Source organism: Croceicoccus esteveae (genome assembly GCF_031846435.1).
GTDB lineage: Bacteria > Pseudomonadota > Alphaproteobacteria > Sphingomonadales > Sphingomonadaceae > Croceicoccus > Croceicoccus esteveae.
Genome location: NZ_JAVRHS010000004.1, coordinates 1 through 57151, shown reverse-complemented (window position 1 = coordinate 57151; position 57151 = coordinate 1). Strand labels below are relative to the sequence as shown.

The window sequence follows — 57151 nt, the reverse complement described above, 5'->3', positions numbered from 1 at the left end:
ATCTGCTGATTACGAAACACCACCACCCGATGCCTGCAGATCAACTCCCGCACCGCCTTGATGCTGTGCGTATCAAGGCGGTTCAGCGCAAGATCACGCACTTCAAGGCCAAAGGGTCGCAGATGCTGCGCCCGCATAGCGTTCAGGCGATCCGGTCAAGCAATTGCGGATCAAGCCCGGAACCATTGTCAAGGCTTTGCAGCACCAGATCGGCCTGTGAAACGTCCTGATCGGCGGTAAACGCGCCTCTGGTGGCAACGACCTCAACACCCGCACGGCGGGCAGCAGCGACGCTGTTTTCGGTATCTTCAATCGCGATGGCTTCTTCAGGTTTTACGCCGAGCGCACGCAGCGCCTTTTCATAGGCATCGGGCGCGGGTTTGCCACTCTCGACATCGTCGCGCACCACGATGACGTCAAAATCATCGGCACTGATCGCGCCGTTTGCCGAAGCAAGCACAGCATCGACATTGGGCCGGTAAGTCGTCGTGACAAACCCCAGCTTCATGCCCTCTTCCTTGGCTTTGCGCACCAGTGCGGCAACGCCGGGACGAATGACATCGCTACTGGAACGCACCTCCTCACATGCGATTTCGGTCTTGCGCTTGTGAATGGCGTCGATCTTGTCCTCGGACAGATTTGCACCGGTTGCCTTGGCGAGGAGCGTCAGTCGTTCCTTGCCACCTGCCTGGCCAAGCAGTTGCGCATAGGTATCCTTGTCCCACTGCCATTCGACATCATGCTCGCGCAGCGCCTGATTATACGCCCTGCGCTGAATGTCCGACGTTTCGGCAATTGCGCCGATGGATCCCAGAAGAAGCGCTTTCTTGGCCATGCAAAAATCTTTCCGACAAATGTTTCGTCCTGGAACGCTGTATGTGCGCTTTGGTTTCGTGACGTCACAGCGACAGACGCTGCAACGCGCCTGGGCCTGACTGTTTGCGCACATCGATGCGGGTGAGTTCCATGGTCGTGTTCACCACGAAAGGCAGCAGCCGCGCCAGCGTCACTCCCCAGTCGGCCAGCGCGTCGCGTTCGGCAATTGCACGAGCCGCCCGGGCCAGCATCACCGGTCGCTTCGCCCGCCTGGCAAAGGCCCGCTGATATGCCGGCGCTGCCTCTGCACCGCCAGCGAGCCAGTAGCGCGCGGCCATCATCCCGCTTGCGAGCGCAATCGAATTGCCCTCGCCTGCCAGCGACGGGATGACTGCTGCCTGATCGCCGAGCCTGAACAGACCCGTTCGCGTCGACTGCGCGATCCAGCCATAGGGTACAGAGCCGATCGTCTCTACCCGATGGTCCTCCCAGCCTGCAGCAAGCCGATCCGCAAAGGCGGGGTAGGCTTGCGCCAGCCGTTCCACCAGCACCTGCGGCTCGCTGCCTGCAGACGCCAGCAGCGATTTCTTCAACGCCAGGCAGATATTGAGGCTGCCGCCTTCCTGCATGACGATCCCGGCATAGCCGCCGTGAAACAGGTGAAGCTCGATGCTGCCGGATACACGCTGCGACACCTGCTGATCGAACGGGAGCCGCAGCCGCAAACCAAGCGCCGGATCAGCGTCGCGTCGCGGCCGGCGCTCGCCCCGCACGTCATGTTTGCCTGATGCCAGGAAAATAGCGGATGAGCGCCAGTCGCGGCTGCGTCCGATCAGCCTGTCGCCTTCGACAGACCGGATCACGTCGACCTCAAGCCGGGCGCCAAGCTCCAGCGCCCGATGGCGCAGCGCTTGATCCAGTGCGTGCCGCGACAGCCCCGTTGCGGGATGGGGCAGCGGCACCGACACCTGCCTGGTGCGGGAAAACAGCCGCAGCCGGTGCACGCGATGTCCGCCAAGCTGCAAGACTGGCACACCAAGTTCGGAAAGGCTGCGCAGCGTCTGCCAGCTCAGGAAGCCGCCGCACAGCGGATCATCCACCTGTGCCGCTCGGTCGATCAGGACAGGCGCCGCGCCACCTTGCGCCAGGACGATCGCAGCAGCGCACCCCCCCGGCCCTGCGCCAAGGATCAGCGGATCCATTCGACGCACAACCGGAATGGAAACTGGCGGCGCACCATTGCGCCCTCGATGCCGGCCTGCGCCAGCAAGGGATACCATTCGGCCGGGCGGTAACTGCGCGCGATGGACGTGCGACCATCCAGCCTCACCATCGGATGCCAGCCCATCAGCCGCGCCAGCAGCGGGTAGGCGGCATGCGCAAAGCCGTGACGATGCAGATCATTGATAAACCAGCCAAGTCGTGCCTCCTGATGCTGAAACCGGAGGAAGGCCACCAACTGCTCCTGGGTCATGTGGTGGGCAACCAGGCTCGAGACGATGCAGTCCCAGCCCTGCCCGCGCAGATCTGCATAATCGCCGGTAACATAGCTGATCGGGGCACTGCCTGATGTAAGGCGACGGGCCGCCGCCTCGCTGCGCGGATTGAGATCGACACCGACGAGATCGGCAGCAATGCCGCGCCGCTGCGCCCAGGCGGCGATCCGACGCAACATGTCGCCGTTGCCGAACCCCACGTCCAGCAGCTTCAGCCGCTTGCGACCCTGCAGGGCGCGCGCAAGGAAGCCGAGCGTCGGGCGATAGGCAAAGGTGGCGCGGTTGACCTTTTCCAGATCCGCCAGCACCGCGCCATAAACATGAGCGTCCAGCGCGGGATCGTCCATCAACTCGTCCGCGATCAGCCGTTCATGCAACATGGCCGTCGTCGCCTTCTTCGCTCCAGCCAAAGCGGAAGCCTTCCATGGCAAGCCCTGGCCCGAACGCCAGTGCAACGCCATTGGCAGGGCGGCGCGCCATCGTGCCCTGCAACGCAAACAGGAGCGTGCCCGACGACATGTTGCCATAATCGCGCAGCACGTCGCGTGACAGGTCCAGTGCGCCTGCCGGCAGGTCGAGCGCGCGCTGCACGGCATCGAGAATGGAGCGCCCGCCCGCATGCACTGCCCAGGCATCGATTGCCGCGATCCCGCCCTTGCCGCCAATCCGGGCAGCAACCGCAGGATCTGCCAATGCCTGCGCCAGGCGGGCAGGCACTTCGCCGGACAGATGCATGGCAAAGCCTGAATCGCCGATTGTCCAGGTGATCATCGCATCGCTGTGCTCAAGCGCCAGCGACAGTCCTTCGCCCAGCAGCAGCCCTTCGCCCGCCGTGCTCACCAGCGCTGCTGCTGCTCCGTCGCCGAACTGCAGCATGGCAAGCAGCGGCTCCAGACTGGCGGCAGGTTGCAGATGCAGGCTGCTCAGCTCCACTGTCACCACCAGAACCCGGGCCGCCGCGTCAGACTGCGCGATATGGCGCGCCGTGCGCAGGGCAACGGCGCCGGCATAGCAGCCCATGAAACCGATCAGAACCCGCTCCACCCGATCGGACAGGCCGCATTTGCGCGCGATGATCTGATCGATGCCGGGCGCGACAAACCCGGTGCAGCTTGCCACGACCAGATGGGTGATGCCGTCTGCGCATCCGCTTGCGCCCTGCGCCGCGAACAGCCGATCAATTGCCCGGATCGCCAGCGCCGGCGCCTCTGTTGCATAGATGCGCATCCGTTCCGCCGTGCCGGGCGGCGTCGCGCGGGCATAGAAGCTGCCGGGCTCTAGCCGCGCGTCGGCAGCAGACAGGATCGACCATCGGTGCTCGATCCCGGCGCGGTCGCACATGCGTTCGAACAGCTTTGCCTCCCGCGGATCGGCAATCTGGCGTCTGGCCCATTCGCGATAGGTAGCCTGCACATCGCTGTCGGGAACGGCTGTGGCAATGGCGTTGATGCGGGCAGCGGGGCGGGATGATTCCATCAGTTTTCGAGCGCTCTTGACCTGCCGAGCGTTCCCTGCACATGCGCCGGAAAGCCGCAAGGATGGCTGCTTACTTCCATCAGGGTCCCTTCACAAGCCGCTATGCCGCCAGGATCGAACGATAGAGTGCCACATAATCATCCGCCATCCGCTCGACGCTGAATTTTCGTGCGACCGACTGGCGGACAGCGGCCCGGTCCAGCTCCCCTGCACGCTCCACCGCCGCTGCCGCCTCTGCGGGCGTGTCGACCAGAAAGCCGTTCAGCCCGTCCTCGATCAGCTCCGGCATGGAGCCGCGCCTCGTTGCAATGACAGGAGTGCCCGATGCCATCGCCTCTACCACCGACAGTCCGAACGGCTCTGCAAAATTGATGAGGTGGAGGAGGGCGCGCGCCGACCCAAGCGCACGCAGACGCTGTTCACCACCCACCAGACCATGAAAGCGGATCTGCGTTGCATCAAGCTGCGGAACGATCCGTTGCGCGTGGTAATCATGGTCCTGAACGAGGCCGAACATGTCCAGTCCGCAGCGCGCGGAACGGGCTGCTGCAATCGCTTCGGCCGCGCCCTTGTCGGGATGAATCCGGCCAAAGAACAGCAGCCGTTCACTGCCGGCCGGATCGAACAGGAAACTGTCGACATCGATCCCGTGATGGATCGTGGCGGCATAACGCAGCTTTGGGTGCCGGTCCGCCGCGCTGATCGCGACGAAATGCACGCGATCTTCGAACGGCTTGTACATCGGCAGAATACGCTCGGATGAAAAGCCGTGAACTGTCGTCACCACCGGCGTGGCGACCAACGGAGCAAAGGCATGGGCCGGAAAATCGGCCTGGTTGTGAATAAGGTCGAACTGACTGGCTTGCGCGAACAGATGCGCAAGATGCCGATATTCCCACACCTTTGCATCGATCGACGGATCCTCGCCATAGGATGCCGGCACGATCGCATCGAGCGTGGCGCTCGTCACGCTGTCCCTGGTGGCGAACAGAGTGACGTGGATGCCGCGTGCCACCAGCGCTTCTGTCAAGAGGCTTGTGACCAGTTCCCAAGGCCCATACTGGCGTGGAGGCGTGCGCCAGGCGATCGGCGCGAGCATCGCAATCCTCATCAGGGCAGCTCCGCATAACGCAGGATGACGCCCTCATCGGGCAACAGCTTTATGACACCGGCCGCAACATCATGCGGTGCAAACGTCCGGCAAGTGGACAGCAGCATCGTTGCCGCGCGGTCAAGCGACACCTGTGCATCCCCACTGCCGAGGTTGAGGAGAATGAGAAACGCTGCGTCATCATCCTGTCGTTCAAAGGAGAGGAGATTGCCACCATGCGCGCTTACCTTGTGAATGCGCCCGGTATTTAAAGCTGAGAACCGGCGCCTGATGCGCAGCAACGCACGGGTCAGCGACAGCATGGAGTCTGGATCATGCTCCTGCGCGGCGACATTGCGGGTGAGCCAATCGGGGTTCAGCGGCAGCCATGGCTCCACCGTGCTGAACCCGGCATGCGCGCAGGCATTCCACGGCATGGGGGTTCGTGACGGGTCGCGGCCGATGTCGAGGCCGGGCTGACGCAGGTGCTGCGGGTCCCGGATCCGGTCAGGTGGGATAGCGACCTTGCCAATGCCAAGCTCGTCGCCCTGGTACAGCGTCGGCGTGCCGCGCAAGGTCAGCAGCAGCATGACCGCCACGCGCGCCTGCGCCTGTCCCAGCCTTGCGGCGACGCGCGGCGCATCATGGCTGCCCAGCACCCAGTTCGGCCAGCCATGCGCTGGCAATGAAGCTTCATAATCCACAATGATGCGCGCCAGCGTTGCTGCATCCCACGCGCAATCGAGAAGCCCGAAGTTGAACGCCAGATGCACTTGCGGGCGTTCGGGCGTGCCATGCCAAGAAGCAAGCCGCGCCGGCGGCAGGCAGATTTCGCCGATCAGCACCCGGTCGTCATAAGTGTCTGCCAGCTGCCGCATTTGTGCAGCAATTTCATGCGCTTCTGGCTGATCGGTCGAATGTGTCTGAAGCACGCGGTCGCGTTCCGTGCGATCTGCGGTCCAGTCGGGATTGGCCGGATTGTCCGCAAGATCAGCCGCCTTGACGATGTGCCACAGGACATCGATGCGAAACCCGTCCACCCCGCGGTCCAGCCAGAAGCGCATCACATCAAGCATGGCTGCGCGCACACCTTCGTTGCGCCAGTTGAGGTCCGGCTGCTCCTTCAGGAAGGCGTGCAGGTAATATTGACCGGTCCTTGCGTCCCACTTCCAGGCAGAGCCGCCGAAATCGCTGATCCAGTTGTTGGGCGGGCCACCGTCTGTTGCACCGTCGCGCCAGATGTACCAGTCCCGCCTGGGATCGTCGCGCGACTTGCGGCTCGCCAGGAACCACGGGTGTTGATCGGAACTGTGGTTGGGCACGAAATCGAGCAGCACTTTGAGGCCACACGCATGCGCCTTGGCCAGCAGGCGGTCGAAGGCAGCAAGGTCGCCGAAGATTGGATCGATATCGCAATAATCGGCTACGTCATAACCAAAGTCAGCCATCGGCGACGGAAACACCGGCGACAGCCACACCGCATGGACACCCAGGGCAGCAACATGGTCAAGTCGGGCCTCGATCCCGGCAAGATCGCCGATCCCGTCATTGTTGCTGTCGGCAAAGGAGCGCGGGTAGATCTGGTAGATGACGCCTGCCTGCCACCATGCAAACCGCCCCGAACCCGGGTCGCTCACAGCGCAGTGACCTGCGCCCTGCCCCGGCACCAGACCAATCCCCCGCTTCGGCCAATCGGCAACAGCATCACCTGCGGCTCACAACGCCGGCATCGGTGCGGCCGGCGTGATCCTTGGCGGAGTCGTGAAGGGGCGGATGCCGATCGCGGTGTAAACCTCGTCCGGGTAATAGACGACGCCGCCCTTTACCACCATCGCGACAGATTTGATCGCCTTGATGTCCTTCACAGGATCAGCCGGCACCAGCAGGAAATCGGCAAGCTTGCCGCGCTCGATCGAACCAAGCAGCTGATCCTGACCAAGGTAGCGCGCCATGTCGAGCGTGCCGCGGGCAAGCACTTCGCCATTGCTCATGCCCAGCGTGGTGAACAGTTCCAGCTCGCGATGGAGCGTGAAGGCGCCACCTGTATCGGTGCCGGGGATCAGGAGAATGCCGCGGCGGTGCATCTCGGTCAGCGTCTCCACGATCTTGGCCTGCGCAGCGATATAAAGCGCGCGTTCCTCCGCCGTATCCGCGCCGAACAGCGCCTGCATCATCTGGCGCTGTTCAGTAGGCGGCAAATTGTCGAAATAGTCGAGCGAGCCCGGGTTGCGCACGCCATCGATCGCGGTCAGTCCGAGTTCGTGAATGCCAAGCGTCGGTTCATGCGCGACATTGTTGGCAACCATGGCATCCAGCGTCCGGGTCACCTTGGCCGAACGCACGTCAAGGTCGCGAAAACGCTGCATCGCCTTGAACCGGAACAGGGTACGCGTATCCTCTCCCGGGTTCAGCACCCAGCCCAGCATGAGCTGATTGACATGCGTGATCTCGTCGAAACCCGCCGCAATCATGGCATCGGCGTCGGAAAATGCCGGCACATGGCCGGCAACGCGCATGCCCAGGCGATGGGCTTCGGCAACCACGGCCGGCGCCCATTCCGGCTGCATCGAATTATAAAGCTTGGCCTGCCAGAAGCCGCGCGCCGCATACCAGCGGACGTGATCCATCGCTTCTTCGGCCGAGCGTGCCAGGCGGCCGTTGGCCGAACTGAACGCGCTGTCGCCTTCGATGAAGCCGCTGCGCAGCACCCGCGGACCGGCAACTTCACCCTTTTCGATCCGGCCGATCAGCTGCGTCAGCACTTCGTCGTTGTTCCCCATGTCGCGCACGGAGGTTACGCCGGCCAGCACGTTCATCAGGGCATCTTCCTGACCCAGATGCGCATGCATTTCATAAAGGCCGGGGATGAGCGAACCGCCGCCGCCGTCAATCTGCGTCTCGCCCTCGGTGGCAGCACTGCCCGCCGGCAGGATTTCTGTAATCCGGTCGCCGGCAAAGACCACGTCACGCAACGGGCTCATCACCCTTGTGTCAGGCTCGAAGACGCGCACATTGCGCACCCGCACGGGGCCTTCGTACCGATGCGCGAACTGGTTCTGCAACTGGACCAGCCGGTCCGAAGCAAGCTGCTCCGACAGATCCTGCAACGCCCTGGATGGTTCAGCGCCCAGATCCTTGCGCAGGATGATGAAGCCCGGCGACGGCAGCGCCACAAGATCGCCATTGCCGTCGAGCGTAATGTAGCTTGGGGTCGTTGCCAGCCCCGACAGTTCGTAAGTGACGAGTTCGACCGGGCCATCCGTGCCGGTTACTGTCCGCCGGTCCCGCTCTGCCAGCTGCGCCGTGCCGGCAGGCGCAATGGTCATCGTGCGGTCAGCATCGTTCAGCAAGGCCTTGGCCAGCATTGCCATATCGAACGGGGAGCCGTTCTGCGCGACGTAATAGGACGGCAGATCCGCGCCTTTCAGTGATCCCGGTCCGGCAAGATCGGTCCAGCGCAGCTCGCCTGCGGATCGTGCAAAGCTTTCCTCGACCGCATTGCCAAAAGTGGTGCGCCCCGTGATTTTCCAGTCCAGCGGCGCGCCATCGGGGTCAAGCGTGATTTCCTCCTTGATGGAAGGGCCCCGCCCGTTCTGCTTGTAATCATAATCGACGCGCGCCTTGCCATCTTCCTGGTCAACGATCAGGTGACCGATGTCGCGATCCTGCATGTAAACGCGGTATTCCGTCGTTTCTGCAAACGCCGGTGTCGTAACGGCGGAAATGGAAAGCGCCCATGCGCAAACCGTGGCACGAAGTGTAATGTTGCGCATCGAGAACCCCCGGAACAAGTCGATCAAGCTTCAGAGCCGGAGCCTAGCCGCGGCAGCATGGAAGCGAAAGCGCCTTGTGCAGCTCATTGCAGCTGAGGCGCAGTCGATCTGCGCCGGTCCCGCTGGCGCAAGGCTGGACAAGTAATGAGGCGCGCCGATCCGGCGTCAGCATCGCGACCTCCGGTGGTAATCATCGCGGTCGCACCTTATTTGCCAAACGGTCGCCCCCTGGTGGCTGGTCATCTGTCCAGACCGGACGAGGCAGTTTGAAGGATGTCGATGAAGCCCACTCCCGATCCGATCGAACCCGGCCAGATCAGCGTATGGGATCTGCCCCGACCGGCCATTGCACAGCCTTGCCCCGCGCATGTCATCATCGAACATGTCGGGCAGCGCATTGCCGACACGCACGCCAGCGTTCGCACGCTGGAGACGAGCCACCCGCCCAGCTATTACATTCCGCCTGCGGACATCGCACCCGGCGTGCTGCGGCAAGCCAGCGGCAGTTCGTTCTGCGAGTGGAAAGGCGCGGCAGTCTATTGGGACGTCGTTGTGGGCGACATCGTGCTGCCCCGGGTCGGATGGAGCTATCCCGATCCCACCGCTGCCTTTGCAATGCTGCGCGATCATGTGGCGTTCTATGCCGCGCCCTTCGACAGGTGCAGTGTCGATGGAGAAACGGTGATTGCGCAACCGGGTGGCTTCTATGGAGGCTGGATCACCAGCAAATATGCCGGGCCGTTCAAAGGCGTCCCGGGCAGCCAGGGATGGTAAAAAGATGAGCAAGGATCGCGCAGATCCGCGCCAGCGCGCAGTGCCCAGCGGACGTTTGTCGCGGTTTGGCCAGTTTGGCCGGCTGGCTGGCGGAGTGGCAGCCGGCATGGTGGCCGAAGGCGCGCGCAAGCTTGCCGATGGCGAACGGCCGCGCATGCGCGAGATGCTGCTCACTCCTGCCAATGTCGGCAAGGTCGCTGACCGCCTGTCCAATCTTCGCGGCGCAGCGATGAAGCTGGGCCAGATGGTATCGATGGACGCGGGCGACGTGCTGCCGCCCGAATTGTCCGAGATCATGGCCCGGCTGCGAGAAAATGCCCACCATATGCCCCAGGCGCAGCTGGATCAGGTGCTGGCGCGCGAATGGGGCCGGGACTGGCGTACGCAGTTTCGTCGCTTCGATCCGCGCCCGGTTGCTGCCGCATCCATCGGCCAGGTGCACCGTGCCTTGACCCGCGACGGGCGCGAGCTTGCCATCAAGGTGCAATACCCCGGCATACGTGAAAGCATCGATGCCGATGTGGACAATGTCGCCGCGTTGTTGCGGGTGTCGAACCTGCTTCCGCGTGGTCTGGAAATAGCGCCGCTGCTCGCGGAGGCCAAGCGTCAGCTGGCAGACGAAGCCGATTATCTGCGTGAAGGCGAGCAGATGACGATGTTCGGCCAATTGCTGGCCGATGATGACGCGGTCGTGGTGCCACAGCTCGACACCACGCTGACGACGCGCAACATTCTGGCGATGAGCTTTGTCGAGGGGCGGCCGATTGAAAGCCTCGAGACAGCGTCGCAGGAGCAGCGCGATGCCGCAATGCACACGCTGATCGCGCTGGTGCTGCGTGAACTGTTCCACTTCGGCGTGATGCAGACCGATCCCAACTTCGCCAATTATCGGGTGCAGCCAGAAACCGGGCGGCTTGTCCTGCTCGATTTTGGCGCAACGCGGCCGGTTGGTGAGCGCACGGCGGGCGATTATCGGCGTCTGCTGAAAGCAGGTCTGGCGCAGGACCGCGATGCCGTACGCGCAGCAGCGGTGGCCGCCGGCTTTCTTGGTGCAGAAGCGGTCGCGCGTCATCAGGAACGGATCGACCCGATGATCGACGTGATCCTGCGCGAGATGAACCATGCCGGACCGTTCGACTTCGGCGATCGCAGCTTTGTGGCAGCGTTGCGCGATCAGGGAATGGAAGTGGCAGCGGACAAGACCAGCTGGCACCTGCCTCCTGCCGACGTATTGTTTGTGCAACGCAAGATCAGCGGCACTGCGCTGCTGGCTGCGCGTCTCAGGGCCCGCGTGGACGTGCGCGCCATGGTGTTGCAGGAAATCGGACCGGAAGCCGGCTGAACCGTCGTCGTTGTGCGGGCCAATCAGCCGGCGATCGGTTGTGTGAGAACGCTCGGCGAGCAAATCGCTGGCGACGATCACTGACTAATGCCGTTGCGCCAAGATCAGCTACGCCGCAACCTAGCAGCAGCAGCAGCAGCAGCAGCAGCAGCAGCACGCGCTGTGCCGGTGATTGCCAGCGTTGGTCAGGAACGCCCTTCGCAGCCTGCATCGCGGTTTCAGGCAGGTGACCTCCAGCTCTCTGGCACGCCGCTTGCCTGCCAGTCGAGCGAGCATGGCCGCCGCCAATTCCGCGGCGCATGCGGCACCGGCCTGTTCTATCGCCATGCCGAGTTCCTTGCCCGTACCGTCGACGTGCAGTCCGGCACATGGGACGATGCATCGGCACATGCCCCCTTGCGCCCACATGATGAGGAAGGACCGGGTTGCATGGGCTGAAAACAGTGCAGCCCGGTCAAGCGCAAGCGGCCAAACCGCCGACGATCAGGTCCAGTAGAGAACGCGCGCAGCAGGCAGTGTCTGTGCGATCCGCTCCTCGAAAAAGATGCGCAGATCGCGCATCAGATTGGCGTCATACACATGTTTCTGCGTTCCGAACTTGGTGCGTTTGATCGCGCGGCCTTCCTCGCCCATGTCCAGCGCGGAGCCAGGATACCAGCTATCCAGCGTGGCCTTGGACCCGTCGGTAAACCGGTGCGTGATAAGCTCGACGGTAAGGTCAAGCTGCGCCAAACCGGCAAGCGCGACGGCTGCATCCTCGATGAGCCTGCCATAAGCTTCCTGCCAGCCCTCTGCCGCGATGATCGGCGCGATGGTAAGGCCGACGGGATAGCCTGCTTCGGCCATGGCCCGCAAGGCAGCAAGCCGGTCCGCCACCGGCGCTGTGCCGCCTTCGAACCGCGCGTAGGCAGCCGGATTGACAGAAGCCCGCATACGCGTGCGGCCACCATGATCGATGCCGAGCAGTGGCGTGACATCGGCAAATTTCGTGGTGAAGCGCAATTGCACATCCGCCTGCCACTGGCCGAACCAGGCGATCGCAGCCGAAAGCGAACCGGTGACAGGCTCTAGAACAAGCGGATCGGTGTAGCAGGAAGCTTCGTAGGTGGTGCCTTCCTGTGCGCGGGCGACACTGCGCGAGGTGACGGTACCCACGCCGGCATAATCGGGTGCCACCCCCAGAATTTCCTCCAGGTTGGCATAGGCACGGGTGATCGGCGGGCCTTTCAGGGAGCCGGCAAGATAGCAATAGCTGCAATGCGCGGGGCATCCCTGCGCAAGGTCGATCCGCCAATCCGCGCTCGGCGCAATGGGCTGGAGACGCAGCCTGGATGGCGGCGCGACGACAATTGCCAGCGTGCCCTTCGCCTCAGCGTAAGCACGGCGCTGGTCATCAGGCAAGTCAAGCTTCAGCCGATCGCCGGGCAGTTCGACGATTTCCACTCCCATTGCAGCGGCACGCTCGACCATGCGGCGACCTTGGGCAAACTCGCGTGCCGAACGGGTGATGAACACGCGGCGCGGCCGCCACGCCCGCGTAGAAGCGGACGCAGACCGAAGCTCACCCGAATTTTCAAGCCATTTTCCAGAACTGTCAGTTTTCTGCTGCACCAGGCTGCAACGGTCGAACGCGCGAGTGGTTCACGTTTCATTGCGGGCCTGCGCAATCGATTGCCTGCAAACCCGCACCGTGCGTCGTGATCCGCTGATCGAACGAGCCCCTGTCTGTCTGGCGCTTCGTGCACTGTTCCTGCGCCGTATTGCCAGGTGAACTGACGCCCGTGCTGTGCATCACCGCTTTCCATCCGGGTTGCCAGCCTTGGCTCACACCCGCAGCACGATTCTTGTTCTGTCTCGCCAGAAATGAAGTTCAAGCTGGTCGCAGCCTTGTCGCGACGCAGCGCGACCGGTTCCAAGCGCTGCCAACAAGGTGCAGATGGCTTGCATATCACCACTGCGCCTTGCGGGGCCGGGTTGGTTGGCCTGCTTTCGTGTTCGGCTTTCCCGGTATTGCCCGCCTTCTGGCATGGCTGTTCATTTATGCCGATGTCCTGTATATCGGAACAACGTGTTGATGTGTTTAGCGAATTGGAAATATTCCGGGTTCATGACGCTGGTTTCAGCAACGCAAAATTCAAGGTGAGCGAAGTGGCGCAAGTTCGGAACATCTCCTCAGGCGAGGCATCGCTTCCGCAGGTAAAAGACAGGTGCGCCGGATGCCGGGATGGCACCCAGCTTGGCTTCAGCTTCACCATGGCCTTTCAGCCTATTGTCGATCTGGCAGCGCACGCGATCTGGGGCTACGAAGCGCTGGTGCGCGGGCCGGATGGACAATCGGCGGCTTCCATCCTTGAGCAGGTCGACGAGCAATCGGTTTATGCATTCGATCAGGCTTGCCGGATCAAGGCGATCGAACTGGCCGCCCCGCTGCTGCCGCGCGATGGCAGGACAAAGCTGTCGATCAACTTCAAGCCGAACGCGGTCTACGAGCCGGCCGCCTGCATCAGGGCCACGCTGAACGCGGCGCGCAATACCCACTTCGACCGTTCGCAACTGATGTTCGAATTCACCGAGGATGAGCAGATGCGCGATGTCGCGCATGTGCGGCTTATCGTGGATGCTTACCGAAAGTTCGGCTTTACCACTGCGATCGATGACTTTGGCGCGGGGCACGCTGGCCTCACTTTGCTTGCTGATCTTGTGCCCGATGTGATCAAGCTCGACATGAGCCTGATAAGGAATATCGAAAGTTCCAGCTCGCGACAGATCATCGTGCGCAGCGTCGCGCAGATGGCAGAAGCGCTCGGCGTCGTCTGCCTTGCCGAAGGGCTGGAAACGCAAGAGGAAGTGCAAACAGTACGAGCGCTGGGGATTGACCTTTGCCAGGGGTACTTCTTTGCCCGACCGGCGATCAATGCCCTTCCTCAAGTGCACTTCGCTGTCTGAAACAGCGCCAGGATTGTCGGGGCAAGACCAGATCCGCGCCGCGCCGATGAGCCATCCGGTGTCTGTCATTGGCCGTTGCCGGCATGGTGCTTGGCCGATGACAGACACCGGAAAATGACGGGCTGATGCACTACCGGCAAGGGGCCGAGCGCATGCACAAAGTGAAAGGCTGCGTTGCAAAGACTGGCGCCTAATGTGCAGAGCAGGCGTCAGCCACGCAAGTCGCGCAGTCCCGCGCCGGCACCATGCCAGCGCGCAGACGGACCGCTCCACCTGTTGCTTCAAGCGCGCCGCGGTCTGTGAGGGGTGTTGCATTGCCCACGTGACGCAAATTGCTTCGGCGCAGTGCCCCAGAAGTTTTTGCCAGATGCAGGGCACTGGCATTGCACTGCCGCACGAAGCCAGGCCTGACTGCCCTGCCCCCATCGCGATGCACCAGCATCGCGCCCGATGAACAACCTTTGCAGACAATTGCCCGGTCAAGCCAGCCAGCAAGAGCAGACTGCGGCATGATTTCTCCACCACGCAGGCGAGGTCGCACGGCGCATGCCGCCGCGTCCACGCTGAACCATCACCTGCCTTATCATCGGGCCGGTGGGGAAGTTCAGGGCCGCAGCAGTCCTGCGTCACGGCTTGAAAATCAGTGCATCGCTGGTGGCTAGAATGGCGCAAGTTCACCGCGAAACAGGGGATCGCCTCTGCCCGTTGGGCAAGAAAATTGATGGTGAGGCCACGCATCTCCGGCGCTCAACAAACGTGCGCCGCCGTGACAATGTCTGGCTCTACCGCGCGCAGGTGTTGCGGTCTTTTGCACCACACCTGCACCACGCGATTTAGTCAAAGACAAAGTCCGCCGGGTCTGGCTTGCGAGTCATTTTCCAGTAGTCGATGATCCGGAACGGGAGGTTGGCTGTCACGCGTCCCTCGCTGTTCTTGTACCAGTTTTCAACCCCGCTGAACCCCCAGGCGGTGCCGGCGTTCACCTCGTCCACGCGATCGTTGTATCTGTCGTGCACGTCCTGGCGGCAAGCCATGCTGTCATGGCCGCTTTCCAGCAACATGCGGATGCACCGCAACGCATAATTGACCTGTGATTCTGCGTTATGCGCGATGCTGCCGGCGACCACCAGGTTCGTGTTGGGCCCATAAATGCAAAACAGGTTCGGGAAATTCGGAATGGTGATGCCAAGATAAGCGCGGCCATTGTTGTCCGACCATTGTTCGTTGAGCACGATACCGTCGCGCCCTTCGACATGCATCGGGAACAGGAACCGGTCGGCGTGAAACCCGGTGGCGCAGGCGATCGCATCGACCTCGTGCAACTGGCCATCGGCGGTGCGCACGCCATTTTCCACGATCTCCACGATGCCGCTGGTCACCAGTTCCACATTGGGCTGCTGCAGGGCAGTCAGGTAGGTGCCATTGTCCTGCAAGATGCGTTTCCCGAACGGCGGATAATCCGGCAGGATCTTTTCCAGCAGATCGGGCGAGCGGACCTGCGATTCCATCCAGGCTGTCAGTTGGCGGCGCAATTCCTCGTTCGACGCGCTGACCGAACCCGGCTTGTTCCAGTCAGGATCGACCAGTGTCTTGTCGTACACGCCTTCGGTCGCGACATGGAACAGCCAGAACCGGTACCATTTGCTGTAGAACGGCAGCTTGTGCAGCGCCCAGCTTTGCCCCTTGCCGACCGGCGTATGATAGGCAGGGTTGGGGAACATCCATACCGGGGAACGCTGGAACACGGTCAGGTGCGACGCGCATTGCGCCATTTCCGGGATGATCTGGAACGCGCTTGCACCCGAACCGATGACCGCCATGCGCTTGCCGGCGGGGTCGAAGCCATCGGGCCATTGCGCGGAATGGAACACCGCGCCCGTGAAGCTGTCGAGACCCTTGATTTCAGGCATCTTGGGCCGATTAAGCTGACCGACCGCGCTGATGACCGCCTTTGCCTTCAACGTCTCGCGCTGGCCGTCCGTGCCGACAATGTCGACCTGCCAGATACCGCCATCTTCATGGTAGATCGCCTGGCTTACCTCGGTGTTGAAGCGGATGTGCTGCTTGACCCCGTATTCCTCGGCCGACTGGTCAAAATACTGACGGATCTCGTCGGCGAGCGGATAATATGATGTCCACTGGTGGTTGGGCCGGAACGAATAGCTGTAGCTGTGTCCCGAAACATCGACGCGACAACCGGGGTATTTGTTTTCGAACCAGGTGCCGCCGATGCCGGGGTTCTTCTCGATGATCGTGTAGGGGATGCCCATTTCATCAAGACGGATCGCGGCCAGCACGCCGCCCAGTCCGGCGCCGATGATGATTACCGGAAACTCCTTTGCGGCCGCTTTCAGCGCGTCGGTGTCAAGCTCCACTGCGCGGCGGTCGACGCCGTCGAGCGCGACCTCCTCGCTGATGAACTCAAGATAATCCTCTTTGACATTCCCGCCCGACATGAAGCGGAGCAGTTCCTGCGTGACCTGCGTGCTGAGCTGCGGTAATTTCCCATCGCCGGAACGAAAACCGGCGATTGCCTGCATCAGTTCGTCGTGGATCATCTGCGCTTCTGCAGGGGTATAGCCGCCCTCCATCAGGTCCTGCCCACTTTCGGCGCTTTCCACGACATTGACGAGGCGTGGCGGGTGCAAGCGGGACAGGATGGAAGTCTCACCTGTAAGATGCACCACACAAGCGATCAACGGCGGCAGGCTGAGTTCAGGCAGGAACGCCCTGATAACTTCCTCGGGTTCGGTCATCATCTGCGTGAAGGGTTCGAAATGTCCCGCCATGTGATCTGCTCCTGCTCCTGCCGCAGCGACGCGCAAAATGGGCCGCGCTTCAGCATGCCAACCGTTTGCGCAGCATGATCCGCACGCGTCAAGCAAGCTGGAACAGAATACCTGCCGGCGGTGCCCCCGCCGTGTCGCAATCTTCAGCGGGGCTGCGCCGTCCGAACAGCCTGCCTCGTGGGGTACGGCAGCCTGCCAGAGCCATGGAACAGCCGGATGAGCGTGAAAGCAGCATGAACATGGCTGATCCTGACCATGTCTGCTGAAACAGAGCATCTCACCTGCAAGATTACTCCAGTGGATCTGTTCACAAGCTTGTTGTCACGGCCGCGATAATGACGCATGAATGTTGCGGATTCGGGATGAGGGAAGAATATTATGGGCCGACTTCGGCAGCGGCGTCACGCTTCGGCAGTGCTGAGTGGCAGCATGTCGGCGCTCGTTCTTGTTGCAGCTTTCACGCAAGGCGCCGTGGCTCAGGAGGTCACAGCGCAGCAGCAGATGCCTTCCGCAGCCGACACGCCGCTCGCAGCGCCTGTTCAGCAAGGTGGCGTGGAGGAAATCGTGGTGACGGCGCAGCGGCGTGCCGAAAACCTCCAGCAAACGCCGATTGCCATCACTGCAATTACGGCTGACGCGCTGCAACGGCAAGGCATTACCGATTTGAAGGGCGTCGTGCAGGCGTCGCCCAGCCTGTATTTCGCGCCTTATCCCAGTTCTTCGACGACCCTGGTGCTGTTCATGCGCGGACAGGGCATTGGCGACCCCAACATCATCACCAAGGATGGCGGAGTCGGCCTCTATGTCGACGGCATCTACCAGTCGCGTCCGCAGGCGGCCACGTTCGACCTTGCCGATGTGGAACGGGTGGAGGTGCTGCGCGGCCCGCAAGGGACGCTTTACGGCCGCAACACCACCGGCGGCGCGGTGAACATCATCACGCAGAAACCGACCGGCGAGATGGAAGTCGACGGGCTGCTTTCGCTCGGCAATTACGATTACAAGCGGGCGCTGGTGAATGTGGATTTGCCACGGGCCGGCAATCTGATGGTGAAGCTGACCGGCTTGTTCAGCAATCGCGATGGCTGGGCGAAAAATGCCGAGGATACCGCTGGCGTTCCTGATGCCAATGATTTTCAGAGCGACCGCAAATATGCCGGGCGCGCGGCAGTCCGGTGGGAGCCCGATCCCGATGTGACGGTCGATTATTCCGTCGATTACAGCAACCAACGAACCACGCCGCCGCGCTATGTGACGCAGAATGCCTTCGCGCCAGTGCTGTTCGCGGGCTACGATTCGGATCCGGAGCGGACCTACCGACCGGTCTACCTGCCCTACAGCTATGTAAAATCAAAAGGCGTGAACCTCATTGCAGAGTGGCAGCCGAACGACGACCTGACGCTGCGATCGCTCAGTTCCTTCCGTGACATAGATGTCAATACGCGGCAGGATTACGTCGAGGCCCTGCTCACGCCGTTCTGGGCCTTCGATGACGTGCAGTCGCAGACCTACACACAGGAATTCCAGGCGGTCGGCGATTTCAATTCTTTCGAGTATGTGGTCGGCATCTACTACTTCAACGAAGATGCGAGCCATCGGCTGCAAGCCGATATCGGAACGGGCGCCGCCGGGCAGCAGGTTCAGACAGACCGTCTGACGAATGCGAGTTCAATCTCCAAGGCTTTGTACGGACAGATTACCTGGACGCCCGACTTCACGCGCGACATGCTCGACATCACAGTCGGCGGACGGCTTACCCGGGATGAACGCGATGCAGACCGGGTGCGCGCTTCCAATCTCTTTCTCGGGGACGTCTCACCGCTTGTTGCACGCCGCTTCAACGGGGCGGGAACAATCATCCCGCTCAGCTACGTGGTCGGCGAGACGAGCGTCAAGAACACGAGGTTCAATCCATCGGGTGTGCTGAACTTCCGGCCCAGCCGCGACCTGACGATTTACGGCAAAGTGGTAACCGGCTACAAGGCAGGGGGCTCGAACGAAGCCTCGCCGACTTTCACGCGAACCGTTGGTCCCGAAACCGTCACCAGCTATGAAGTGGGCGTCAAGAGCGACCTTCTCGACCGCCGCCTGCGCGTCAATGTCGCCGCGTTCATCGCCAAATACAAGGATCTGCAACTCGACATTTCCGCCGATCCTGTTGATCTGTCGCTTGCCGACACCTTCAATGTGGGACGGGCAACGGTCAAGGGCATCGAGGCCGACATCACCGCTGTACCAATCGACAATGTCACGCTGCAGGCAAGCTATGCCTACACCACCTCCAAGATCACCGATGTTGCCGCACCTGCCGGCTCCATCTTCGATCCGGTCATCAATCCCGCATCGCCGGTGAACGTGGGCGATGACATTTCCGGCTATTTCGTCCTGCCGTTCACGCCCGATCACAGCGTGCGGCTGTCGGGCGACTGGACAATCTTTGAAACGGGCAACGGCGCGCTTGCCGCACATGCGGATTACACGTGGAAGGACAAGGTCTACACGACCGCGGGCGCGGGACCATCGGTGCCGATGGGCCGGGATGCACCGGTGAACGACAGCTACGGGCTGCTCGATGCGCGACTGTCCTACAGTTTCGATGTTGCCGGCGACAGGACCGTATCGGTCGCGGCATGGGGCAAGAACATCCTCGACAACCGGTATCCCGGCTTCGTGATCGGCGCCGGATCCATCATCGAAGGCTATCCCAACCAGGCGATATCCTACGGCGATCCCGCCACTTACGGCATCGACGTCGCCTTCACCTTCTGACCGGCGGTACGAGATTCAAAGCGCAGTGTCGACGCTGCGCAGGGTCTCGAGCATCTGCCGTTCGCCTGCCAGTCCTGCGCCCTTGGCCTCGAGTTCGATCTCGTAAAGCCCGGCGTATCCCGAAGCACAGATTGCTCGCAGCAAGGGGGTCCAGACAATCAAACCTGCGCCGACGTCGATCCGCCCGGGTTCAGCGCCTGCCGGAACATCGGCAAGCTGCACCGCGGCGACCAGATCGTGCACCTTTTGAAAAGTGGCAAGCAGATCATGCCCGTTCAGCGCCAGGTGACCCACGTCGAACATCAGCTTTACCGCCGGATGATCGGCCGTTCGAACAAGCGCGATGGCATCGTCGAAAGTTTCGACCAGCATCGCCGGCAGCCAGCGCGGTGACGTCATCTCTACACAGCACACAACGCCTGCTGCCGCTGCAAGATCGCCAGCCCGGCGAAGATTGTCCGCCATCGCGGCAAGCTGACGCTGGCGATCCAGTTTGGCATCAAATCCCGTTACACAGGTCAGGATGCTGCCGCCGATCCGCCGGGCAGTTTCAAACGACCGGTCGAGTTGCGCCATCAGCGCAGCGCGGCTGTCTGCGTCCGGCGCGCTCCACCGCGGCAAGTGCCAGCCACGTGGATCATGAACAAAAGAGCCCATTCTCAACCCCCGCCGCGCCGCGTGCTGCGCAACCCTTGTCTGTTCCTGAGCGGGGCGCAGGGCTGCATAATTGTCCTGCACCCCGGTAAAGCCCAAGTCGGCGATGAAGTCGATCTGATCGAAAGGTTCTGTTGAGCGGGCAGAATGGCGAAACAGCGGCAGCGCCGGTCCGCGCATGCCGAGATGCGCGGCGTAAGGCAGGGTCCAGCTCAATGGTCGCGCAGAAAAGCAAGGAAAGCACGGTTGAAAGCAGCAGGCTGTTCCTGCTGGATGAAATGGCCCGCATCGGCAATCTGCACTACGTCCTTCAGCCCCGGTACCCGCCGTTCCATGCGTTCGCGCCAGTCGGGAAAGAAGCCGAACGAAGGGTCCTTTGCGCCGTGGATGAACAGCGTCGGCACGTGAACGTCATGGTCGGCCCAAGCCCGGCCGATCTCCCAGTTGATGTCGGCAGTGCGGTAGGAGTTCAGCCCGCCGATGGTGCGTTTTGACACATCGGGATCCATGTATCCTTCGACGAACTTGGCAAATTCATCCCGGCTGAGCCAGGCCCAGGGCAGATCGGGCGCCGGCGGGAGAGCATCGAGATAACCGCTTCCAGCAGATGGCACATCGAGCCAGTTCCAGAGGTTTCCTTGTGCAGACAAAGCGAAGAAGTCCCGCTTCAGGAATTCGGCAAGATTGTCGCCCAACTCGCGATCGGCAGGACCGATGGGCTGAAAATAATGGAAGTGCAGGAAATGCCGTTCGGCCATGGCGGCAAAGCGCGCGGACGGCGGGTGGTCGGGCGATGCCATGACTGGCTGCGGTGCCGTACCGGGCGGCAGAGTGGGTGCCGCCCCCAGCATGGCACGTCCGGCAAGGTCATAATCATAGGGAATGGTGGTCACCAGCGCACGGACCCGATGAGGCGCGCGCACGGCAAGATTCCAGGCGTATTGCGCGCCGAAATCCTGCCCCACGACAAAGGCGGTCTGCGCCCCGAAATGATCGAGAATGGCCAGCAGATAACGCTGCATGCAATCCGAAGCGTAAAGCCGCGGGTCGGCGGGACGGTCGCTCTTGCCGTAGCCGAGCGAGTCGACAGCCACTGCCTTGAACCCTGCTTGTGCCAAGGGCGCCATCTGGTGCCGCCATGACCAGGCCAGTCCCGGAAACCCGTGGATCATCAGGACCACCGGCCCCTCGCCCGCGACAACTGCGTTGATCGATACCCCGCCTGCTTCGATCCGTTCCTCGCGCATTGGCGCTCTCCTCAAAGATCCTTACCCGCAAACGCCTGGCTCTGCGTCAGCTTCATGGTGCCAGCACCGCGTCATGCTCGCCGCTGGCGATGCGCCAACCCAGCGTTGCGATCTGCCTTGCCCTGACGCCGTGTACCGCCGCGACATCGCTCGAGGCGTTGCCGTCCAAGGCCCGGCGGAATACGCCTTGCCTTATCGCCGCATTGCGAAAGGCAGCAAACGCCAGCGCAAAGGACCAGACCGCAGGTGGAGGCTCACGCATGTCCATCGCATGCCAGTACTGCTGTATGTAAGCTGCCTCATCGGGTATGCCCAAACTTGCACGATCAACGTCGGCAAGACCCCGGTAATCTTCGTGAGGCAACCGCCAGGCGAGCACATGCTGCGCAAGGTCGGCAAGCGGATCGCCAAGCGTGGCAAGTTCCCAGTCGATCACCGCCTCGATCGAAGGTGCGTCGCTTGCAAAGATGATGTTGTCATTGCGGTAATCACCATGAACGATGCAGCTGTGCATGCGACCCGGATTGTTTGCCTGCAACCATGCGACAAGGTGCTCCATTTCGGCAATGTGCTGCGTTTCGCACGCCCGGTGCTGCCGCGACCAGCGGCTTACCTGCCGCGCGATATAATCGCCCTGCCTTCCGAAATCGCTCAGCCCCAGCGCTGCAGGATCGAGCATGTGGAGCGCGGCGAGCACGCGGATCATTTCCCTGTATATGCCGCCGCGTTCCCCTCGCGTCAGTCCGGGCAGCGCTGGATCCCAGAAATTGCGCCCTGCGACATGCTCCATTACGAAAAATGGCGTGCCGATCACCGATGCATCCTCGCACAGGGCCAGGGGACGTGCGACCGGAACGGACGTGCCCGCCAGAACGTGCGTGATGCGAAATTCCCGTTCGACGGCATGGGCCGACGGCAGGAGCGTGCCCGGCGGCTTCTTGCGCAAAACGAAACGCACCGCTCCATCCACCCGGATGGCGTAGGTCGGGTTGGATTGTCCGCCTGCAAACTTTTCCAGCTCGATCGCGCCGGCCGCATCGGGTACAAAGGCGTGCAGCCAGTTGCGCAATCTCACGATGTCGAGCCGGTGCGGGGCGGCAGCATCATCCATGCGCGCGATCAACCATGACGCGCCAGCTCCATCCGGCCAAGCTGGTGGCGATGCACTTCGTCGGGACCGTCCGCAAACCGGATCTTGCGTGCATTGGCGTAGTGCTTGGCAAGCACGAAATCCTGTCCGATCCCGGCCGCGCCATGAGCCTGCATCGCCCAGTCGATCACCTGGCAAGCCATATTGGGAGCCGCCACTTTGATCATCGCGATTTCGGCGCGTGCTTCCTTGTTGCCGACCTGATCCATGCGGTGCGCTGCCTGCAGGGTCAGCAGGCGGGCCTGGTCGATCATGATGCGCGAATTGGCGATCCGCTCGATGATGACGCCCTGTTCTGCCAGCGGCTTACCGAATGCGACGCGGGTTTTCACACGGCTGCACATGTCTTCGAGCGCGCGTTCGGCCATGCCGATCACCCGCATGCAATGGTGAATGCGGCCAGGCCCGAGCCGCGCCTGCGCGATTTCGAACCCCCGCCCCTCACCCAGCAGCAGGTTTGTCGCCGGCACCCGCACATTGTCGAACACGATTTCCATATGACCATGCGGCGCATCGTCATACCCGAACACGGTCATGGGGCGCACGACGGTGATCCCCGGCGTATCGCGCGGGATCAGGATCATCGATTGCTGCTTGTGCCGGTCGGCGGCAGGATCGGTCTTGCCCATGAAGATGAGGAGCGCGCAATCGGGTTCGCCAACGCCCGAAATCCACCATTTGCGCCCGTTGATGACGTAATCGTCGCCATCGCGCACGATGGAACTCTCGATATTGGTGGCATCGCACGATGCAACCGCCGGCTCGGTCATCGCAAAGGCGGAGCGGATCTTGCCATCCAGCAACGGTTGCAGCCAGCGGCGCTTGTGTTCCTCGGTGCCGAATCGTTCCAGCGTTTCCATGTTGCCGGTATCGGGCGCGGCGCAATTGAACACGGTGGAGGAAAAATGAACCCGGCCCATTTCCTCGCACAAGGGCGCGTATTCAAGGTTCGACAGCCCGGCACCGCGATCGCTGTGCGGCAGGAACAGGTTCCACAACCCTGCCGCTTTCGCCTTTGTCTTGAGTTCCTCTACCAGCGGCACCCGGGTCCAGCGACCGCCTTCGTCGACCTGCCGGTGATACAGCGCTTCGTTGGGGTAGATATGTTCCTGCATGAAGCTGCGCAGCCGTGCCAGCAAAGCGGCCGTACGTTCATTGTGATCGAAACCGGGCATCAGCTGTAGAACCCCTTGTCCTGCGCTGCACGCTCCACCAGCAGCGGTGCCGGTGTCCAATATTGCGCGCCTTGTTCGGCAGCGAAGCGCTCGATGGTGGCCAGCACTGTTTGAAGCCCGCGCTGGTCGGCCCAGAACATCGGACCGCCGGTAAACGCGGGAAAGCCGATACCGTTGATCATTGCCACGTCAATCTCGTGCGGCCGTGGCACGATGCCCTCGCCCAGCAGCCTGGCGCCTTCATTCACCATCGCCAGGATGAGCCGCTCGACAATTTCCTGCCGGTCGATGTCACGCAAGGGAATTGCATGGCGCGCGGCATGGGCCACGATCATCGCACGGGTATAAGGATCGTCGCTGGCCTTGCGTTTGTCGTCGTAAGCGTACCAGCCAGCACCGGTCTTTTGGCCCAGGCGTCCTGCAGCGACCATTTGCTCGGGAAAATCGGCGCGCAATTCGCGTTCGGTCATCGTGGAGCGTCTTGCCTTGCGCGCGGCTGCCTGCACATCCAGCCCGGCAAGGTCGCCCAGCGCGAGCGGACCCATCGGGAAGCCGAATTCGGTCATCGCTTCGTCAATTGCCTGCGGCGTTGCGCCTTCCTCGATAAGGAAAAACCCTTCACGCGATCTTTTGGCCAGCATCCGGTTGACGATGAAACCGTCGCAGGCCCCCGAAAGAACCGGCAGCTTACCGATTTTCCGGCCGAACGCCATGATCGTTGCCACCACGTCGGGTGCTGTTCGTTGCGTGCGCACATTCTCAAGCAGTCGCATGACATGTGCGGGGTTGAAGAAATGCATGCCGGCAACTTCGGCAGGCCGGCCAGAGGCATCGGCCAGCATCGCAAGGTCGAGGAAAGACGTGTTGCTGGCGAGGATCGTTCCTGAACGTGCCATGCGACCCAGTTCCTGAAAAACGTCGGCCTTTATGTCAGGGTCCTCTGTCACGGCCTCGATCACCAGCTGCGCTGCGTCCAGCGTTGCCATGTCGGCCGACCATGTGACCCGTGCCATCTGCTCGTCCATGGCGTGTTGCGTGAGGCTTCCTCTGGCGACCGACTTCGACCACATTGTGCCGACCGCCTTTTGCGCGGCTGCCACTTGCGCCTCGTTCTGCGCCACGGCAACAACGGGTATGCCCGCTGCGGCGATGGCCATGACGATCCCGCGCCCCATCGTGCCGAGCCCCACAACCCCGGCTGTATCGATGCGGCGCGGCGCAATGTCTGCCCCAAGGCCGGGAACATGCGCGACCATGCGCTCGGCTGCGTGCACATGGCGCAGCGCCCTGGCCTGCGGTCCCGCCACTGCCACCTTGCCCATCGCATGCTCGCGATCCAGCGCGTCGGCAAAATCGGTTTCGTAACCGAGACACAGGGCGTCAAGCGCGATCAGCGGCGCTTCATGTCCACGCATCCTGCGTCCCAGAAACTTGCGTGCGGCAGAAAACAGCGCAGGATCGTCAGCCGGCATGGGCAAGTCTCCGGCACTGCGCGGCCCAGCGTCCTGATCCAGAAGCATATTGGCAAAGTCGCGGGCAGCCCGGGCAAGATCACCGCGCGCGATCTCGTCAATGAGCCCTGCTGCCTTCGCCGCGCCTGCATCGATCTTTTCGCCTTGCGCCACCAACCTGATGGCGAGGTCGAGCCCGGCCAGCCGCGGCGTCCGCTGCGTGCCGCCATTTGCAGGAATGCGGCCCTGCTTCACCTCCGGAAAGCCGAAGACCGCCCCCTCATCCGCGATGCGGTAATGCGCGCTCAGCGCCAGTTCCAATCCTGCCCCCAGCACCTTGCCATGCACCACTGCGACAATGGGCTTGCCGATCCGGTCCATCGCGCTGAACACTTCGCCGACCCGCGGCTGGGCCTTGCCAAACGCGTCCACATCCGCATCACCAACAAATGATCGTCCCAAACACCGGATAATCAGCGCTTCTGCCTGCATGTCCTTGTCGAACGTCCGCAGCGCTTCGGCCAGGCTGCCGCTGATCTGCTGCACGTTTGCACCTGCCGCGCTGTTGTCGATCAGCGCCTCGGCAATATTGCCATCGCGCCTGTATGTTACTTGCCTTTTCAATACACTCTCCGGCAGATGACTGCGATATCTACTTGATCTTGAGGATGAGTTTGCCCCTGGCCCGCCGCGCTTCCAGATGCTGCAGCGCCTGTGTCGCCTCGTCGAGAGGATAGACATTTTCGACTTCGGGACGAATTCTGCCCTGCGCGATCCACGCCATGATCTGTTCAAGATTTTCAGCGTGTGGCCTGGGGTCCGCGCGCAATGAATTGCCCCACAGCAGCCCTACCGCCGCCGCATTTCTCAGCAGCAGCAGATTGGCAGGGATCGACTGGATGTCGCCGCCGGCAAAGCCCACCACCAGCAGGCGCCCACCCCACCCGATCGACTTCAGCGCCGCAAGGTTGAGATCGCCGCCAACCGGATCGAACACGACGTCGGGACCCTTGCCGCCGGTCAGCTCGCCTGCCCGGCTGCGCAGATCTTCCTGTGCATAATTGATGCCCGCGACCGCGCCGTGCTCCGCTGCCAGAGCAAGCTTCTGCGGGGTCGATGCACAGGCGATCACCCGCGCGCCCATGCTTGCGCCGATCTCCACTGCGGCAAGCCCCACCCCGCCTGCCGCGCCCAGCACCAGCAGGGTTTCACCGGGATCCAGCCTCCCCCGGTCCTTCAAGGCGTGATAGGCCGTGCCATACGTGATCAGGACACCCGCGCCGGTGACAAAATCGATCTGTTCTGGCAGCGTGAAGACCTGATCCTCGTTTACCGACACCTGCTCGGCAAAGGCGCCGGTGCCGGTGAAGGCGACCACCCTGTCGCCAGCCTTGAAACGGGTAACGCCCTTGCCTGTGGACAGGATCACGCCGGCTGCCTCGCTGCCGGGGACAAAGGGCAACGCCGGTCTGGTCTGATATTTGCCCTGCACGATCAGCACATCGGGAAAGTTCACGCCTGCTGCATGCACCGCAATGATGACCTTGCCTGCCTGCGCAACAGGCGGGTCGATCCTGTCCACGGTAAGTCCGGTCACCGGCGCGAACGATGTGCACAGCAAAGCCTGCATCGATAATCCTGACGTTTGTTTCAAACACCTGTTTGACATCCGCAGCTACAGTGTCAATAGCTTTGTCCTAGTATCAGACCTTGAAGGTGGCGATGAACTGCGGGGAACAAAACACACCTGGATCAGTGACAAGGGAACCTCCGCCAGCCAAGCTACGCATCCTTGCCGCGGCCGAGCAACTGGTGGCAGAGCAAGGTTTCGACGCAGTCTCGACGCGGGACATAGTAGCGCGCGCGCAGGTCAATATTGCTGCAGTAAATTATTATTTCGGGTCGAAGCAAAGCCTGTTGCTGGAAATATTCGCGACAAGAGCGGCTGAACTGAACCGGGAACGCGCAACGCTGCTTGCCCGTGTCATCGACAAGCGACCTGACGATGTGCGAGCCATCATGCACGCGCTGTTCCAGCCAACGATCCTGTGGAACAGCGAGGAACGCCGCCTGGCGCTGCGCTTTCTTAATCGTGCAAGGAGGGAAGGTCCGCTAGAGGTGCGTGAAACCATTCGTACCGACGTCCGGCACCTTTATCGGTTTGTCGATGCTCTTGCCAATGCGCTGCCGCAGATGCCGCATGAAGAACTGCTGTGGCGGTTTCACTTTGCCCTGGGTGCATTGCATCACAATCAGCCCGGTGATTATGAACGGCTGATCGTCCTGTCAGATGGAGCATGCCGGCCAGATGACCAGCAGCGGCTGCTGGATCATCTGCTGGATTTCGTTGCACGCGGCTTCGGCGTGTGACGGCGGCAGCTCCGGACGCTCGGAAAGCGGATCAGCCGATGTCGATCCACTGTTTCGATCTTGAAGATTCTCGAACCGCATCGAGCACCTTCTGGCTTTGCACCGCGTCATCGAAAGTCGCGGCACGTTCGGGCAAATCAGGCTCGCGGCCTGCCATGCGGTCGCGCATCTCGCCAAACAAACGCGCATAAGGCGGCACGTCATAGCCGCTGGTGTGCCAGCGATCCATCTCGGTCTGGATCAGCGCGCCAATGGGAAACGGCGTCGGCGGCGGGTTCACCAGATCGTCGGGAACGGGCATCTGCCTCGCGCCGGCGGCGTCCTGCACCCACACTTCTTCCGGATCGCCATAATTGGCGCCGCTCTGCACCCAGGCGCTGCCTTTGCTGCCGGTGATCTTCGTCCCCATGATCAGCGGCCCGGGCGCATCCTGCGCCGCGATGATCGTTCCAGCCGTTCCTGCGTGGGTGCGAAACTGCACGCTGTAGGCATCGTCGGCAGTCCGGTGCGGCCGGCCCCGGGCGATGGTCTGCAAAACCCCGCTGACGCTGGCAAACCGGCCCAGCATGTATTCGGCCTGATCGAACATGTGCGAGCCGAATGCACCCAGAAACCCGCCGCCCTGATCCGCATCTTCCCACCAGGGAGCCAGCGGTTCATCCGGGTCATCGTTGCCGGGCTGATGATAGATGCGCAGATAATGAAGCGGCGTTCCGATCGTGCCGCCAATCACGACTCGCCGCAGCAGCGCCTGCACGGTCTCGAACCGGAATTCGGCACCCATCATATGCAGGATGCCCGCGTCATGCGCCGCATCGCGCATTTTCTGTGCCTGCGCTGCATCACGGGCGAACGGCTTTTCGCACACGACATTGCGGCCGGCCTCGATCGCCGTCATCACCGCATCGACGTGGGCGTGTGGCGGGGTCGCCACGGTGACCAACCGGATGGTATCATCGCGCAGCACTTGCGACAGGCTGTCGCTGGCAAGCGGGATCTGCAGCGGCGCGGCACGTTCGGCCGTGCGGGCATGATCCCGCCCGACGATCGCTGCGACCTCGAAACCGGCGTCGCGCAAGGCGCGCACATGGGTAAACAACCCGAACCCGGTGCCCACGACCACTGCGCGAGGTTGTGTTGTGTTCATCGTGTCGCTCCTGCAAGGCTGATGCAATAATCGAGTGCCGTGGCCGATCTGCTGGCGATTTCGCTGGCCGACGGAGTGGCAGGGGACGGTGAGAACACCTCGATGCCCCCGGCCGCTCGTGCCCCCGTCGCGGCGATTGCCTGCATCAGTGCGGCAAGATCGAACGCGCCTTCGCCAGGCATCAGCCGGGTCATCATGTCTTCATAAGGATCGGCCCGCATCGGGGTAAGCGAAGCATCGTTCATCTGCCAAGCCATGATCCATTCCGGTGGCAGGCTGGCCACATCCTCGATCTTCGAGCCGGAGCGGAAGAAATGCCAGCTGTCGATCAGCAGGCCTGCGTTCGTGCAATCCGCTTGCCCAAGCACCTGTGCAGCCTGTGCAACATTCCCGATGCAGCTGCCGGGAATCAGTTCCACGGCAACACCGAGGCCGTGATCCGCCGCGACGATACATACTTCGCGCAGCGCTGCGCCCACCTTTTCCAGGTCGAACGGCACACCGAACAGATCGGCCAGTGTAACGCTGCGCGCGCCAAGCGTCGTTGCTGTCCGGCAGATGTCCTGCGGAGTTTTGCTGAGCAGCATGGCAGCGATTTCACCGGGCAGGTTCTTGGCTGCACGATCCTGTCCCGCGATCCAGTTGCCGACGATCTCGTAGCTTTCAAGCTTCAGGCCGGCATCATCCATCGCAGCGCGCAGCGCCTCCGGCTCCAGCCCGTCTGCGGCCGCGCGCATCACGTCCGACGTGAACAACGTCACGGCGGTAAATCCGGCGGCATGTGCAGCAACAAACCTGTCGGCAGGCGCAATGGACTGGCAGCTGCCGGCATAAAGAACCCGTTCGCGCAACTGCAGCCCGTTCTGCAGATTTCCCGACGGAGTGATTGAAGCGTCGCTCACTCCGACAACTCCCCGCTGATGACAGGCGTTGCCGCATCGACAGCCGCCTCGCCCTGTTCGTCGATTGCCTGCAGCTTGATCCGGCGCAGGCTGACCTGCGGCGGGGTGCTGTTCTCATCAAGCCCGATGAAGCGCAGGCTCATGCCGCCGTGCCGGTGTCCGAAGGTGCCGATCGCATTGCCGGCAAGACGGGTCGGTTCTTCGCTGACAATGATCCTGACCGATCCGTCGGCGGCGGGCGTGTGGTGGAATTTGGTGACATAGCCATCGCCATCTTCATAGCTGTCGAGGTTTTCCTGCCAGATATTGCACAGCTGGAAGATCCAGTACTGGGCGGGGCTGGGGACAAAATCGATCACCAGCGCCTCATCCGCAGCGCATTCCCAGGTGCCGAACCCGTGATGCCGGTCGGGAACGCCGCCGTTCGACAGATACACTGCCCGGCTGAAACGGATGCGGTTGGGCCGCTGCGCCAGATTGTCCTGCCACCACCGGCGCACCAGCTCGCCATAGCCGAGCACGGTCTGCCCCGCTTTGGCGAGCGCATCGCTGACCTCTCCTGACGACACCGGCTGCGGCTCGGGATCGTCCGCCCGCATGATAGTGAACCGGGGCGGCTCGGTCGTTGCGCGATCATGGTAAAGCGTGCGCAGCAGCAGACCGACGCAATCGGGTGTCATGGGCAACCAGTCGCGCCCGTCACCCGGATCGTTCTGGCTCACGGTAATCTCGAAATTTCCATGGTCATCGAACCGGATGGTGTCGGAGTTGATGAAGCCGGTCGTCGCAAGATTGCTGGGGTCGAACCGGTCAAGCGCGTCCAGCCCCGCCTCTGCCCAGCTTTGTTCGCCGGGATGAACGGGTTGCGGCGCGGTCCATGAGGCGAGCACGAAATACGGCAGGCCACCGCGGTTGCCGCGCACGATGTAATCATGCGATCCATCCACGAATTCCGTCAGAAAATGGTCCTGATCGGGAGACTGGAAATTGATCGCCTGCCGCCATGGCGTGTCGCGCAGGCGCGGCCGTTCAGGTTCACAGTTTTCGCCGAACCGCTCCAGCCCGTTGCGCACCACCCGGCCCATGAAGCGGAACCATTCGGCCCGGTCCTGATCGTCGATCTCATCCGGGCCGAAGCGATCGATGATGCGGCCAGCCTGCTTCAGCTGTTCGCAAAAATCTTCCCATGCTTCGCCCGTCATAAGGCGCTGCGCCGATTTCTCGCTCATGTTCCAACCTCCGGCTTGATATCGAACCGATCCGTGTAGAACCGGAACCTTCTGCGCAGCGCCGGCACATCGACGCCGAAATCACCGGCCAGATCGTAGTGCACCTGCCCGTGCTTGCCACGCGGGTTGGCCTGTTCATAAGCGGAAATACCGGCGCGCGCCGCATCGGTCAGCTCCAGGCCTGCTACTTCGTAGATGCGGGCAATCGTGCCCATCTGGTCGGCCATGCAGTCCTGAAACCGCACGTCGATTGCCTGGGGCAGCAGATCACGCTCTGCAACGCAGCGGTGCAGCATCTGTTCGACCCTGCTGATCCAGTAATCCGCCAGCTCAGGCAGATCGATCCGCTGACGCCGCAGCCGGTCGCCATAAGCGATCATGGTGATGGCGGACTGGATGACCGCCAAGGGATCGCGATGCGTAAGAACGACACAGGCATCGGGATAGACAGTGTGCAGCGCGGCAAGGTTCTCCATATGCGACGGAGATTTCAGCACCCAGCGGTTCGGCCCGCGCGACCAGGTCATGTACTGGAGCAGGCGCTTGCCGTAACGGTAGTGCGGCGTCTGGTCATGCGCGCCAAGGAAATCGCGCAGACGATACGCCCGGCACACCCATTCGGGAACATAGCAGGCAAAATCGGGGCCAAGCAGTTCCAGATCCTCGTGGATGGCGTCAGGGTCCATCTCATGCATGGCCGGCATCAGCGGCAGCAGCGCTTCGAACTGGCTCCACATGGCCTGACAGTCATGGCGGCGCGGATCATCCTGCGGCGCTGGCGGCGGTTCATGCCGGGCAACCGGCTCCATCGTTTCCCACAGGGGCATGGAACGCAGGCGCGCATCGGCCGCCAGCAGATTGACCAGATTGGTCGTTCCCGAACGCGGCAGGCCGGCAATCACGATGGGGCGGTCGATCACGACATCCGCAATGTCGGGGTAGGCGTTCCACCGCTCCTCGAAGCGCAGGCGCGTGGCGACCTGCCGCACGCAATCGGCAAAACCATTGGCGCGACCCACCCGGTTCAATCCGGCATCTTCATCGAAGGAGCGCAACCAGATCGCCAGCCGGGGCAGGAAGTCAGGCGAGCCATAATCCTCGAGCCCGGTGGCAGCGCGGGCCGCTTCGATTACAGCCCGCGTGGTAAGCGTCACTTCCGGCGTTGCGGCAATGGCAGCCTTGATCGCGGGATTCGCACGCGGCGCGGCAAGGTCGTCGATACAGATCCGCTCAGCCGCCATCAGCCTGACACCGTATAGCCGCCATCGACCATGATCGTGGTGCCGGTGATCCAGCTGGCAGCAGAGCTGGCAAGGAACAGCACCGGGCCGGCGATATCCTCAGGCTCGCCCATGCGGCCTAGCGGCGTGCGGGCAAGGGTGGGCTCGGACCACGCTTTTTCGGCAAAGACATTGGCAGTCATCCGGCTGCGCGTGACGCCGGCGGCAACGACATTGACTCTGATATTGCGCGGCCCAAGGTCCACCGCCAAGCCACGCGTCATGCCAAGAAGGCCAGTCTTGCCGGCGCCGTAGCCAAGCGTCACCGCCATGCCCATGAAGCTGGTGACAGAGCCGATCCCGATCACTGCGCCGCCGCCCGATTGCGTGCTGTCGGCAAGTTGGTCGGCGAGCCGTTGTACCAGCCGGAACGGCGCGTTCAGGTGCACCTGCACCGCACGGGCGAATACATCGGGATCATGTTCGTCCAGCCCTGCGGCAAAGAACGAATTGCCTGCATTGTTGACCAGCACGTCAAGCGCCGGAATGCCATCGGCCAGCGCATCGATGCTGGCGTTGTCCTCGACATCGAGTTGCCGGTAATCGAACCGGTCCAGATCTGCATCGTAATCGGCTGCCTGCGCTCTGGTGCCGGTAATGGTGACATGTGCGCCGCTATTGGCAAAGGCATTGGCAATGCCTGCGCCCAGCCCGCTCGTGCCGCCTGTCACCAGCACTTTCTTGCCGGAAAAATCGAAATGGATATCCTGCCGGTGCGCCACAGTCATTCCTTTGTTGCCCATTGCTCTTTCAATGGGTGGACATTCTGACTATACAGACTGTATGTCAAGCCAGCCTGTTGCGACCGATCCCAGAGCTGCCGCAGCAGCGCCCGAACGCCGTAATCTGGCGAACCAGCGCCAGAAAGCGCAGCGCCTCCGGACGCGTGAACGGCTGATCGACGGGGCCATCGCGGTGTTTTCGAGCCGCGGCTATGCTGACACCACCACTGCCGACATCCTGCAAAGCGCAGGCGTCAGCAGGGCATCGTTCTACGCGCATTTCGCCGGCAAGGGGGCGGTGGCAGGTGCCATTGCTGACCGATTTGCACCCGTGTGGCAGCCGCTTTATGCGCAGCTATGCGCATTTGACCGCCCTTTGCTGGAACCGCTGACCCGCTGGTGCGGCGATCATGTGCAGCTTTATCGCGAACATCAGGCCGTGTGCATCATTCTCACGCAGGCAGCCGCCATCGAGCGCAGCTTGTACTGGCAGCTTGCGGCTGCGCAGGACCGGCTGATCGACGAACTGGCCCAGGGCCGGATGGGGCTTGACCATCTGGCGCACGACGAAGCGGCGCGCACGCGTGCTGCGCTCGCGCTGTCGCAGATCGATCACGCCTGCTACTTCCTGGCAATCCGTCGCTGGGACATCGATCCGCAGGCAGGGATTGCGGAAATGGGAATGCAGCTGTGTCATTTCCTTGAGCAGGAAGTCGCGCGCGGCAGGCCGGCAGCCGGGCATGGCGGCATCGGCTCTCAACGATGTGCAGGAACAGGCGCGTCGGACGGGGACGATCTTTACTGACGCCGCTGCCCTACTGCCTGCTACCTGCTGCCTGCTGCCTTGCCTGATTATGCCTTCCCCAGCGTTGCGAGGAACTTGACCAGATCCTTCGCCAGCGCGTCCCCCTGTTCTTCCTGCACGAAATGTCCCGCATTATCGATCCGGCTGTGCGGCGCCCTGGCTGCACCGGGGATGCGCGCGCGAAACACTCCCTCCCACGCAGCGGTAGAAGGATCGTTGTCGCTGAACGCGGTGGCAAACGGCTGTTCAAAGCTTTCCAGAACTTTCCACGCGGCGCGATTTTCGGCAATGCCGGGGCTGTCAGCCTCCGCGGGGATCAGCGTGGTGAGCGCCAGCGCCGCGGCCTTGTAACTTGCGTCGGGAAACGGAGCGTCATAGGCGGCCAGCACGTCCTCACCGGGGCGCTGCACAAAGGTCGCGGCAATGACCTCGCTTACGGCCAGGTCGTCGCTGCTGCGGCAGTGTTCGATCCACGGCCGCACAATCGGGCCAGGCCAGTCATCGACGCCACGCGGCGGCGGTTCTGCGTTTGGCAGCAGCGTGTTGGTGGCAAACACGCCCAAATATCTCTCCGGAGCATCGGCAAGTACCCGCAGGCCGATCGGCCCGCCCCAGTCCTGCGCGACCAGCACCATGCGGTCGAGCCCCAGCCGGTCGATGAACTGCCGCATCCATCCGACATATCTGTCATAGCTGAAAACGCCGCGGTCCGCCGGCTTGTCGGATCGGCCGAACCCGATGTGATCGGGCGCGATGACGCGCCACCCGGCCGCGGCGACAGGACCGACAAGCTTGCGGTAAAGATAGCTCCAGCTCGGTTCTCCGTGCAGCATCAGCACGGTGCCATGATCCGCGATGCCCTCATCGAGATAGTGCATCCGCAACGCACCAAGCTGCGGATCCTCGATGGTGAGGTAGTGCGGATCGAACGGAAAATCAGGCAGATCGGCAAAGCGATCATCGGGTGTTCGCAGGATATTGGACACGCATGCTCCCCTCGAGGTTTCTGGCAGATCGTCTTCTTGCGACCTTGAACGGCATATTCCACAAACCGGCATGAATGGGCAAGTAGGCCAGATCGTGCAGAACAGCCCGCTGGTCCGCCCATGACCGCAGAGGAGCAACGCCCCGATCTGGCAAATACCGCCGCTGGCATTGCCCCGACCGGCCCCGGCTTGACAATGCGCGTGGTGCAATGGGATGCATCTGGCGGCGCAATGCACGAGGCAGGGAAGCTGACATGGCGTATAGTCTGACAGGGTTTGACGGCAAGGTGGCGGTGGTGACAGGCGCCGGGCGCATGCGCAGCATCGGAAGGCCAGTTGCTGTGGCGCTGGCGCAAGCCGGGTGCGATGTCGTGCTGACCGGCACGGGGCGCAACCGGGACAGCTACCCGCAGGACGAACGCGACGCAGGATGGTGTGACATCGATTCTGTAGCGCAGGAAGTGCGCGCGCTTGGCAGACGCGCTCTGCCCGTGGTCGCCGATGTGAGCGACCCCGCCGCTGTCGATCTGCTGGTTGCAAAGACCGTCGATGCGTTCGGCAGGGTGGATTTCGTCATCAACAATGCCGGCGCGGCGCGTGCAGGAGACCGGGTGCCTGCTGCCGATCTGGCGATCTGGCGATCTGGCGATCTGGCGATCGAGAAATGGCAAAAGGTGATGGATGTCAATCTGAACGGCACGTTCTACATGTCGCGCGCTTTTGCCAGACAGATGCGCGAACAGGGGAATGGCGGCGCGATCATCAATGTGTCATCGGTGGCGGCAGAATTACTGGCGCCGCAGACCAGCGCTTATGCCGCATCGAAAGTCGCCATAAACGGGCTCACCACCATCATGGCGCGCGAACTTGGCCCCGAACAGATCCGGGTGAACGCAGTCGCACCCGGCATTGTCGAGACCAGCCGCCTCGATGACGTGCCGCGCGGCAAGGTGTGGGATGATCTCGTCGGCAACTATATCGCGCTTGGCCGCGCCGGCACCGGCGAGGATATTGCGCATCTCGTCACCTTTCTGTGCAGCGAACAGGGCGCGTGGATTTCGGGACAGACGATCTATATCGATGGTGGCCACCTGCCCACGCCAAGACAGTGAAGCAGTTGCATTTAACGCGTCCTTTGCTGTCGTGATGCCATCCTGCGTTGACTGCTTGTCTTCATTCAACAGCGTATCGCTTGCAGTCAACTGGAGTTGACGCGCCGAGTCTATCACAGATAGCATAGCATTGCTGAAGCCAAATTGGTTTGCGAAGAAAAGTCCTTTGCAAACGATCTGCTGCAATAGAGGACTACAGAATCTGCGATAAAGAGGGCCGCATGTGACCTTGTGCATTATGTATGAAGGCAATGATCATCTTGTGATGATGTCGGACCTGCTTGTGTCGGGCCGCCCAGACATAGTTCCTTATATACCCGCCACAAGAGAAACAGCTTTCGAATACAAAAATGACTGCACGAAGCAAGCAGTTGGCCTTACTCAAAAGCTATGCAAGATAAATGATTATCATGTACTCGGATAGGCGGGCTCCGAGTTTGAAGCCTTATCATTCGCCAAATACCTTAAAAAGAGACTGGGTGACGCAAAAGCGGATCTGAATTTAACCAATCAAATCATTAACGAATATCCTGAAAATGATCTCAGAAAAGTCACAGCCTTTCTCACTCTGGCATTGGAGAACTGCACCGGAAGCTTCGACATAAACACTGTGCCATATCCAGTCGGAAAATTGGGAAAGTTGTGGGCGCTTGGCACGGGCACGGGCGATTTTTACTGGTATGCAGAGAAGATGTTAGGTTCAGGAGGGGCAGGATCTACCCTAGCCGAGATCTTGAGTTTCATGGGAACAATGATGCTGCAGCAGGCACATTCCGGCTATGGCCTGGAAAATGGCTGGGGTGGAGGCTTCCAAATAGCAATCTGGAACGGCAAGACTTTGGAACTGCTTGACCGGATCCTCGTCTGCGGTTGGGTAGCACAGCGTTTCGAAGACCACATCCTGGTCGGCCGAGGTCCGTTTTTCTACCTTTACTACAAAGATGATGATCTGGTGGTTTGCAGGCTCTCCGGCAAAGACGGGGGTGCTTACGAAGTTGCACGTTCTCTGCTGGCAAAAGATCTGCCGCCTATAGTAGATTTGGGCGTGCATACCCCGGATTACACCGTTGATCTGCTTTATCTGGAAGGGTCTGACCAACGGCCAATCATGATGCGATATCCTGATATGGATCAACCAAGAGTGGATCTGAAGGACGGGCAATACTCCACCCGCTTTGGTCCGAACAGCGGGCAAATATCCGGCAGATGGATAGATGAGCATGTCACCAAGATCTGGGGTGATCTCCCAATAAGATGCCTTCTGAACCCGGGTGATCAGGGTATTTAGCATTGTCGCTTCAACGCTGGGGGTATCCCATGCCAGCGCGGCACGTCGCGAAAACGGACCATGGACATTGCTGCTGCAACAGGCAATCTGATCGCCATGATTGCCCGCACTCTCTATCTTCACATCGGCTTGCCCAAAACTGGCTCCACTTTCCTTCAGCAGCAATTATTTTCAAAGCTGAACGACATGAAAGTGGTTTCCATGCCGTCCGACAGCTATTTCCATGATGGCTCGAGCACCGCGAACTCAGGCAACCGGCTGCTAGGCTCCATTTTCCGGCGCAGCGATACCGTCTGGCAACACGAACCCGACCGCCTCCTTGACCATCTGCTCGGCTCGGGCTGGCAGGAGGATGAGCGCGATATTCTGCTGTCTGATGAAGCAATTGGGCGGCAGGCCTCCCGGCAGGGCCTGTTTGCTGCGCACCTTGTCGCCATGCAAGATGCTTTGCACCGGCGCGGCATTGAACAGATGAAGATCCTGTGTCTGTTCCGGCGGCAGGATCATTGGTTGATGTCGCATTACGTCCAGATGTCGGACCGCAACCGGCATGCAGGTCAGGCGGACGCCGATGCCTTCATTCGCCGGACGTGCGACCCTCGACAGAACCGGTTCACTTTTGGCGCGCTGCTCGATTATGCGGCAATCCTTACCGCTGTTTCACAGGTCGTTGCGGACGAGGACCGGGTCTTTCTCCCGATGGAATGGCTGCGCACGGACTCACGGAGAATAGGACGGCAGCTTGCCATGTTTCTCGACCGGGAGGAACAGTCGTTTGCGCTCAGCAGTGCCGACCAGGAAAACGTCCGTCGCATCGGCAAGGACCGCTGGCAGCTGCGCCAGCCTCCGCCGCTTGCCCGGTTGCGCAACGTGCTTGTGCGGCGCTGCGGACATGTCACGCTCAACCCGGACATGTCCCGGCTGGCGTTGGAGACCTACCGCGCCTGCAACAGACAATTGGAACACCAGACAGGTATCGCGCTGGCGCCGCTTGGCTATTTTGCGCAAGGGTGATGCTGAACCTGAAAGCGGCAGATCCGCACGCGCACGGTCTGCCAACGCTTCTTTGAACAGGGAACGACATGGAACTTGATGTATCAGGCAAACGCACGCTGATCACCGGTGCATCCAGCGGCCTGGGTGCGCAATTTGCCCGCACTTTGGCAAGGTCAGGCGCGCGGGTCGCCCTTGCCGCGCGTCGCACAGACAAGCTTGCCGCGCTTGCCGATGAAATCGGGGCGGCTGGCGGGCAGGTTATCTGCATCCCCCTGGATGTGGCAGACCCGCAATCGATCAGCCAGTGCATAGCCGCCGTGCAGCAGGAATGGGGCGGCCTTGATGTGGTGGTCAACAACGCCGGCATCACCGATATAAAGCCCGCCATTGCCTACGAAGCGGCAGATTTCGACAGCATTCTCGATGTCAATCTGCGTGGTGCCTTTCTGGTTGCGCAACAGGCCGCTCTGGTGATGCGGGAAAATGGCGGGTCGATCATCAACATTGCGTCGATCCTCGCCACGCGACAGGCGATGCACGTTTCTGCCTACGCGATATCAAAGGCAGGCGTCGTGCAGATGACAAAGGTGCTGGCGCTGGAATGGGCGCGTTATAAGATCCGGGTGAACGCCATTGCGCCCGGTTATGTCGAAACAGCGATGAACGAGGGCTTCTGGGATACACAGGCGGGCAAGGCGATGATGCAGCGCATTCCCCAGCGACGCGTGGGCCAACCGCAGGAGCTTGACGCGCCGCTGCTTTTGCTGGCCTGCGATGCTTCAAGCTACATGACCGGCTCTGTCATCGTGGTGGACGGCGGACACTCGATCGCATCGATCTGATTGCGCCGCGTATTGCGGCACCGCGACAGGTCGCAAGGTGGTGCCTTGCCCGTGCAGAACGCCGCACCGGCCGTAAGCCGCCAGCTGTGGTCACGTCGCTGGTGGGCGTGGTTTCTGCCATGCGGCAGTCCCGACGCGCAAGCTACGCACCTCATGCATGATGTTGTCGCATGCGCGGTGGCTTTCATGGTCCTGCGCCTCGCGCATGGCATGAACGATGATGGCGATATGCAGGTCCAGCACAATGAACGAGGACCCACGGATGAACGGCGCAATGTCGACTTGATCATTGCACCAGGTGCAGACGGACTGCGGCACCTGTCGCTTCCTACGCCAAAATTGCCGGGCTGATCGTGCTGGCTACACGGGCGCTCAACCTGTTCATCGGTTCGGCAAGTGCAAAACGGGCACTGCCGGCATCGGTCGCCATACTTATGTTCATGCTGCCTTGGATCAGCGCCGGAAATGACCGCTGCAGCCAATCGGGTCATCGACAGCGCCACCGACGTCATGACGCCGCTGCTCGTGTCTTTCCCGCTGATCCTGATATTCTGCCAACGCTGGTTATTGCCGTTCGGGACTGGAAGCCTCGTCGCAACGAATGGCCTGCCGCGTTGGCTGCTTGCAAGGAGCGTGGTGCTGATCATGGTGGGGATGGGTTTTGCAGGCCGTTCGCACCAGGAGCGCGGGTCTTTTTGTCAGGAGCGCGGGGATCAGGCCGCGTCGGGCGTGCTGACCTGCGTCTTCGTGTCGCGGTGTCGCGGCGTTGCCAAACATGTCGCTTTCTCAAAAAAGCGACTTTTCCGCACAAGTGAAATCCGTCACAATCGCCGTCGTTTGTGCCACAATTTGCTTCTGCCGATCTTGCGGCAGACATGCAGGGCAGGGGCATTTTGCAATGATTGCAAGGATTTCGGGCAACATCTGGCTTGGCGGCTCTGCGCTTGCCATCATGCTTGCCTGTGTCAGCACCGCGTCGGCGCAGGAACAGCCGCCTGCGGACGAACAGCAAGGCGCAGATCGCAATGTCTTTGCCACCGATCCGATCATCGTGACCGCCCGGCGGCGGGTCGAGACCGCGCAGGATGTTCCCATTGCGCTCACCGTACTGAGCGGTGCGCAGGTGACGCAGCCCGGCACGATCGGGCTCACGCAAGTGGCGCAGCTTGCGCCCAGCCTGCAACTGACCGCCACCAACCCGCGTCAGACCAACATCAATATTCGCGGGCTTGGCGCGACTCCTGCCTTTGCCAGCCTCGGCCTTGAATATGGCGTCGGCGTCTATGTCGATCAGGTCTATTACAGCCGGCCGACGCAGGCCGCGTTCGACCTTTACGATCTGGAACGGGTCGAGGTGCTGCGCGGGCCGCAAGGCACCTTGTTCGGCAAGAATACGACCGCAGGCGCCATCAACATCGTCACGCAGGAGCCGTCCTTTACCCCTTCCGGCCGGGCCGAGATCAGCCTTGGCAATTATCGTTCCATCCAGGCCCGCGCCACCGCAACGGCGCCGCTGACCGACACTGTCGCGGTGCGGCTCAGCATGAGCGACACGGTACGAGACAAGGGATTTCAGACCGTTGCCAGCACAGGCAAGCGGGTGCACGACCTTTACAGCCTCAGCCTGCGCGGGCAGGTCCTGTTTGAACCGGGTGACGCTTTTCGGCTGCGGCTGACCGGCGATTACAGCAGCTTTGAACAGGATTGCTGCCAAGGCCCCACCACCACGATCCGCACCACGCGCATCGACGGATCAGCGCTGCCGAACAACTTCCTCGATCGCATTGCCAGGTTTGGTTATGAAACACTGCCGGTCGACCCGTTTGCACGCAGGCTTGAAACCAACCGGCCGTTCGATAACACCATCAAGACCTATGGCGCAGCAGCAATCGCCGACCTCGACCTTGGTGCAGCAACAGTCACTTCGGTGACCGGCTGGCGCAAATTGCAATACCGGCCGAGCACCGATGGCGATCTCACCGGCCTCGATATCTTCGTCGATGCCGGAATAGACGAGGATCAGGAACAGTTCAGCCAGGAACTGCGCATCGCTTCCAACGGGGTGCGCACGCTCGATTACGTCGCCGGGCTGTATTACTTCTGGCAGCGGATCGACGACGACATCTTTGTCAAATACGGCGAGGATGCAGCATTGTGGATCCTTGGTCCGGCGCCCGGTTCATCGGCGGCGTCGATCGGCGGACAGGCAGCGCTCAATGGCCTGTTCGCGGATGGCGCGGCGCGCGCAAGCACCAACAGCTATGCGATCTTCGGAGAGGCCACGTACCACATCGGCGAACTCGTCGATGTGACCGGTGGCCTGCGGTACACCAAGGAGGACAAGACCGGCTCGTTTGCCCAAGTGCAGCGCGGCCCTGAACTTTCCGCGACCGAAGTGCTGTTCGGCGCGCAGGCGATCCGCAATGCCTTTGCGCCTGCGATCGCCTATGATGTGGACAGCAGCGAAGACAATCTGACCGGGCGCGCCACGATTGCCGTCAATCCAAGCGACGATCTGCTGGTCTATGCAACCTATGCACGTGGGTTCAAGTCGGGCGGGCTCAACCTAAATGCGACCACCGCGCCGCGCGTCATCGAACCCGAAAAGGTCGAGGCTTACGAGCTGGGCATCAAGGCCGGGCTGCTTGACCAGCGTTTGACGATCAATCTTGCCGCGTTCACGCAGGACATCGACAATTACCAGAGCCAGCAGATCGACACCGCCGTTGCACAGACTGCCTACATCGCGAATGTCGGCAGCGTTCGTTCGCGCGGGGTGGAGGCAGATGCAAACCTGCAACTTTCCCGGTCGCTGCGCCTGTTTGCATCGGGCGCATATACCGATGCTTCGTACCGCGACTTCCTGAACGCGCCCTGCCCTGTCGAATACGTCGGCCTGCAGCTGACCTGCGACCTTTCCGGGCGGCGGCTGCCTGGCGTGTCGAAATATTCGGCAGCCATGGGCGGGAAATTTTCTGCCCGGCTTGACGAGGATCGGATGTTCTATGTGCAGGCCGATCATTCCTATCGGTCCGATTTCTACACCACCTACAATCTGGCGGCGGACTCGCTTGCAGATGGCTATCATGTCACCAATGCCCGGATCGGCGTGCGTGACGAACGGCAGGGCTGGGATCTGTCGCTGTTTGCCCGCAATCTGTTCGACAGCGAATATGTCTCCATCATCAATCCATCTGCTTTCAACACCGGGCAATCGACAGCAATACTGGGCGACCCCAGAACCTATGGCGTCACCTTCAGGATCACTTCTTGAAACGGCCGCACTTCCTCCTGATCGTGGCGGACGACCTCGGCTATTCGGACCTGGGGGCATTCGGAGGAGAGATATCGACACCGCACCTCGACGCGCTGGCGATGAGCGGCACCCGTTTTACCGATTTCCATTCCGCTCCTGCGTGTTCGCCCACCAGAGCAATGCTGATGACCGGCACCGATCCGCATCTGGCAGGGATCGGCACGATGCTGGAGATGGCGCATGCCGGGTTCGAAGGCGCGCCAGGTTACGAAGGTCATCTCAACGATCGCGTGGTAACAGTGGCGCAACGCCTGCGAGCAGGCGATGATGCCAAGCCTTATCATTGCGTCATGGCCGGCAAATGGCACCTGGGGGACACAGCAGGAAGTCGGCCGGCAGCCCGGGGGTTCGACCGCTCCTTTGCGCTTCTGCCAGCCGGCGCAAGCCACTTTTCCGGCCAAGGCGCGGACCGGTTCTCGGTCGTGAGCACAGCCTATGAAGAAGACGGCGTTCCTGTCTCCAGCCTTCCGGACGATTTCTATTCTTCCGATTATTTCGCCACGCGGTTGATTGAATATCTCGATGAACGCCCGCGTGACCGACCCTTTCTTGCGTTCCTTCCCTTCAGCGCGCCGCACTGGCCGTTGCAGGCGCATGACGCCGATATCTCGCGCTACAAAGGACGCTACGACGCCGGACCCGACGTGCTGCGTGCGCAGCGCATGGAGCAAATGAAGCAGACGGGCTTGTGCCCCCGCAATGCTGCGGCACATTCATTTGTCGGTGCTCCGGATTGGTCGCAGCTTGATGACGATGAACGCTCCTGGTCGGCACGCACGATGGAGGTCTATGCCGCCATGGTCGAATGCATGGATCGCAATGTAGGGCGGGTGATCGACACGCTGCGGGCAAGCGGCGACCTTGAAGATACCGTCGTCATGTTCCTGTCCGACAATGGCGCCGAAGGGGCGATGGTCGAAGCATTGCCCATCGTGGGTCCCATCATCGAGGCACGCATCGCAGAACATTTCGACAATAGCCTGGAAAATCTCGGGCGGGCGACCAGCTGCTGCTGGTATGGTCCGCATTGGGCCCAGGCAGCAACCGCGCCATCCCGGCTGCACAAGGCGTTCACGACCCAGGGTGGCATCCGCGTGCCATTCTTCGCCTGTGGGCCAGGCATAGCTGGACAAGGCGCGATCAGCCATGCCTTTGCCACTGCCATGGATGTGCCGGCCACCATGCTGGACATGGCCGGTGTCACGCCAAGCGCTTCGTTCGAAGGGCGCAGCGTGGAGCCATTGAAAGGCAAGTCGATGCGCCACCATCTGGCCGCCGCGGCAGATCGCGTGCACCCTGCCGATGCCGAGTTCGGGTGGGAATTGTTCGGTCGCAGGGCCATCCGTCGCGGCTTCTGGAAAGCCGTCTGGTTGCGTGCTCCTGAAGGCAATGCCGCATGGCAGCTTTACGATTTGCAATCAGATCCGGGCGAGATCCACGATCTGGCCAGCAAACATCCGGACATCCTTGCAAGCCTGGTAGAAGCATGGGAGCGCTACGCCAGGGACGCAGGGGTAGTCCAGACACCTGTCAGCGTCTTTGAAACCTGTGGTGCTGCATGACGGCAGGTGCCGACCGCCCGCACATGCCGGATTCGAATGAAAAGCTGACCAGATCGCATGTCGTGATGATTGGTCTGCTGGCATTTGTGGTAATGTTCGAAGGATTTGACATCAGCACGACGAGTGTCGTGCTGCCTTATCTGGGCGAGGAGTTCGGCGCGACACCGGCGGCGCTGGGCCGCGCGCTCGGGATTATCGCAATCGGCGCCATCCTGGCTTTTCTGACGATCCGCCTGTCCGACCGCTTCGGGCGCAAACCTGTGCTGATCTTTGCCGCTGCCGGTTTCTCGCTGGGATCGCTTGCCACCGTTTTGAGCGACAGCGTCGCCAGCTATACCGCGATCCAGTTTGTCGCACGCCTGCTGATGGTGACGCAGGTTGCGCTTGCCTACATCATGGTCAGCGAAACCATTCCGCCACGGCTGCGCGGGCGCGCCAATGGCTTGCTTGGCGCCTGTGGCAGCTTTGGTGCAGCGCTGCCGTTCCTGCTGCTCGAACCGGCGTTGGCAACGGCATGGGGGTGGCGGCTGCTGTTCGTGGTCGGGGCTATTCCCCTCCTGGCAACGCCGCTCCTGATCATCTGGCTGTCGGAAACGCCGATCTGGAAAGCCGGGAAGGCGAACTGGCAACACAGTTCCATTCTGGCTGAACTGCGTCTGCTCCTGCGGCCGGAACTGCGCAGCTCCACCATCACGATGAGCCTCCTGTGGCTGATCATCAATTTTGCCACTTCGGTGTCGGCGCTGTTCTTCACGCAATATGCGGTGACAGAGCGTGGCTGGGTGCCGGCGGATTTTACCGCGCTGGCAGTGCTCGGTCTTGCCGGCACGTCGTCCGGATTTCTGCTCGCCGGGTTTGCAATGGATCTGATCGGCCGACGATGGACCATCACCGTCTTCATGGTCATGTTGGGCGCGCTGACGCAGTTTTGTTACAATGCGCAAAGCTGGTGGGCGATCGCAGGCTCCTTCGTGGGTTTGCAGGCCATGATGGGAGTGTGGGTGGCGGCATACACCATCAATTCGGAGCTGTTTCCAACGGCCTTGCGCGGCGCGGCCAATGGCTGGTGTCACAATCTGCTCGGTCGATGGGGCGTAGTAACCGCGCCATGGATCCTGGGCGCTCTGGTCGCGCCGCTGGGCAGCATCGGTGCAGCCGCGACAGTCCTTGGCTTTGTCGCCTACCTTGCCGTGCCGCTTGTCTGGATTGGTTTGCCTGAAACGCGCGCACGCAAGCTGGACCAGCCGGACTGAACGCGCGCCTCCTACGCGGTCCGGCGCTGCGCCCGCCACTGTCCGGGGCTTTGCCCGAACCTGCGCCTGAAAGCGGTGGAAAAGTTGCCCTGGCTGGAGAAGCCCAGCTGCCAGGCGATGGTCTTGAGCGGTGCATCGCTGTGCTCCAGCATCCGCACCGCGGCATCGAAACGCCGGCGGGTCACCTGCTCCATCACGGTGATGCCGGTGGTCGCCTTGTAGGCCCGCATCAGATGACGCCTGCCGATCCCGCACAGCCGGGCAAGTTCATCGACGCTGCAATCCGCCGCCGTGGCGCCGCTGGTATCGATGAGTCCGGTCAGATGATCCTCGATGCGGGCAATCTGCCAGGGGGCCAGCATGCCGCGGCGGCCCAGTCGTGCGTGCCGCAGCTCCGCGAGGCAGCGGGCAAGCTCGCCGGTAATGAGAAGGCCAAGTCCCTGCAGGATCGTGTCGCTCGCATGGCGCGGCGCGACCAGTTCGCGGGCAAGCCGGTCAAGCGCCTGGATGAGATCGGCGCCATGAAGGTCGATGCAGGCGACAAGCTCGTCGAACGGGGCGTTGCCGTTGGCAGGTGACATGGTGCCAAGCTGCGCCTCGTCAAACCGCATGATGATCATTTCCCGGTACTGGAATTCGGGCGACCGGACATGCAGCGTGAGATTGGCCGGAATGAGCGCCGCCACGCCGAACGGGGTGAACGAGCGATGGGACGTAGGCTGCCCAAGGCACCCTAAAGCCGGATGATTGCTCCCGTTACGCAGATAGACGACAGAAGGCCTGTCAAGACGATGTGTCTGTTCAAAAGGTCCGCGACCATCCTGTCTGATGTGTTCGAACTGGAATGCGCCTGCCTGCCTGCACCCCATGGTGTGATATTTTGCCTGCGCAGGCTGCTGCATGTGCCCTCCCCTTTGTCATCCTGCATCTGCTTGCCCCGGGCATCGCTGGCAACCATCGCTGCATGTTCACGTCACTTTAGCAGACATCGGGCACAACCGCCAATGGCGCCTTCGTTGCCGGGATCTCGCGGGTTGATAAGCTCAACCTCCAGCAATTGGAGAAGACGCCATGAACAACCCGATCGCCACGGCCGAACAGGCACGGTTCGAACATGCCGCGCTTGCCGTGCTCGCCGATCCGCGCATGCAGCAGACCATCGAGGACCGGCGCGCTTACTGGCTCGACAAGGCACGGCCAAGACCCGCGATGCGCAAGGCTTTCGACACAGCCTACCCCGAGGTGGTGTTCGGCGCCATCATCTGGTCGCTCAACAGCGATCCGATGCGGCCAGGGATCGTCACCATATCGCGCATTCCCCACCAGCTTGACGGGACAGCCGTGCCGGGATCGCGCTGGGGGCTGGACAACCCCGACAGCGTCTACCGGGTGATCCCCATCAGCGGTTCGGAGCGTTACGTGATCCGCGGACAGGTTCATCATCCCCGCCTCACGGAGAATTATTTCACCTTGTGGAATGCACATATGGGCACGGTCGACGTGCTGGACGGCAAGGGTCTGCAGCTTGACGACGAAGGCAGGTTCGAGATCTCCGTCGATGCCGACGAAGCGGGCGAGCGGGCAAATCACATTCGCTCCTCACCCGAAGCGGTCGAGTTCTACATCCGCGATGTGCTCGCCGACTGGGCAGCCGAGCGTCCCAACACGCTGACGATAGAGCGACTGGGCAGCCCGGCTGCAACGCCGCAGCGCAGCTTCGATGAACAGGTGGCAGACGCCCAGGCGATGCTCATCCGCAATGTCGACAACACCATGCGCTGGAACGCGCAGGCGATGGACAAGGAAGCCAACAGCTTCGATTTTACCATCGACAGGGACAGCGACGGCGCGTTGCGCAACCAGCTTTACATCATGAGCCACTTCGATCTGCAGGACGACGAGGCGCTGGTGATCGATGTCGGTCTTGGCGGCGCGGATTATTTCCTTGCCCCCATTACCAACATCTGGGGCACGACCAACAACATCGTCGATCGCACCTCCAGCCTGAACCTTACGCAGGCCAGGCGCAACAGCGCGGACAAGCTTACCTTCGTGGTGAGTGTAACAGATCCCGGTGTCTGGAACTGGCTTGATCCTTGCGACATGCCACAAGGATTGCTGACGCTGCGCTGGGCAGAATTTGCAGATGGGCGGCCGGGTCCCGGCTTTGGCGCGCACAGCCGCATCGTGAAACTGTCCGAACTTGACGATGCCCTGCCGGCCGACACGCACCGCATCACGCCGGCCGAGCGGGCCCGCCAGCGCGACGAACGCGCGCAATCCTATCTGTGGAGAATAGCACAATGAGCCGGGTGTGGATTGTCACCGGCTGTTCCACCGGCATCGGGCGCGCAATTGCCGAATATCTGCTGGAAGAAGGACACCGGGTCGCGGTGACCGCACGCAAGATCACCGATGTCGCCGATCTTGAAACGCGCTATCCCGACCAGGCGCTGGCAATCGCCCTTGATGTCACGCGCGACGAGCAGGTGCGCGATGCCATTGCTGCGACGATCGCGCGGTTCGGCACGGTCGATGCGCTGGTGAACAATGCCGGCTACGGCTATGTTTCTTCCATCGAGGAGGGAGAGATCGGCTCCATCCAGGCCATGTTCGATACCAATCTGTTTGGCGCATTGCGCATGATGCAGGCCGTGCTCCCCCACATGCGCGCGCAACACTCCGGCCTGATCGTCAACATTTCATCGCTTGCCGGGCGGATCGCCAACCCGGCAACGGGGTTCTACGCATCGTCCAAGCATGCACTCGAAGCGATGAGCGAAGCTGCCTCGCGTGAGGTGGAGCCGTTCGGCATCCGCGTATGCGCCGTAGCCCCCGGCATGTTTCGATCCGAGTTTTCTGGCCGATCACTCAAGAGCGGAAACAATCCCATCGGGGATTACGCCGACACCGTGCATCAGCGTATCGAACTGGTGCGATCGGCCGACGGACGCCAGCCGGGCGATCCACGCAAGCTGGCCGCCATGGTCATGGCGCTAGCCGACATGGACGATCCTCCCCGTCAGCTTGTAGCGGGGCCGGATGCCTACGCCGCCATCATCGCCCGAACAGACGAGATCAGAACGGCCATGGAACGGCACAGGACGCTGAGCGTATCCACGGATTTTGACGCGCCGCAGTAAGGCAGCTTCCTCCAAGCCACATGCTGGCACGCCAGATGCTGGTTGCGCGTGGGCGATACAGACAGGGCCGGTTCATTGCCATTGTCGAGAATGGCGCAGGCGTGGGCAGCGCCAGCTTCGCCAGCTCCAGCTTCAGGAGTGCCAGCTTTGACAGGGCAGCTTTGACAGGCCAGCTTTGACAGGGCAGCCGCTATGCTGTCTAGACGCAGCCGTCCTGCGCCACATGCAATCCACCATGCAAGGAGCAGACGCACAGCTGCGCCACCTTGCATCCGGAGAAACTTGTGCACCGACCCTGTGATGTCGTCTTTGTCAGCCGGCAACGCCTGGTTGGCCGGACCAACGGCAGCTCCGCCTATCTTCTCGACCTTGCTGCAGCGGCAAGACGTGCCGGGCTTGCCTGCATTCTGGTGCAGCCCTCCCCCTCGTTTTTCGGGCGCATGCCGGTGCTGCGGCTCACCAGCGACATGGAGGTGTTTACCCGTCATCATGCGCGTGGCGCCGTTCGGCTGGGCCGGCTTCTGGTTGCGCTCGACCCGGCGGTATGGCTGTCGGCGGCCCGCGGCGTGCTGGCAAGGACTACGCGCCGCGCGGGATTGAACATGCACTGGCTGAAGGACCGCAAAGCACCTTACAGCATTGCCGTGCCCTGGACTGACGCCGACAGGACGTATGGCGCGCGGCATGTGCCCGATGGCGCGATCGTCATTGCCGATTACATCTTCCAGACAGAGGCGTTTGCAAGCCTTGGCAGAAAACCACGTGCCACAGCCACCATCATGCACGATCTGTTCCACCGCCGCGCCGAACTGGTCGCCGCAACAGGAGCAAGCGATTCTGTCGTGGCGGTAAGCAGAAAGGATGAGCTGGACTTGCTTGCCCGTGCGGATCTGGTCATCGCGATCCAGCAGGCCGAAGCGGATTTCGTTGCCGAAAACCTGCCACAACAGCCGGTGATGACCGTGCCGATGTCGTTTGCAGCCATAGCGACGGCGCAGCCCGGTGAGGCTGACCAGATCCTGTTTGTCGGCAGCAATACAGAACCGAACATTGCTGGCCTTAAATGGTTCTGCGAAAACTGCTGGCCCACGATCCGTAACGCGCTGCCCGAAGCAACGCTGCAGATTGCAGGAACCGTGGCAACAGGACTGGCGGGATATGGCGTGCCCGCAGGAGCAAGATTGCTGGGCATGGTTGCGGATCTCGACCCGCTTTACAGCCGTGCCGGCGTGGTCATATCGCCGCTTACCTTCGGCTCCGGGCTGAAGATCAAGCTTGTGGAAGCAATGGCGCTGGGCAAGGCGATCGTGGCCACTTCCGTTACTCTGCAAGGGGTGGAGGAAATTGCAGGACCCGCCGTCTGCCAGGCGGACGATGCGGCCCAATTCGCCGCTGCGGTGGTGTCGCTGGCAAAGGACAGGGCATTGCGCGAGAAACTTGGGCTCAAGGCCATTGCAGTTGCAGAACAGCATTTTTGCGCAACTGCGACGCAGGACCAGTTTACCGCCTGGCTGCTGGACCGGTGCGCCGGTCGCTGACGTTGCCGTGCCTTGCCTTTTTTCTGTCGAGGAAGCTGAATAAGCCGCGCCAGGCCTGTATTCTGCTTGCGAGGACCGGTTCATAAGCGCTGGCAGGATCGGCATCAGGAACCACAACGCAGGCCGGCGCGGCGGGATTGCGGGCTCCGCTATCAAAACGCAGCTCTGAAGGTATGATGCTTCTTCAATCGCCTGCTTCTGACAAGGCGGTTGTGGTGTCAGACACAGCCTTGATGGCCTGACCCGGCAAACAGCGTCTGAGCACATTCGTTACCGCAAGCGTCACGAACAGCCTCGGCACCATCCCGCTGATCAGGGAGCTGTAGCAGCTGGGTGTACAAGGCGCGCGCAAGGGCCTGCCACAGCTGAGGGAGGCGCCAATTCCCGAGCAGAGGGGAAGTGAACCGGCTGTTTGCCGCGCCTGCAGGTCAATTGCCCTGACCGGATATCAACGATGCTCCCCTTGTCCTCGATCTTGCATCGCTCCCTGATTGCCGTGGGCAGCATTTCCATTTTCCAAAGTTGGTTTTCCGATTTCGCCAGATCAGGATGCGGCCGTTCAAGAGCGCAACATGGCACTGATGGCGCTCCATTAGCAGCGCTAATGCTGGTGGATTGCGCCCGGCGCAGGCTCCGCTCTGGTCCTTCGGGCATGCACGCTCTGCTTGCCATTACCGATGCTGCATGGCAAATGATGGACACTGCAGGCATCCAGATTGCCGGCGTCGAAGGCGCGCTGGTGCAGGCAAGCGACGGCATTTCATCCCGCCAGCTGACGATGATCCGCGGCTCGCTTCATGCCGCATCCGGTTGACACGCTGGGCTACATGTGGATTTAACGCGGCCAGTCGCGCACGATGTCGAACCGGTTGTGATCCTTGTGATGGACAGGGTTGCACAAGACAGGACCGGCTAATGCGGTAGCGAAGATTAAACCCCAGCCCGGCGCGATGCCGGAATGTCAGGATTGCAACAGGATACACATGGCAGGCTTCAAGAACCCCGATTTCAATGAACGCGCGGACATGGCACGCGCCGCGCGGCAGAACGCGCTTGAAAAGCTGCGCAACAAACCTGCGCCCGATCCCGAAGTGATTGCGCAGAAACAGGCAGCGCAGGCAGCGCGCGAAGCAGCGGCAGCCGAACGGCGCGCTGCCAAGCAACGAGCCGCTGAACAGGAAAAAGCTGACAAGATAGCGGCCAAGGAAGCGGAAATCGCCCGGCTTGCCGCCGAAGCGGAAGCACGGGAACGCGCCAAGCCGGACGAAGCGCAGTTGAAAGCCGCGCGCGATGCCCGCTATGCCGCGCGCAAGGCTCGCAAGCGTTGATCCAGCGCGAGCTGCTTGACATCGCCGAAGTGCCGGGCGGCTCGCCGCTCCATCTGTTCCGGCACGACGGCGATTTCATGATCACGCTCGACCGCAATGAATTGATGAGCAGCCGGATGAGCGGCTCTGAACAGGCGCTTGGCCGAATGACCTGCGAGCGCCTGGGCAGCAGGGCCGCGGTCCGCATCCTCATCGGCGGATATGGCATGGGATACACCTTGCGTGCCGTGCTCGACGTGGCGGCCGCCGATGCGACGGTGGTCGTAGCCGAGCTGGTGCCGCAGATCGTCGCCTGGGCCAAGGGGCCGATGCAGGCATTGTCGCAAGGCTGCCTCGATGATCCGCGAGTGACGGTGCAGATCGCCGATGTGGCAGAATTGATCAGGGCCGGCACCGGTCGCTATGACGCGATCTGCCTTGACGTGGACAATGGCCCTGATGGCCTGACGCGGCAGGAGAACGACAATCTCTACACCTCGCGCGGGTTGGCGAGTGCACGCGCCGCGCTTCGCCCCGGCGGCATCCTTGCCATCTGGTCGGCCCGTCCCGATCCTGCTTTCACCCGGCTGTTGAAGAAGGCGGGCTTCACCGTCGATGAGGTGCAGGTAAAGGCAAGGACCAACGGCAAGGGGCCAACGCACACGATCTGGTTTGCAGTCCCGGACACTCACGAATAACGGGCAGAAAGACGCACATCGGCGCACACTGCTGCATGACCAGGGCGCTGCATGAACAGGGCGGGCGCAGTCCGGCATCAGCCCAGCGCGAACCGGTCATGGGCAACAGGAGAGGCGCCCCCCATCCTAACGCGCAGCAGCAATCGTGAGTGCAGGTCTCTTCCTGCTGGCCGGCTGCGTGACAAGGTCGCTGCTGCTACCAGGCAGCCATCCAGCAGATGCAGGACTTTCTCACCGCTTGCACGCCATGGCAACGGTCGCCTCAGGGTTCATGCGGCACGCCTGCCAAGCCTTCATGCGCGGCCCCGCGTGCTTTTACTCAGGGGATGATCTGACACAGCGCCCCCACTTGCCGCCCTCGACAAGGCCGCCGGGGGGGCTTGGCCCCATGCTGCGAGCATGCTCATCCAGCAGCGGCAGTTGCACGCAGCCCCTTACCGCTGCTCCTCACCTTCCAGATAGCCGTCACTGTCCGGCGGCATCGTTTCGCCAATGGCAGAACCGGGCTTTTCCCGACGGGGTTTTGCAATGCCCACCGTCGGTGTGCGTTCCCGCTTCCAGATATGCAGAAGATGGGTGAAGTCCCCCTTGCGGGCGAGTACGTCAGCAAGCGAATAGCTGTCGAGCACGTCGAGAAAGGCAACCAGCGCTTCATCCAGAATGCTGGTAAGGCCGCAGGCAGGCGCAATGATGCAGGCGCCGCATTCGACCAGGTCGAAATCTTCCTCTGTGTGCCGGATCAGCCGGCCGACGTTGATTTCATCGGCAGGTCTGGCAAGCCGGATACCGCCCGAACGACCTCTGACGCTCTCCAGATAGCCTGCATTCACAAGGTCGTTCACCACTTTCATCAGGTGATTTTGCGAGATTGCATAGGAAGCCGCGATCTCGGCGATCGGGCACAGACGTTCCGGTCGTGCAGCCAGATACAACAGCACGCGCATCGCAAAATCTGTGTAGCGGGTGAGCCGCATCGCTGGTGCCTTTCAAACAAGCATTCCTATTGCATGTTTTAGCGCATCGTCATAGATGCATTCCCGATATATGTTTAACGAGGTCGGAAACAATGCCGCTGTTGAAAGTGGATGAAGACAGCTTGCACACTCTGGTGACGGCCTTTTACGCCCGGATTCGTACAGACGAGCATCTGGGGTCGATCTTCAACGATGCCATCACCGACTGGCCGGAACATCTCGATCGGCTGACGGCGTTCTGGTCTTCGGTCATGCTGACCAGCGGGCGCTACAAGGGACAGCCGGTGCCCGCCCACATGAAGCACAAGGCCCGGATCACGCCTGAGCTGTTTGCGCGCTGGCTCGCCCTGTGGGCCGACACGACCGACGCGATGATGGAGCCTGGCGCTGCCAGGGACCTGCAGGACAAGGCGCAGCGTATCGCCCAGAGCCTCCAGCTGGCGCTTTTCTTCAAGGTCGATGCAGCAGCAATTATGAAGAAGGATACGATTTGATGAGCAACACGCACAAGGGTGAAGCCGACCCTGTTCCATACAGTTCGACACCGATTTTCGACGAAACATCGCTGCCCGACGCTTTACGCAACAGGCACGACACCAAGGAAGGCGTGTGGGGCCACATCCGTGTGATTGAAGGTCAGCTCAAGCTGACGATCCTCGATCCGGCAGGCTCTGCGCATCTGGAGGAAATCATCGTCGAACCCGGCAGCCCCGGTGTGGTGCTCCCCTGCCAGCCGCATTTTGTCACGCCGATCGGCGCAATGCAGATGCAGGTCGACTTCTACAAGGAACCGCCGCCGGGCTGAAACCTGTCGATTTAACCACAATCCCTCTGTCACTTCTGTCTAAAGGAAACCTCCATGTCGAGGACGCTCAGCCAAACCACCATTACCCTTGTCAAGGCCACCGTTCCAGCCTTGGAAGCCCATGGCCTTGATATCGTGCGCGAAATGTATGACCGCATGTTCGAGAACGATGAAATACGCGCCATGTTCAACCAGTCGCATCACGGGGATGCAGGTTCCCAGCCCCGCGCCTTGACCGGAGCGATCCTGGCCTATGCCAGCAATATAGAAAACCTTGCCGCACTCGCGCCTGCTGTGGAGCGCATTGCGCAAAAGCATGTCGGGCTGCAGATCCTGCCTGAACATTACCCGCATGTCGGAGAGGCCCTGCTGGGTGCCATCAAGACCGTGCTTGGTGATGCGGCGACCCCGGAGATCCTCGAAGCATGGGCCGAAGCCTATGGGTTTTTGGCCGACATCCTGATTGCCCGCGAAAGCACGGTTTACCAGCAGCAGCGTGAGGCAGATGGCGGCTGGAACGGCTGGAGGGATTTTCGCGTGGAAACGGTGACGGAGGAAAGCAGTGTCATCAAATCCTTTCTGCTGCGTCCTGTAGATGGCAAAAGTGTGCTGCGGCACAAGCCGGGCCAATACCTCACCTTTGCGTTTGACATACCGGGCCATCCAGCCACGAAGCGCAATTATTCCATTTCGTCGGCCGCGGATGGCGAAACCTACCGGATATCTGTGAAGCGCGAGCCTCAAGGTCTGGTTTCACAATGGTTGCACGATGATGTGGAGGCAGGAACCATTCTCAAGGTGGCACCGCCTGCCGGCGAGTTCTTCCTGTCCGGCGCTTCTGAACGTCCGGTGGTTCTGTTGTCGGGAGGCGTGGGCCTTACACCCATGATCCCCATGCTCGAGACATTGGCAGCAAGCAAGGACACCGCGCCTGTTCAATATATTCACGGCACGCACGACAGCAACACCCATGCGATGCGTGATCAGGTGCGGCAGATTGCGGCGACAAACCCCGCCCTGAGCATCGTTGATTTTCACCAGACACCGCTTGCGGATGAAACTGCGGGCACAGATTATGACCATGCCGGCATCATCACGGGCGAATGGCTTACCGCGAACACTCCGACAGATGCGGCCGATTATTTCATCTGCGGTCCGCGACCATTCCTCAGGGCAGCAGTGACGACGCTCTCATTGGCAGGAGTCCCGGCCAGCCGTATCCACTACGAATTCTTCGGACCTGCCGATGAACTTCTCGCGGCATGAACGCAGCCGGTAATACCGGCAGGAGGATCGGCAGTTGAAAGAACCGTCACCACAATCTTCAGTGGGCCAGGCAGGGCGCTGTGCTGAAACGCTTGGCCTGATCGCCTTGCTGGCGAATGGCGCTCCGCTGTGATCTCACACCCTCCTTGTTCGATCTTGCAGCATGACTCCCAATGAGGTGGCACCTCATATTGGTGGTCATGCTGGCAGGCGGAACTGCCGGAACGGTTTGCGGTGGTTGACTGTCCGGCTGGCTGATGTGTGCGGGCTTTGCAGATATTCATTTGAGAATTGTCCTCTATACCACCTTCCTTAACGGCCTGCATTCAGTGGCCGCACCTTTGATGCCGAAGGCTTCCCGGCGCCGTCGTTGATGGCGATCGGCACTTTTACCGGTCAGACAGCGCAGGGCGTGACGCTTGCCGCGATCAATTATGGCACCCGCACCAATCGTGCAGGCAAGTAACCGCCGTGGCGCTGCTTGCGGTCAGCTTGCTTGGAACCGGTGCAGGTCCCGGCATCATTGCTGCGATTACCGACTTCGGTTTCGGCTACCGGAAGGCCTTGCTTGGGTGTCCGGCCCGACCCGATTGGCCCGGCATCATAAGGATGGCTAGCGAGGTGAAAGTGAACGCCCGTCGCAAGCAGATCTGGCGTGGCAAGCCAGATAAAGCGCGCCAGAAGGATATCGATACGCGCTGGACACCCAAGATCTGGCGCAAGCTCCGGATTTGCCTCGATGGTCCACCGCTGTCGCAGATTGCGATCCCGGTATGCGGTCCAAGGTGCTCAGGCTGGAAAGCGGTGACCTCGTCTGCAGACAGCGACGGGCGCCAGTTGCGCGAGGTAATCCATTGAACGATTGAAAGAGAACTGCGGCAATCATCATATGAACGCATGCTGGTCTGCTTATGGCTGGATGACGCCAGGTTGGCAAATGACCTCACCGCACAGCAGGATTGATTGCCAGCCTGTCTGACGCCATATAGGGTCAATCTATTCGGAGCTTGTCATGACTATCCCTGCCTACGCCGAACGAGGCGAGTTCGCGCCGCGCAAGATGATCGCGGTGCTGCGCACCACCAGCGACGAACTCGCGCGGTCGCTGGGGTTGGGCAAGGATGCAATCCAGCGCAAGGATCGCATCGCTTCTGCACGTACCCAGCGCAGGCTACGCCAGATGGCCGAAGTCTTGAGCAAGGTGGAGCCGCGCTTCGGATCGCCGCTGCTTGCATACGCCTGGTACCGGGCGGAACCGCTGGCTGGATTTTCCGGGCAAACAGCCATGCAGCTGGTGCAGGCCAACCGGACCGACGATGTCCTTGCGTATATCGATGCGGTCGACGCCGGCATTCACGCCTAGTTGCGATGCATTTTGCCGGACTGCTCTACCGGGCTCTCAACCCGGTCTACGCACGCGATCCGCTTTCAGGAGCGGGAGCAGCCCGTTACGGAGGCAGGTTCAACAGGATCGGACGTGCTGCGCTCTACACCTCGCTCGCGCCTGAAACCGCGCTGCGCGAAGCCAATCAGGTTGGAACGCTGCAACCCACCACGCTTGTCGCTTATCAAGCCGATGTCGGACCCCTGCTTGATGGCCGCGAGGCGAAAGCCCTCGTGCCCTTCGGCATGACACCCACGCTGCTGGATGATCCTGCGTGGCGAGACCGCATGCTCTCGCGCCAGTCCGTTCCATCGCATGACCTTGCCGAAGCAGCTCTGGCAAGAGGGTTCGCCGGAATTCTCGTGCCCAGCTACGCGCGCGCAGCGCCGCCTGATGCGCTCAACCTGGTTCTGTGGAAATGGATCGGCCAGATCAAACTGGTCGACGATGCCAATCGGCTCGGCCTGAAGCCATAGCAGCAATCGTGCCATGCTTCGAACGCCGCGCTGCGGGCTGACCGAACAGATCAAGGTCCTCGTCGCGCGCCTCCGCTGCGCAGGTCGGCTGGTGATTCCTGTTCTGCTTCCATGATGAACACGCCACACGGCTAGCAGCCCATGCGACCAAAGCTGGCCGTTTCGTCAACATTGTCGGCAAACACGCGCGATTTACGAGTCGTTTTCGACGTCGTCCGCTTTACTGACGTCAGGCGCCGGAACGACAATCAGGTCGCACGGGCCGCTGACGAAGCTCTGCGTCTTGGCGCGTTCAGAACCGCCGGTATGGTGCCGGCCAGCAATGATCCTTTCGATGTTGTCGGCAGCGTTCCCTATTCGCTTTACCCGTCGTCGAACCGGAAAAACGGCAACGGCGCGCCAAGATCTGGCAGCTTTCGCGCCGGCGCAAGTTCATTGCGATGGCCGGTCCTGCTGGATCAAAGCACAGCTACCGTTGCATGATGCTGTTCGATAGCGCCGTCTGTCGATGGTGGATATGATCGAAGACATGTTGGCGCGCTTTTTGCTGCTTGGCAGCGCCGAGTGAGCAGATCAGGCGGCACGATTGACGGCAAGCCGCTCATTCAAAGCCAAAGCCCTCACAATCGCAATTATTTATATTTCCTTTATTTGAAGCCGATGGTAACAAAATTATCAGCATGTTTAGATTAGTTAGGCTGAAAATGTGCACGGGTGTGATGCCGCTGTTTCTGAAGATCGATTGCAGCAACCAGGATTTCTACCGCGCCACATTGCTTTGGGAGAATAGCAGATGACGACA

The 57151-nt window shown here is 61.5% G+C and carries 54 protein-coding genes and 1 pseudogene (1 of these 55 cut by a window edge); 30 read left to right on the top strand and 25 right to left on the bottom strand.

The genetic code is table 11. The annotated features are described in order from the left end of the window. The 8 genes from RM533_RS06865 to RM533_RS06830 all read right to left on the bottom strand — a co-directional run. Positions 1 to 137: the 5' end (the start) of a TauD/TfdA dioxygenase family protein gene (locus RM533_RS06865; RefSeq protein ID WP_311340485.1), read on the bottom strand. Its footprint begins 703 nt before the window's first position; only the first 137 of its 840 coding nucleotides appear in the window; the start codon lies at positions 135 to 137; the stop codon falls past the left edge of the window. Between the two features lie 5 nt (positions 138 to 142). Next, a complete protein-coding gene (locus RM533_RS06860) occupies positions 143 to 835 on the bottom strand; it encodes an HAD family hydrolase (protein WP_311340484.1) in 693 nt (230 codons plus the stop codon). 64 nt (positions 836 to 899) lie between these two features. Then, positions 900 to 2018 carry an NAD(P)/FAD-dependent oxidoreductase gene (locus tag RM533_RS06855; RefSeq protein ID WP_311340483.1) on the bottom strand — a complete coding sequence of 373 codons (1119 nt, stop codon included), beginning with the start codon at positions 2016 to 2018 and terminating at the stop codon, positions 900 to 902. Continuing rightward, on the bottom strand, positions 2006 to 2692 hold the full coding sequence (locus RM533_RS06850) for a methyltransferase domain-containing protein (protein ID WP_311340482.1): 687 nt from the start codon (positions 2690 to 2692) through the stop codon (positions 2006 to 2008). The genes RM533_RS06855 and RM533_RS06850 overlap by 13 nt, the downstream gene beginning before the upstream one ends. Beyond that, complete coding sequence (locus RM533_RS06845; protein ID WP_311340481.1) at positions 2682 to 3788, bottom strand: type III polyketide synthase; 1107 nt, start codon at positions 3786 to 3788, stop codon at positions 2682 to 2684. Before RM533_RS06845 ends, RM533_RS06850 begins: the two co-directional genes overlap by 11 nt. Before the next feature lie 100 nt (positions 3789 to 3888). Continuing rightward, positions 3889 to 4899: a glycosyltransferase family 4 protein gene (locus tag RM533_RS06840; protein ID WP_311340480.1), complete on the bottom strand. Its 1011-nt coding sequence runs from the start codon at positions 4897 to 4899 to the stop codon at positions 3889 to 3891. Beyond that, positions 4899 to 6515 carry an alpha-amylase family glycosyl hydrolase gene (locus RM533_RS06835; RefSeq protein WP_311340479.1) on the bottom strand — a complete coding sequence of 539 codons (1617 nt, stop codon included), beginning with the start codon at positions 6513 to 6515 and terminating at the stop codon, positions 4899 to 4901. Before RM533_RS06835 ends, RM533_RS06840 begins: the two co-directional genes overlap by 1 nt. A 78-nt stretch (positions 6516 to 6593) precedes the next feature. Continuing rightward, on the bottom strand, positions 6594 to 8651 hold the full coding sequence (locus RM533_RS06830; RefSeq protein ID WP_311340478.1) for an amidohydrolase family protein: 2058 nt from the start codon (positions 8649 to 8651) through the stop codon (positions 6594 to 6596). 279 nt (positions 8652 to 8930) lie between these two features. On the opposite strand from RM533_RS06830, the gene RM533_RS06825 reads away from it, so the two are divergent. From RM533_RS06825 to RM533_RS06815, 3 genes are all read left to right on the top strand, one after another. Beyond that, positions 8931 to 9425: a DUF427 domain-containing protein gene (locus RM533_RS06825; protein WP_311340477.1), complete on the top strand. Its 495-nt coding sequence runs from the start codon at positions 8931 to 8933 to the stop codon at positions 9423 to 9425. A 4-nt stretch (positions 9426 to 9429) separates the two neighbouring features. Next, complete coding sequence (locus tag RM533_RS06820) at positions 9430 to 10767, top strand: ABC1 kinase family protein (RefSeq protein ID WP_311340476.1); 1338 nt, start codon at positions 9430 to 9432, stop codon at positions 10765 to 10767. A gap of 87 nt (positions 10768 to 10854) precedes the next feature. Next, positions 10855 to 11205: a hypothetical protein gene (locus tag RM533_RS06815; RefSeq protein ID WP_311340475.1), complete on the top strand. Its 351-nt coding sequence runs from the start codon at positions 10855 to 10857 to the stop codon at positions 11203 to 11205. A gap of 45 nt (positions 11206 to 11250) precedes the next feature. On the opposite strand, the gene RM533_RS06810 is transcribed toward RM533_RS06815, so the two are convergent. Next, entirely contained in the window at positions 11251 to 12282 is a 1032-nt protein-coding gene (locus RM533_RS06810; RefSeq protein ID WP_311340474.1) for an SPL family radical SAM protein, read from the bottom strand. Positions 12283 to 12915: 633 nt separating this feature from the next. Here RM533_RS06810 and RM533_RS06805 point away from each other — a divergent pair. Next, positions 12916 to 13713: an EAL domain-containing protein gene (locus RM533_RS06805; protein ID WP_311340473.1), complete on the top strand. Its 798-nt coding sequence runs from the start codon at positions 12916 to 12918 to the stop codon at positions 13711 to 13713. 833 nt (positions 13714 to 14546) lie between these two features. Here the strand turns inward: RM533_RS06805 and RM533_RS06800 are convergent. Then, the gene (locus RM533_RS06800; protein ID WP_311340472.1) at positions 14547 to 16502 is read right to left on the bottom strand and encodes a flavin-containing monooxygenase; all 1956 of its coding nucleotides are present in this window, start codon (positions 16500 to 16502) and stop codon (positions 14547 to 14549) included. Between the two features lie 378 nt (positions 16503 to 16880). Here RM533_RS06800 and RM533_RS06795 point away from each other — a divergent pair, with 378 nt between their 5' ends. Next, positions 16881 to 19271 (top strand): TonB-dependent receptor, encoded by a 2391-nt coding sequence (locus RM533_RS06795; protein ID WP_311340471.1) that lies wholly within the window; start codon positions 16881 to 16883, stop codon positions 19269 to 19271. Between the two features lie 15 nt (positions 19272 to 19286). Here the strand turns inward: RM533_RS06795 and RM533_RS06790 are convergent, their stop codons facing one another. Genes RM533_RS06790 through RM533_RS06765 form a run of 6 tightly spaced genes read right to left on the bottom strand, consistent with a single transcriptional unit; the run spans position 19287 to position 26578 of the window. Continuing rightward, positions 19287 to 20141 (bottom strand): TIM barrel protein, encoded by an 855-nt coding sequence (locus RM533_RS06790; RefSeq protein ID WP_311340470.1) that lies wholly within the window; start codon positions 20139 to 20141, stop codon positions 19287 to 19289. Continuing rightward, positions 20138 to 21172, bottom strand: coding sequence for an alpha/beta fold hydrolase (locus RM533_RS06785; RefSeq protein ID WP_311340469.1), 1035 nt, complete (start codon positions 21170 to 21172; stop codon positions 20138 to 20140). The genes RM533_RS06790 and RM533_RS06785 overlap by 4 nt, the downstream gene beginning before the upstream one ends. A gap of 52 nt (positions 21173 to 21224) precedes the next feature. Next, positions 21225 to 22283, bottom strand: a complete 1059-nt coding sequence (locus tag RM533_RS06780; RefSeq protein ID WP_311340468.1) for a phosphotransferase family protein — start codon at positions 22281 to 22283, stop codon at positions 21225 to 21227. An 8-nt stretch (positions 22284 to 22291) separates the two neighbouring features. Next, entirely contained in the window at positions 22292 to 23497 is a 1206-nt protein-coding gene (locus RM533_RS06775; RefSeq protein WP_311340467.1) for an acyl-CoA dehydrogenase family protein, read from the bottom strand. After that, entirely contained in the window at positions 23497 to 25572 is a 2076-nt protein-coding gene (locus tag RM533_RS06770; RefSeq protein ID WP_311340466.1) for a 3-hydroxyacyl-CoA dehydrogenase NAD-binding domain-containing protein, read from the bottom strand. Before RM533_RS06770 ends, RM533_RS06775 begins: the two co-directional genes overlap by 1 nt. A 28-nt stretch (positions 25573 to 25600) precedes the next feature. Continuing rightward, positions 25601 to 26578: an NADPH:quinone oxidoreductase family protein gene (locus tag RM533_RS06765; RefSeq protein WP_311340465.1), complete on the bottom strand. Its 978-nt coding sequence runs from the start codon at positions 26576 to 26578 to the stop codon at positions 25601 to 25603. Positions 26579 to 26703: 125 nt separating this feature from the next. On the opposite strand from RM533_RS06765, the gene RM533_RS06760 reads away from it, so the two are divergent. Beyond that, positions 26704 to 27318, top strand: coding sequence for a TetR/AcrR family transcriptional regulator (locus RM533_RS06760; protein ID WP_311340464.1), 615 nt, complete (start codon positions 26704 to 26706; stop codon positions 27316 to 27318). A gap of 31 nt (positions 27319 to 27349) precedes the next feature. On the opposite strand, the gene RM533_RS06755 is transcribed toward RM533_RS06760, so the two are convergent. From RM533_RS06755 to RM533_RS06735, 5 genes are read right to left on the bottom strand one after another with little or no spacing between them, the layout of a single operon-like run. Further along, a complete protein-coding gene (locus tag RM533_RS06755; protein ID WP_311340463.1) occupies positions 27350 to 28465 on the bottom strand; it encodes a Gfo/Idh/MocA family protein in 1116 nt (371 codons plus the stop codon). Next, positions 28462 to 29367, bottom strand: a complete 906-nt coding sequence (locus tag RM533_RS06750; protein WP_311340462.1) for a sugar phosphate isomerase/epimerase family protein — start codon at positions 29365 to 29367, stop codon at positions 28462 to 28464. Before RM533_RS06750 ends, RM533_RS06755 begins: the two co-directional genes overlap by 4 nt. Continuing rightward, positions 29364 to 30596, bottom strand: a complete 1233-nt coding sequence (locus RM533_RS06745) for a hypothetical protein (protein ID WP_311340461.1) — start codon at positions 30594 to 30596, stop codon at positions 29364 to 29366. The genes RM533_RS06750 and RM533_RS06745 overlap by 4 nt, the downstream gene beginning before the upstream one ends. After that, the gene (locus RM533_RS06740; RefSeq protein ID WP_311340460.1) at positions 30593 to 31837 is read right to left on the bottom strand and encodes a sulfotransferase family protein; all 1245 of its coding nucleotides are present in this window, start codon (positions 31835 to 31837) and stop codon (positions 30593 to 30595) included. The genes RM533_RS06745 and RM533_RS06740 overlap by 4 nt, the downstream gene beginning before the upstream one ends. Then, the gene (locus RM533_RS06735; protein ID WP_311340459.1) at positions 31837 to 32619 is read right to left on the bottom strand and encodes an SDR family NAD(P)-dependent oxidoreductase; all 783 of its coding nucleotides are present in this window, start codon (positions 32617 to 32619) and stop codon (positions 31837 to 31839) included. The genes RM533_RS06740 and RM533_RS06735 overlap by 1 nt, the downstream gene beginning before the upstream one ends. Positions 32620 to 32659: 40 nt before the next feature. Between RM533_RS06735 and RM533_RS06730 the strand changes: the two genes are divergently transcribed. Further along, complete coding sequence (locus RM533_RS06730; protein ID WP_311340458.1) at positions 32660 to 33403, top strand: TetR/AcrR family transcriptional regulator; 744 nt, start codon at positions 32660 to 32662, stop codon at positions 33401 to 33403. 47 nt (positions 33404 to 33450) lie between these two features. On the opposite strand, the gene RM533_RS06725 is transcribed toward RM533_RS06730, so the two are convergent. Then, positions 33451 to 34389, bottom strand: coding sequence for a haloalkane dehalogenase (locus RM533_RS06725; RefSeq protein ID WP_311340457.1), 939 nt, complete (start codon positions 34387 to 34389; stop codon positions 33451 to 33453). A gap of 120 nt (positions 34390 to 34509) precedes the next feature. Between RM533_RS06725 and RM533_RS06720 the strand changes: the two genes are divergently transcribed. The 5 genes from RM533_RS06720 (at position 34510) to RM533_RS06700 (ending at position 38627) form a co-directional block, all read left to right on the top strand. Next, positions 34510 to 34659 carry a hypothetical protein gene (locus RM533_RS06720; RefSeq protein WP_311340456.1) on the top strand — a complete coding sequence of 50 codons (150 nt, stop codon included), beginning with the start codon at positions 34510 to 34512 and terminating at the stop codon, positions 34657 to 34659. Next, positions 34644 to 35501, top strand: coding sequence for an SDR family NAD(P)-dependent oxidoreductase (locus RM533_RS06715; protein ID WP_311340455.1), 858 nt, complete (start codon positions 34644 to 34646; stop codon positions 35499 to 35501). Before RM533_RS06720 ends, RM533_RS06715 begins: the two co-directional genes overlap by 16 nt. 631 nt (positions 35502 to 36132) lie before the next feature. Beyond that, positions 36133 to 36789 carry a hypothetical protein gene (locus RM533_RS06710; protein ID WP_311340454.1) on the top strand — a complete coding sequence of 219 codons (657 nt, stop codon included), beginning with the start codon at positions 36133 to 36135 and terminating at the stop codon, positions 36787 to 36789. 60 nt (positions 36790 to 36849) lie between these two features. Beyond that, positions 36850 to 37803, top strand: a complete 954-nt coding sequence (locus RM533_RS06705) for a hypothetical protein (protein ID WP_311340453.1) — start codon at positions 36850 to 36852, stop codon at positions 37801 to 37803. A gap of 68 nt (positions 37804 to 37871) precedes the next feature. Beyond that, positions 37872 to 38627: an SDR family NAD(P)-dependent oxidoreductase gene (locus RM533_RS06700; protein WP_311340452.1), complete on the top strand. Its 756-nt coding sequence runs from the start codon at positions 37872 to 37874 to the stop codon at positions 38625 to 38627. Positions 38628 to 38717: 90 nt separating this feature from the next. Here the strand turns inward: RM533_RS06700 and RM533_RS06695 are convergent, their stop codons facing one another. Beyond that, on the bottom strand, positions 38718 to 38945 hold the full coding sequence (locus tag RM533_RS06695; protein ID WP_311340451.1) for a hypothetical protein: 228 nt from the start codon (positions 38943 to 38945) through the stop codon (positions 38718 to 38720). A 78-nt stretch (positions 38946 to 39023) separates the two neighbouring features. On the opposite strand from RM533_RS06695, the pseudogene RM533_RS13645 reads away from it, so the two are divergent. The 4 genes and pseudogenes from RM533_RS13645 to RM533_RS06675 all read left to right on the top strand — a co-directional run. Beyond that, positions 39024 to 39215: pseudogene (locus RM533_RS13645) on the top strand (AbgT family transporter); the annotation flags it as partial. Positions 39216 to 39525: 310 nt separating this feature from the next. Further along, a complete protein-coding gene (locus tag RM533_RS06685; protein WP_311340450.1) occupies positions 39526 to 41901 on the top strand; it encodes a TonB-dependent receptor in 2376 nt (791 codons plus the stop codon). Next, positions 41898 to 43505, top strand: coding sequence for an arylsulfatase (locus RM533_RS06680; RefSeq protein ID WP_311340449.1), 1608 nt, complete (start codon positions 41898 to 41900; stop codon positions 43503 to 43505). The genes RM533_RS06685 and RM533_RS06680 overlap by 4 nt, the downstream gene beginning before the upstream one ends. Then, a complete protein-coding gene (locus tag RM533_RS06675; RefSeq protein WP_311340448.1) occupies positions 43502 to 44758 on the top strand; it encodes an MFS transporter in 1257 nt (418 codons plus the stop codon). The genes RM533_RS06680 and RM533_RS06675 overlap by 4 nt, the downstream gene beginning before the upstream one ends. Before the next feature lie 11 nt (positions 44759 to 44769). Here the strand turns inward: RM533_RS06675 and RM533_RS06670 are convergent, their stop codons facing one another. Further along, complete coding sequence (locus RM533_RS06670; protein ID WP_311340447.1) at positions 44770 to 45660, bottom strand: helix-turn-helix domain-containing protein; 891 nt, start codon at positions 45658 to 45660, stop codon at positions 44770 to 44772. A 169-nt stretch (positions 45661 to 45829) separates the two neighbouring features. On the opposite strand from RM533_RS06670, the gene RM533_RS06665 reads away from it, so the two are divergent. The 7 genes from RM533_RS06665 (at position 45830) to RM533_RS06635 (ending at position 51444) form a co-directional block, all read left to right on the top strand. Continuing rightward, positions 45830 to 47065, top strand: coding sequence for a hypothetical protein (locus RM533_RS06665; protein WP_311340446.1), 1236 nt, complete (start codon positions 45830 to 45832; stop codon positions 47063 to 47065). Next, positions 47062 to 47901 (top strand): oxidoreductase, encoded by an 840-nt coding sequence (locus tag RM533_RS06660; RefSeq protein ID WP_311340445.1) that lies wholly within the window; start codon positions 47062 to 47064, stop codon positions 47899 to 47901. The genes RM533_RS06665 and RM533_RS06660 overlap by 4 nt, the downstream gene beginning before the upstream one ends. Before the next feature lie 20 nt (positions 47902 to 47921). Further along, the gene (locus tag RM533_RS06655; protein ID WP_311340444.1) at positions 47922 to 48080 is read left to right on the top strand and encodes a hypothetical protein; all 159 of its coding nucleotides are present in this window, start codon (positions 47922 to 47924) and stop codon (positions 48078 to 48080) included. 105 nt (positions 48081 to 48185) lie between these two features. Further along, on the top strand, positions 48186 to 49439 hold the full coding sequence (locus RM533_RS06650) for a glycosyltransferase (protein ID WP_311340443.1): 1254 nt from the start codon (positions 48186 to 48188) through the stop codon (positions 49437 to 49439). A 652-nt stretch (positions 49440 to 50091) separates the two neighbouring features. Beyond that, the gene (locus RM533_RS06645; protein ID WP_311340442.1) at positions 50092 to 50253 is read left to right on the top strand and encodes a hypothetical protein; all 162 of its coding nucleotides are present in this window, start codon (positions 50092 to 50094) and stop codon (positions 50251 to 50253) included. Positions 50254 to 50422: 169 nt separating this feature from the next. Continuing rightward, the gene (locus tag RM533_RS06640; protein ID WP_311340441.1) at positions 50423 to 50767 is read left to right on the top strand and encodes a DUF6481 family protein; all 345 of its coding nucleotides are present in this window, start codon (positions 50423 to 50425) and stop codon (positions 50765 to 50767) included. Beyond that, complete coding sequence (locus RM533_RS06635; protein ID WP_311340440.1) at positions 50764 to 51444, top strand: spermine/spermidine synthase domain-containing protein; 681 nt, start codon at positions 50764 to 50766, stop codon at positions 51442 to 51444. The genes RM533_RS06640 and RM533_RS06635 overlap by 4 nt, the downstream gene beginning before the upstream one ends. Positions 51445 to 51878: 434 nt before the next feature. Here RM533_RS06635 and RM533_RS06630 read toward each other — a convergent pair whose 3' ends face one another. Beyond that, complete coding sequence (locus RM533_RS06630) at positions 51879 to 52418, bottom strand: RrF2 family transcriptional regulator (protein ID WP_311340439.1); 540 nt, start codon at positions 52416 to 52418, stop codon at positions 51879 to 51881. 92 nt (positions 52419 to 52510) lie between these two features. Between RM533_RS06630 and RM533_RS06625 the strand changes: the two genes are divergently transcribed. The 7 genes from RM533_RS06625 to RM533_RS06595 all read left to right on the top strand — a co-directional run bounded on the left by RM533_RS06625 (position 52511) and on the right by RM533_RS06595 (position 56832). Further along, a complete protein-coding gene (locus RM533_RS06625; protein ID WP_311340438.1) occupies positions 52511 to 52912 on the top strand; it encodes a group III truncated hemoglobin in 402 nt (133 codons plus the stop codon). Then, entirely contained in the window at positions 52912 to 53223 is a 312-nt protein-coding gene (locus RM533_RS06620; protein ID WP_311340437.1) for a TehB family protein, read from the top strand. Before RM533_RS06625 ends, RM533_RS06620 begins: the two co-directional genes overlap by 1 nt. A 54-nt stretch (positions 53224 to 53277) precedes the next feature. Next, the gene (hmpA, locus tag RM533_RS06615; protein WP_311340436.1) at positions 53278 to 54489 is read left to right on the top strand and encodes an NO-inducible flavohemoprotein; all 1212 of its coding nucleotides are present in this window, start codon (positions 53278 to 53280) and stop codon (positions 54487 to 54489) included. A 471-nt stretch (positions 54490 to 54960) separates the two neighbouring features. Further along, positions 54961 to 55347, top strand: a complete 387-nt coding sequence (locus tag RM533_RS06610; RefSeq protein ID WP_311340435.1) for a hypothetical protein — start codon at positions 54961 to 54963, stop codon at positions 55345 to 55347. Positions 55348 to 55501: 154 nt separating this feature from the next. Continuing rightward, complete coding sequence (locus RM533_RS06605) at positions 55502 to 55852, top strand: antitoxin Xre/MbcA/ParS toxin-binding domain-containing protein (RefSeq protein WP_311340434.1); 351 nt, start codon at positions 55502 to 55504, stop codon at positions 55850 to 55852. A 5-nt stretch (positions 55853 to 55857) separates the two neighbouring features. Further along, positions 55858 to 56349 (top strand): RES family NAD+ phosphorylase, encoded by a 492-nt coding sequence (locus RM533_RS06600; protein WP_311340433.1) that lies wholly within the window; start codon positions 55858 to 55860, stop codon positions 56347 to 56349. A 141-nt stretch (positions 56350 to 56490) separates the two neighbouring features. Next, positions 56491 to 56832, top strand: a complete 342-nt coding sequence (locus tag RM533_RS06595; protein ID WP_311340432.1) for a hypothetical protein — start codon at positions 56491 to 56493, stop codon at positions 56830 to 56832. The last annotated feature ends 319 nt before the right edge of the window (positions 56833 to 57151 follow it).

Excerpts from the sequence above, each read along its gene's own strand:
- RM533_RS06860 (WP_311340484.1), bottom strand. The coding sequence starts at position 835 with ATGGCCAAGAAAGCGCTTCTTCTGGGATCCATCGGCGCAATTGCCGAA.
- RM533_RS06855 (WP_311340483.1), bottom strand. The coding sequence starts at position 2,018 with ATGGATCCGCTGATCCTTGGCGCAGGGCCGGGGGGGTGCGCTGCTGCG.
- RM533_RS06850 (WP_311340482.1), bottom strand. The coding sequence starts at position 2,692 with ATGTTGCATGAACGGCTGATCGCGGACGAGTTGATGGACGATCCCGCG.
- RM533_RS06845 (WP_311340481.1), bottom strand. The coding sequence starts at position 3,788 with ATGGAATCATCCCGCCCCGCTGCCCGCATCAACGCCATTGCCACAGCC.
- RM533_RS06840 (WP_311340480.1), bottom strand. The coding sequence starts at position 4,899 with ATGAGGATTGCGATGCTCGCGCCGATCGCCTGGCGCACGCCTCCACGC.
- RM533_RS06830 (WP_311340478.1), bottom strand. The coding sequence starts at position 8,651 with ATGCGCAACATTACACTTCGTGCCACGGTTTGCGCATGGGCGCTTTCC.
- RM533_RS06825 (WP_311340477.1), top strand. The coding sequence starts at position 8,931 with ATGAAGCCCACTCCCGATCCGATCGAACCCGGCCAGATCAGCGTATGG.
- RM533_RS06820 (WP_311340476.1), top strand. The coding sequence starts at position 9,430 with ATGAGCAAGGATCGCGCAGATCCGCGCCAGCGCGCAGTGCCCAGCGGA.
- RM533_RS06815 (WP_311340475.1), top strand. The coding sequence starts at position 10,855 with ATGCCGTTGCGCCAAGATCAGCTACGCCGCAACCTAGCAGCAGCAGCA.
- RM533_RS06800 (WP_311340472.1), bottom strand. The coding sequence starts at position 16,502 with ATGGCGGGACATTTCGAACCCTTCACGCAGATGATGACCGAACCCGAG.
- RM533_RS06795 (WP_311340471.1), top strand. The coding sequence starts at position 16,881 with ATGGGCCGACTTCGGCAGCGGCGTCACGCTTCGGCAGTGCTGAGTGGC.
- RM533_RS06785 (WP_311340469.1), bottom strand. The coding sequence starts at position 21,172 with ATGCGCGAGGAACGGATCGAAGCAGGCGGGGTATCGATCAACGCAGTT.
- RM533_RS06780 (WP_311340468.1), bottom strand. The coding sequence starts at position 22,283 with ATGGATGATGCTGCCGCCCCGCACCGGCTCGACATCGTGAGATTGCGC.
- RM533_RS06775 (WP_311340467.1), bottom strand. The coding sequence starts at position 23,497 with ATGCCCGGTTTCGATCACAATGAACGTACGGCCGCTTTGCTGGCACGG.
- RM533_RS06765 (WP_311340465.1), bottom strand. The coding sequence starts at position 26,578 with ATGCAGGCTTTGCTGTGCACATCGTTCGCGCCGGTGACCGGACTTACC.
- RM533_RS06755 (WP_311340463.1), bottom strand. The coding sequence starts at position 28,465 with ATGAACACAACACAACCTCGCGCAGTGGTCGTGGGCACCGGGTTCGGG.
- RM533_RS06745 (WP_311340461.1), bottom strand. The coding sequence starts at position 30,596 with ATGAGCGAGAAATCGGCGCAGCGCCTTATGACGGGCGAAGCATGGGAA.
- RM533_RS06740 (WP_311340460.1), bottom strand. The coding sequence starts at position 31,837 with ATGGCGGCTGAGCGGATCTGTATCGACGACCTTGCCGCGCCGCGTGCG.
- RM533_RS06735 (WP_311340459.1), bottom strand. The coding sequence starts at position 32,619 with ATGGGCAACAAAGGAATGACTGTGGCGCACCGGCAGGATATCCATTTC.
- RM533_RS06730 (WP_311340458.1), top strand. The coding sequence starts at position 32,660 with ATGTCAAGCCAGCCTGTTGCGACCGATCCCAGAGCTGCCGCAGCAGCG.
- RM533_RS06720 (WP_311340456.1), top strand. The coding sequence starts at position 34,510 with ATGACCGCAGAGGAGCAACGCCCCGATCTGGCAAATACCGCCGCTGGC.
- RM533_RS06715 (WP_311340455.1), top strand. The coding sequence starts at position 34,644 with ATGGCGTATAGTCTGACAGGGTTTGACGGCAAGGTGGCGGTGGTGACA.
- RM533_RS06705 (WP_311340453.1), top strand. The coding sequence starts at position 36,850 with ATGGACATTGCTGCTGCAACAGGCAATCTGATCGCCATGATTGCCCGC.
- RM533_RS06700 (WP_311340452.1), top strand. The coding sequence starts at position 37,872 with ATGGAACTTGATGTATCAGGCAAACGCACGCTGATCACCGGTGCATCC.
- RM533_RS06685 (WP_311340450.1), top strand. The coding sequence starts at position 39,526 with ATGATTGCAAGGATTTCGGGCAACATCTGGCTTGGCGGCTCTGCGCTT.
- RM533_RS06675 (WP_311340448.1), top strand. The coding sequence starts at position 43,502 with ATGACGGCAGGTGCCGACCGCCCGCACATGCCGGATTCGAATGAAAAG.
- RM533_RS06670 (WP_311340447.1), bottom strand. The coding sequence starts at position 45,660 with ATGCAGCAGCCTGCGCAGGCAAAATATCACACCATGGGGTGCAGGCAG.
- RM533_RS06665 (WP_311340446.1), top strand. The coding sequence starts at position 45,830 with ATGAACAACCCGATCGCCACGGCCGAACAGGCACGGTTCGAACATGCC.
- RM533_RS06660 (WP_311340445.1), top strand. The coding sequence starts at position 47,062 with ATGAGCCGGGTGTGGATTGTCACCGGCTGTTCCACCGGCATCGGGCGC.
- RM533_RS06655 (WP_311340444.1), top strand. The coding sequence starts at position 47,922 with ATGCTGGCACGCCAGATGCTGGTTGCGCGTGGGCGATACAGACAGGGC.
- RM533_RS06645 (WP_311340442.1), top strand. The coding sequence starts at position 50,092 with ATGCACGCTCTGCTTGCCATTACCGATGCTGCATGGCAAATGATGGAC.
- RM533_RS06640 (WP_311340441.1), top strand. The coding sequence starts at position 50,423 with ATGGCAGGCTTCAAGAACCCCGATTTCAATGAACGCGCGGACATGGCA.
- RM533_RS06630 (WP_311340439.1), bottom strand. The coding sequence starts at position 52,418 with ATGCGGCTCACCCGCTACACAGATTTTGCGATGCGCGTGCTGTTGTAT.
- RM533_RS06625 (WP_311340438.1), top strand. The coding sequence starts at position 52,511 with ATGCCGCTGTTGAAAGTGGATGAAGACAGCTTGCACACTCTGGTGACG.
- RM533_RS06620 (WP_311340437.1), top strand. The coding sequence starts at position 52,912 with ATGAGCAACACGCACAAGGGTGAAGCCGACCCTGTTCCATACAGTTCG.
- hmpA (WP_311340436.1), top strand. The coding sequence starts at position 53,278 with ATGTCGAGGACGCTCAGCCAAACCACCATTACCCTTGTCAAGGCCACC.
- RM533_RS06605 (WP_311340434.1), top strand. The coding sequence starts at position 55,502 with ATGACTATCCCTGCCTACGCCGAACGAGGCGAGTTCGCGCCGCGCAAG.
- RM533_RS06600 (WP_311340433.1), top strand. The coding sequence starts at position 55,858 with ATGCATTTTGCCGGACTGCTCTACCGGGCTCTCAACCCGGTCTACGCA.
- RM533_RS06595 (WP_311340432.1), top strand. The coding sequence starts at position 56,491 with ATGCGACCAAAGCTGGCCGTTTCGTCAACATTGTCGGCAAACACGCGC.